Below are 47,955 nucleotides of genomic sequence, written 5' to 3' on the forward strand. Positions count from 1 at the left end.
CTTGGGCAGGACGGGCAGCAAGAGGAGGCGGGATCAGGGCCGTATCTCGACCTCGGTGCCAAGGCGGGTCATGGCGAAGATCTCGTCCATCTCGTGGTCGGCGACGGCGATGCAGCCCTCGGTCCAGTCGCCCTTGACGCGGAAGCCGTCGGGGATCTGGTTCGGCTGGCCGTGGATCATGATGTCGCCGCCGGGGCTGTGGCCGGCGCGGCGCGCGGCCTCGCGGTGGCGGGGCTGGGGATAGTCGATGCCCAGGGACAGGTGAAAGCGGCTTTGCGGGTTCAGCCGGTCGATGCGAAAGATGCCCTCGGGCGTGCGGCCGTCGCCCTGCCGGGACTTGTCGCCGTCGGGCGAAAAACCCAGGGCGATGCGATAGGTCTTGGGTGGGCCCTGGCGCTGATAGACGGTCATGCGCCGGGCCGATTTCTCGACCAGGATGCGGTCGACCGGGGAAACCAGCTCGATCTCGTCCGGGGCGGTCTGCGGCAGGTAGGTGTCGGGGATGCCGAGGTCCGGCAGGCCCGGCAGTCGTTCCAGCCCCGGCGCCACGCCGATCCCCGGCCCCTCGGGCAGCAACGCAAGCTGGGGCGCGGGCCGCAGCAGCACCCAGCCGCCCCAGGTCAGGAACAGCAGCGCCGCAACCGAGAACAGGCCCGCCAGCCGCTTCATCCCCTGCCCCTCCTATTGCAGGTCGCCAAAGGCGCGGCTCATGCGCTCGACCGCAGCCTCGACCCGGGCGCGCGTCGTCGCCAGGTTGAAGCGCACGAAGCTTTCGCCCCCCGTACCAAAGGAGGCGCCGCCGCTGGCCGCGATGCGGGCGTCATGGGCGATGCGGCGCTCGATCTCGGCGGGGGACATGCCGGTGCTGGCGAAATCCACCCAGGCCAGATAGGTCGCCTGCAAGGGCATCGAGCGCAGGCCCGGGATCGCCGCGATCCCCCGGTCAAAGACCTGCCGGTTGCCGTCCAGATAGGCGACCAGATCGTCCACCCAGGCCGCGCCCTCGGGCGAATAGGCGGCGGCGACCATGTTCAGCCCGAACAGCCCCGGCGAGATGCCCAGCGCCGTGAACCGCTGCGACAGCCGCCGGCGCAGGTCGGGGTCGGCCACGATCAGGTTGCCGATATGGGCGCCGGCGATGTTGAAGGTCTTGGTCGCGGCCGTCAGGGTGATCAGGCGGGGCGCGGCCTCGGGGACCAGCCGCGCCAGCACATGATGGCGCGGGCTGCCCGGCAGCACCAGGTCGTGATGGATCTCGTCCGAGACCAGGATCAGGTCATGGGCGGCGCAGAACTCGGCCACCTGGCGCAGTTCGGCTTCGGACCAGACGCGGCCGCCGGGATTGTGGGGCGAACACAGCACCAGCATCTTCTCGCGGCCCGTCATCAGCCCGGCCCAGCCCTCCCAGTCCATGCGGTATTCGCCGTCCTCCACGACCAGCGGAAATTCGGTGATCCCGCGCCCGGCGGCGCGGATCACCCGGGCAAAGCCGTGATAGACTGGCGTCATCAGCACGACCGCGTCCCCGGGCGCGGTAAAGGTGTCCACGCACAGCGCGGTCCCGTTGACCAGCCCGTGCGCGGTCAGGATCCATTCCGGCTCGACCGTCCAGCCGTGGCGGTTCTGCATCCACCAGCGAATCGCCTCCAGATAGGGGCGGTGTTCGCCGGGATAGCCATAGATGCCGTGCCGGGCCATCGCCTCGACCGCCTGCTGGACCGGGGCGGGGGGGCGAAAGTCCATGTCGGCGACCCACATCGCGATGCCGTCCTGCGGCGCGACGCCAAAGATCTTGTGCATATCGTCCCATTTCGAGCACAGCGTGCCCAGGCGGTCGATGGGTTCGTCGAAATCTGCGGCTGGCATGGCATTCTCCTGATAGTCGGGCCCCACAATAACGGCTTGTTGCGCGGCTTGAACCCTTCGCCTAAGTGATACGCATGAGCATGCTGAATATTCTTCTTCATCCCGATCCCCGGCTGAAAAGGATCTGCGAGCCGGTGGCCCGCATCACGCCCGAGGTCGAGACCCTGGCCGCCGACATGCTGGCGACCATGTACGACGCGCCGGGCGTGGGCCTGGCCGCGCCGCAGGTCGGCGTGCTGTCGCGGCTTTACGTCATGGACTGCAACAAGGACCCCGAGGCCCCGCGCGACCCTCTGGTGATGGTCAACCCCGAAGTCACCTGGACCTCGGAGGCGCTGAACACCTATGAGGAAGGCTGCCTGTCGATCCCCGACCACTACGCCGACGTGACCCGTCCGGCCCAGGTCAAGGTCCGCTGGCTGGGCCTGGACGGCAAGACGCACGAACGCGACTTCGACGGGCTTTGGGCGACCTGTGCCCAGCACGAGATCGACCATCTCGACGGGCGGCTGTTCATCGACTACCTGGGCCCGATCAAGCGCCAGATGATCACGCGCAAGATGGTCAAGCTGAAACGCGAGAGGGCCCGTGCCTGAGCCGCTGACCGCAGCCGATCTGGCGGGCGCGCCCCGCCCGCCCGATCCGGCCGCGCTGCTCCGCCGGGGCCGGATGCGCCCGGTCGTCCTGCACCCCGACCCGATCCTGCGCCAGCGGTGCGAACCCGCCGGGGCGCTGGACTGGGACAGCCTGTGCCAGCTGGCCGGCGACCTGCTGGCGACGCTCTATCATGCCGGCGGGCGCGGCCTGGCCGCCCCCCAGATCGGCGAGCCGGTGCGCATCTTCGTCATGGATGCCGGCTGGAAGGCCGACGCGCCCTGCCCCCGCGTCTTTCTGGACCCGCAGATCACCCCCCTTGCCGGCCCCGACGAGACGGCCGAGGAAACCTGCCTGTCGATCCCTGGCCAGCCGGTCGCCGTCACCCGCCCCGCCGCCGTCTCGGTCGCCTTCTTCGACCTGATGGGCACGCTTTGCACGGCTGACCTGACGGGGATCGAGGCCCGCATCGCCCAGCACGAGGCCGACCACCTGGACGGCCGCCTCATCATCGACCGCGCGGCGCGGCGCGAAGTGCAGCGAAATCGTTAAAATCCCTGGCGTCCGGGTGATCCTGCGGCGGGTTCTGCTAGGCTGTCCCCATCGCAACCGGGGAACCGCCATGATCCTGTTTCTGACCTTCCTTGCCTTCGCCACCGGCTGCCTGCTGGGCGCCCGGGCCGTCCGCCCGTGCCCGGCTTCGCAGCCGCACCGGCACGAATGGGCGGCCTTTTGCCAGGGCGGCCTGCCCCTGCCGCCCGTCCCGGCATCGTCCTTCGGCAGCCTTCCGGTCGCGGCGGCGCTTGCCGGGACGGTCCAGGGACCCGGGCGCGCCGCCAGCGCCCTCGCCACCAGCGGCGGCCGGATTTACCTTCAGTCGCGGGCGTGATAGGGCGCAGCCATCCCCTGCCAAGGCCGCCCATGACCATCCGCCCCTTCCTGCCCTATTCGGACCGCCGCCTGCACATCCCGGCCGAGCCGGTCCAGGCGATCACCGAAACCGTGCGGATGATCTGGGACGACATGATCGACACCATGGACGCGATGCCGGGCGTGGGCCTGGCCGCGCCGCAGATTGGCATCATGCTGCGGCTGGCGGTGGTCGACGCCTCGGACAAGCGCGGCCAGGCGATCCGCATGGCCAACCCCGAGGTGCTGCACGCCAGCACCCAGATGCGCGCCCATGACGAGGCAAGCCCGAACCTGCCCGGCGTCTTCGCCCGGATCGAGCGTCCCCGCGCGGTGACCGTCCGCTTCCTGAATGACCGCGCCGAGATCGAGGACCGGGATTTCGTCGGCCTCTGGGCCACCTCGGTCCAGCACCAGATCGACCACCTGGACGGCAAGCTCTATGTCGATCACCTGACGCCCCTGCGCCGCAAGATGCTGGTGGCGAAATCGGCAAAGCTCGCGCGCCGATAGATCTGGCGCGGCAGGTCGTCCTGCGGGCTGCAACCGTTTCCCTCCTGCCCTGCGGCAAGGGGCCCGGACAGGCGCCGCCGCCTTCGCGCGCCGGTTTGACCGGGCAAGCCGCGGTGCAGCCGGGCCTTTTCTTTCAACCGGCCCGCCCCTAACCTGCGCGGGAAGGCCCATCCCGAAACCCCGGACCGGCGCCACGACCAACCCCGCCCGCGGCCCAAAGGGAGGCGCTGCCAGATGTTTTCGGTCCTGCCGCTGCTTTCGGGCCTGCTGTTCGCCGCCGCCTCGCTGACGCCGTCGCTGATCCCGCGGGACTGGATCATGCAGGGCGCGCTGGCCGGCGTTTCGATGGCGGCGGGCTATCTGGCGACGCAGTTCCTGCTGGCGCTGTGGCGCACGCTGCAGATCCCGGTGCTGTCCGGCCGGCGCGCCACCATCGCGCATGCCGTCGTCGCGGTCCCGGTGCTGGCGGTGCTGGTGCGCTGCGTTGCGCTGGCGGACGACTGGCAGAACAGCATCCGCCTGCGCATGGACATGCCTTTGGTCGAGGCGACGAACACCACCAAGATGCTGCTGCTGGCGGCGGCGGTGTTTCTGGTGCTGTTCGTCATCGGCAAGCTGGTGCAGGGGCTGTTCGACCTGCTGCGCCTGCGGCTGGCGCGCCATATCCCGGTCGCCAGCGCCAATGTGCTGGGGCTGCTGCTGGCGGCGATGATCGTGGTCACGCTGACCCGCGACGGGGTGGTGAACGCGGCCATGCGGATGGCCGACAGCTCCTACGCCGCCGCCCAGCACCTGACCGACCCGAACACCCCGCCCCCGTCCGAGGGCTGGCAATCGGGCGGCCCCGGTTCGGTCGCGGAATGGGGGCTGATGGGCGCGCCGGGGCGCGACTTCGTCACCGGCGGCCCGCGCGCCGCCGCGATCTCGGCCTTTACCGGCCGGCCCGCGCGCGAACCGCTGCGCATCTACATCGGCCTGGCGCAGGAAAAGGACGCCGAGGACCGCGCCCGCCTTGCCCTGGACGAGATGCTGCGCGTCGGCGCCTTCGACCGCAAGGTGCTGGTCGTGGCCAGCCCCACCGGCACCGGCTGGATGGACCCGGCCAGCTATGACGCGCTGGAATACATGCACAACGGCGACGTGGCGACGGTGGCGGTGCAGTATTCCTATCTGCAAAGCCCGCTGGCGCTGATCTTCGAAACCGATGCCGGGCTCGAGCAGACGACCGCGCTGACCCGCCTGGTCTATGACCATTGGCGCAGCCTGCCCCTCGATCGCAGGCCGCGGCTTTACCTGCACGGGATCTCGCTGGGGGCGTGGTCGTCGATGTATGCCCTCAACCCGTTCCAGATGATGAACGAACCCGTCTCGGGCGCGTTCTGGGTCGGGCCGCCGTTCCCCTCGACCCTGTGGCGCCAGGCCAACAGCGCCCGCGACCCTGCCAGCCCCCTGATCCTGCCCGAGGTCGATGACGGAGAGGTCATCCGCTATGCCAGCCAGTTCGCACCGCCCGACCGCTCGGGCCGGCCCTGGGGGCGGCTGCGCATCCTGTTCCTGCAGCACGCCAGCGACGCCATCGTGTTCTACAGCCCGACCTCGCTTTGGCGCAGGCCCGAGTGGATGAACGAGCCGCTCGCCCCGGACGTGTCGCCGGCGCTGGGGTTCACGCCCATCGTCACGCAGCTTCAACTGGCCGTGGACATGCTGATCTCGACCTCGACCCCGCCGGGCTTCGGCCATATCTACGACGCCGAGGAATACATCGACGGCTGGGTATCGGTGACCGCCCCCGAGGGGTGGACGCAGGCCGACACCAACAGGCTCAAGGCGAAATGCGGCAAGGGCGGGCTGCTTGGATGCGACAACGGCTGATCCTGGCCGCAGCGGTGGCGGGGCTGGTGGTGCTGCTGCTGGCACTGAACACGGCGCGGAACGCGGCCGGCTGGCAGCCCATCGCCCATACGCCCGAGGAACGCGACACCCTGCTGCGGCCGGCCTGGCGCCTGCTGCGCCCGCCGGGCCCCGGCCCCCACAAGGCGGCGATCCTGCTGTCGGGCTGCGACGGGGTGCATGACAACATGGACTGGTGGGCCGGGGTCATGCTGGCCCAGGGCCGCGCCGCGCTGATCCTGGACAGCCACGCGCCGCGCGGCCTGACCCTGGCGCAGTCCTGGCGCGCGGTCTGCGCGGGCCAGGTCCTGCCCGGGGCGGAACGGGCGGGCGACATCGCCGCGGCGCTGACCGCCCTGCGCGGGATGGCGGGGATCGACGCCTCGGATGTGGCGCTGCTTGGCGCCTCGCACGGCAGCTGGTCGGTGATGGAGCTGATGGCCGACCTGGGCGACGGCGCGGTGCCGCCCGGCCTGACCGACTGGCCCGCCCCGCCCGAAAGCCTGGCCGCGCAGGTCGGGCCCGTGCTGCTGCTTTACCCCTATTGCGGGGTGCTCAGCGGCGCCGGCCGCGCGGCCTGGCCTGGTCACGTCCAGGGATTGATGATCCTGGCGCAGAACGACAGCATCACCGACCCCGGCGCCTGCCGCAAGATGGCCGCGACGTTGACGGCCAAGGGCACGCGGCTGCAGGTCGAAACCCTTGCCGGCACCGACCACGGCTTTGACCAGCGCGAACGCTCGGCCCTGTCGGCGCTGCAGTTCGACGAACCCGCCCGGGACCGCGCCACGGACCTGGCGCAGGACTTCCTGCAAGGTTTTGCATCCCCCCGCCAGACCGGGCTATGACGGGGCCGCATTCAGGGAAAGGCAAGCCATGCGCGTGATCTTCATGGGAACTCCGGATTTCTCGGTCCCGGCGCTGCGGGCCATCGCCGCGCGCCACGACGTGGCGGCGGTCTATTCCCAGCCGCCCCGCGCGGCGGGACGCGGACAAAAGCCGCGCCCCTGCCCCGTCCATCGCGCGGCGGAAACGCTCGGCATTCCGGTCCGCACCCCCGAGCGGCTGAAATCCCCCGAAGAACAGGCCGCCTTCGCCGCCCTCGGCGCCGATGTGGCGGTAGTGGTGGCCTATGGGCTGATCCTGCCGCAGCCGGTGCTGGACGCGCCACGCCTGGGGTGCCTCAACATCCACGCCTCGCTTCTGCCGCGCTGGCGGGGGGCGGCGCCCATCCATCGCGCGATCATGGCGGGGGATGCGGAAACCGGGGTCGCCATCATGCAGATGCAGGCGGGGCTGGATACCGGCCCGGTCCTGGCCGAGGCGCGCACCCCCATCGGGCCCGAGGATACCACCGCCGACCTGCACGACCGCCTGGCCGAGATGGGCGCGGCCCTGATCGGGGATATTCTGGATCGCCTGCCCCTGCCCGCCGTGCCCCAGCCCTCCGAGGGGGTGACCTATGCCCAGAAGATCGACAAGGCCGAGGCCCGGATCGACTGGGCCCTGCCCGCGCCGCAGGTCGACCGCCAGATCCGGGGCCTGTCCCCCTTTCCCGGCGCCTGGTGCATGCTGGGCGGCGAACGGATCAAGCTGCTGCGCTCGCGCCTGGCGGCCGGGGCCGGCGCGCCCGGCACGGTGCTCCAGGGCTTCACCATCGCCTGCGGGACCGGCGCCGTCGAGGTGCTGGAAGCGCAGCGCGAAGGCAAGCGCCCGATGCCCGCGGCCGAGGTCCTGCGCGGCCTGACCTTGCCCGACCGCCTGGACTGACGGGCCGCCGCCCCGCGTTCGGCAAGGCCGCAATGGGTATCTGGAAAACAGAGACGAGCCACGCCACGCCCCGTTTTCACCGTTTTTCAAATACCCATGCCAAGGCTGCAACCCTCGGCGCGGGCCGGTCCGGTCACGTCCCGCGCGGCTTGGCGCGGGTGGTCGGGTCGGCCTCCAGCGGGCTTTCCGGCCAGGGATGACGCGGATAGCGCCCGCGCATGTCCTTGCGGACCTCGGCATAGCCGCCCGTCCAGAAGCCGGGCAGGTCGGTGGTCACCGCGATGGGCTTGCCGCCGGGGGACAGCATCTGGATGCGCAGGGGCCGCCCGCCGACGACCGGATGACGCGAGACGCCGAACAGCTCCTGCAGCTTCAACTCGATCGAGGGGGTTTCGTGGTCATAGTCGATAGGCACCTTGCGGCCCAGCGGCGTCACGAAATGGGCGGGCGCGGCCTGGTCCAGCCTGCGCTGGCCGTCCCAGCCGATGCGGGCCTTCAGCGCCTCGGTCAGGTCCAGCGCCCGCAGGTCGGCCAGCGTCCGCGCCCGGGTCAGCCAGGGCAGCAGCCAGTCGGGTTCGGCCAGCAGGCTTTCGTCATCGACCGGGCCAAGGTCGGGGACCAGCGCGATGCGCCCCCGCAGCCGCGCGGCCGAGGCGGTCCAGGCCAGACCGTTCGCCCGCAGCCCCTCGAGCGCCGCGCGGGCCAGCGCCTGGGGGTCGGGCGCATCCAGCGCCCGGTCCGCCAGCACCAGCGCGCCCAGCCGTTCCTGCCTGCGGGCGATCACCCGGTTTTCGCGGCGCGACCATTCGACGATCTCGGCCGCCTCGATGCGGTCGGCGTAAAGCGCGCGGATCTCGGCTTCGTGGATCGGGGCGGCCATGCGGATGCGCGCCTCGCGCGTGTCGCCGTCAAGGTCGGTCGCAACGATGAAGCGATGCGCGGCCAGTCCGTCGGCCTCGGGCAGGACCGCGCCCTTGCCGCCCGACAGGACATAGCGCGGCTGGTCGCCCTTGCGGCGCTGGCCGATGCGGTCGGGATAGGCCAGTGCCGCCATGGCCCCCGGCGACAGGTCCGTGCCATCGCCGGCCATCCGGCGCAGGCGGCGGGCCTCGCCCTGGATGCGGTGCAGGGCGGCGTCGTTCAGCGCCCAAGGCTGGCGGTCGCGAAAGGCGCGCGCGTCGCGCAGCGCCCCCAGGCGCAGGGTCAGGTCGGCGGGCGCCCCCGGACCCAGCGGGTCGCGGTCGGCCATCAGCGCGGCCAGCCCGGCCGCGTCCCGGCCCGCGACGGCCAGCATATGGGCCAGACGCGGGTGCAGCGGCAGCGCGGCCAGGCGGCGGCCGTGGCCCGTGATCCGCCCCGCGGCGTCGAGCGCGCCAAGGTCGTGCAGCAGCGCCCGCGCCTCGGCCAGCGCGGGGGCGGGCGGCGGCGTCAGGAAGGCCAGGTCCGACCCGTCCGAGCCCCAGATCGCCAGTTCCAGCGCCAGCCCCGCCAGATCGGCCACCGCGATTTCGGGGGGCGCGAAGGCGGGAAGCGCGCCTTCCTCGGCCCGCGCCCACATCCGATAGCAGATGCCCGGCGCGACACGTCCGGCGCGGCCCCGGCGCTGCTCGGCCTCGGCCCGGCTGACGCGTTCGGTGACCAGCCGGGACATGCCGCTGCCGGGATCGAAGCGCGCCCGCCGTGCCCGTCCGGCATCGACCACCACGGTCACGTCGGGAATGGTCAGCGAGGTTTCCGCGATCGCCGTCGCCAGCACCACCCGACGCCCATCCGACGGCCGCAGCACCGCCTGCTGGGCCTTGAAATCCATCGCGCCGTAAAGGGCCGCGACCTCGATTCCCAGGTCCAGCATGGCCTGGACGCGCCGGATCTCGCCCTCGCCAGGCAGGAAGGCCAGGATGGTGCCGCCCAGGGTCCGCGTCGCCGCCTCGGCCTCGGCGATCAGCCGCGCCGCCTCGGGGACCAGCCGGCTGCCGGCCGGCAGCGGGCGGTCCAGCCAGCGCGTCTCGACCGGAAAGGCGCGCCCCTCCGAGCGGATCACGGGCGCGCCGTCCAAAAGCGTTGCCACGGGCTGGGCATCCAGCGTCGCCGACATGACGACCAGCGCCAGGTCCGGGCGCAGCGCCGCCCGAGCCTCCCATGCCAGGGCCAGTCCCAGGTCGGCGTTCAGGCTGCGTTCGTGGAATTCGTCGAAGATGACGCAGCCGACGCCATCGAGCGAGGGGTCCGATTGCAGCATCCGGGTCAGGATGCCCTCGGTCACGACCTCGATCCGGCTGCCCGGAACGGATTCGCCCCGGATGCGATAGCCCACGCGGTCCCCCAGAGGCTCGCCCAGGGTCTGGGCCAGGCGGGCGGCGGCGGCGCGGGCGGCCAAGCGGCGCGGTTCCAGCATGACGATGCGGCCGGGGACGGCATCCAGCAGCGCCAGCGGCACACGCGTCGTCTTGCCGGCGCCAGGGGGCGCCACCAGCACGGCGCGGCCATGTGCGGCCAGGGCGGCGGTCAGCTCGGGCAGGACGGCGTCGACGGGCAAGGCGGAGGGCGGTTGCATGGGCCCCTTATGGCAAAGCCGCCACAGCAGGGAAAGATCCCCGGGCCCGGATTGAGAGCGCCGCGAACCCGTGCTTTCCTGCCCCGAACCTCCAAGGATTTTTCCGATGAACGAATGGCTTTTGCTGCTTTTGATTCCGCTGGGCGGGGCCGCGCTCGGATCGCTGTTCCAGCAGGATGACGATGACGGCGAGCGCGGGGAGACGCCCTCGCCCACCGAGGGGACCGAGGGCGACGATATCCTGCGCGCGCCCGACGGCTATTCGGGCGCCGTCAACGGCGCGGCAGGCGACGACAGCATCACCGTCGGCTCGCCTGACGACCCGAGCGACTATTCCCAGCGCAGCATCGCCCGGCCCGATGACGCCGGCTGGCTGGGCGCGTCGGGCTGGAACCCCGAGGACCTGGACAATGTGCCCGAGGGCGTGGTCGCCGCGCGGGGCGGTGCAGGCGACGACACCATCACCGGCGCCGGCTGGGGCATCGACATCGACGGCGGGGCGGGCGACGACCGGATCGCGCTGACCAGCGGCGACGCGGGCCAGGACGACACGAACGTCTTTGCCGCCGTCGCGCGCGGCGGCACGGGCGACGACGACATCGCCGTGACCGGCCGGGACGCGGTGGTTCTGGGCGATGCGGGCGACGACAGCATTGCCGCCTCGGGCAGCCACATGCGCATCGACGGCGGCGCGGGCGCGGACCGGATCGACGTGGCGGGGCTGACCGACAGCTCCATCGCGCTTGGCGCGGGCGACAGCGTGACCGGGCGCGGCGATGGCGACGACGGGCTGCGGTTCCTGCTGCGCGAGGGCGCGGACTTCACCGGCAACGCCTCGGACGAGACGCTGCGGCTGCTGGGATCGGCGCGCATCGACGGGGCGGGCGGCGACGACCGCCTGACCCTGGATGAATTGGCGCCGGGATCGTCGACGCTGATCGGCGGGGCGGGCGACGACACGATCGAGGGCGCGGGCCAGGCCAACCCCGGCCAAAGCTCGTGGCACGCAGACCTGGTCGGGCGCAGCGACGACCGGCTGGACGGCGGCACGGGCGACGACCTGATCCTGTTCGACCGCGCCGATACCGTCACGGGCGGCGCGGGCGCCGACCAGCTGATCGGCTATGTCGATGCCGGCCAGACCGCGACTGTCACCGACTTTACCGCCGGTCAGGACGTGCTGCGCGTGAACCTGGACCCCGACGACAGCACCGCGGGCGCGGATCCCTTCGGCCATGTCTTGGTCGAGGAACGGGACGGGGCCACGCTGATCCGCGTCCAGGGCAGCGATGTCGTGCGGCTGGAGGGCGCGACCGGCCTGTCCGTCGGCTTCGAGATCGGCGACACCTATTCCAGCGATACGCCCCAGTATGTCGATGCCCAGGGCAACCCGGTCGATCCCGCGACGCTGGACGTGATCGTGAACCGCTACGAACGCTTCGACACCTGAGCCCTACACATCCGCCGCCCGCCTGCCTATCTTGGACCCCGGCAAGACGAGGGACGGAATGGGTATCGCCAACGATCTGATGCAGGGCCTGGGGATTTCCGACCCGGTCATCCGGCTGGGCGTGACGGGCCTGTCGCGGGCGGGCAAGACCGTCTTCATCACGGCCCTGGTGGCGAACCTGCTGGACCGGGGGCGGATGGCCGGGCTGCGGGCCGCGGCGGACGGCAGCCTCAAGGCCGCCTGGCTGCAACCCCAGCCCGACGACACCGTGCCGCGGTTCGACTATGAACGCCATCTGGCGGCGATGACCGGCCCCGACCCGCACTGGCCCGAGGGCACGCGCCACGTCAGCCAGCTGCGCCTGTCGCTGCGGGTCCAGCCGCGCGGCCTGATCGCGGGTCTGCGCGGTGCGCAGGTGCTGCATCTGGATATCGTGGACTATCCCGGCGAATGGCTGCTGGACCTGCGGCTGATGGACCGCGACTTTGCCGGCTGGTCGACCGAGGTGCTGGGCCGGATGACGGGCCGCCCGGGCGCGCAGGGCTTTGCCGATGCGCTGGCGGCTAGCCCTCGCGACCGCTTTGACGACAGCGCGGCGCAGGCGCTGGCCGGGGCCTATACCGCGCATCTGCATCAGGCGCGCGACGCGGGCTGGTCGGACTGCACCCCCGGCCGCTTTCTGATGCCGGGCGAGCTTGAGGGATCGCCCGCGCTGACCTTCACGCCCTTGCCGGACGACTGGCGGGGCTCGGCGCTGTGGCGCGAATTCGAACGGCGCTTCGGCGCCTACAAGTCGCGCGTGGTGCGGCCCTTCTTTCGCGACCATTTCGCCCGCATCGACCGGCAGGTGGTGCTGATGGACGTGCTGGGCGCGATCCACGCCGGCCCCCAGGCGGTCGAGGACATGCGCCGCGCCATGGCCGACATCCTGTCGGCCTTTCGTCCGGGCCGGGCGGGCTGGCTGTCGCAGTTGCTGGGTGCGCGGCGGGTGGAACGGATCCTGTTCGCCGCGACCAAGGCCGACCACCTGCACCACATCCAGCACCCGCGCCTGACCGCGATCACTGGCGCCATGCTGCGCGAGGCGCGCGACCGGGCCGATTTTTCCGGCGCGCGGACCGAGGCCATGTCCATCGCCTCGCTGCGCACCACGACCGAGGAGATGATCCGGCAGGACGGCGAGGACCTGCCCGCCGTGCGCGGCACGCTGATGGACGGCCGGCGGGCGGCGTTCTATCCGGGCGAGCTGCCCGCCAATCCGGCCGAACTGCTGATGCCGGCGGCCCAGGGCGCGACGCATTGGCTGGACGGCGATTATGCGATCATGGATTTCGCCCCGGCGCCGAACACGCTGCGCCCCGGCGACGGGCCGCCGCACATCCGATTGGACCGGGCAGCGGAGTTCCTGATCGGCGACCAGATATGAGAGGGCATCGGCATGGCTGAGAACGAAAAGCGGCGCGGCCCCCTGCTGGTCGAACTGGACCGGACCGCGCCCACCGAACGGCCGGTCATGATCGAGACGCCGCCCGGATCGGACGACCGCGACCGCCGCGCGCCCCGGACCCCGGAGCCGGACGACGCGCCCTCGCCCGCAGATGCGGCGCCGATCGACGATGGAGGCGCGCCGGGCGCGCCATCGCCCCGCGCGATGCGGCTGGCGGCGCGGGTTCTGGGATCCGGACCGTCGCGGCTGACGCGGTTCTTCATCAACACCGGCGTCGCGCTGTTCACCTTTCTGTTGTCGGTGGCGGCGCTGAACTATCTGACGAACCTGCTGCGCACCTATCCGCTGCTGGGCTGGATCGGCATCGGGCTGATGGCACTGTTCTGCGCCGCGGCGCTGGGGATGGCCTGGCGCGAATACCGCGCCTGGGCCCGGTTCGCCGCCATCGATGGGATCAGCCGGCAGGCGGGGGCGGCGCTGGCCTCGGGCGACGTGGCGGCGGCGCAGACCGTCGTTGCGCGGCTCGAGGGACTATACCGCAACCGCCCCGAGCTGGAATGGGGCATCGGCCGCGTGGCCGAACGGCGGGCCGAGGCCTATGACGCGCAAAGCCTGATCGCGCTGGCCGAGGCCGAGCTGCTGGCGCCCCTGGACCAGCAGGCGCGGCGCGAGATCGAGGCGGCGGCGCGCACCGTCGCCGCCGCCACCGCGCTGATCCCGCTGGCGCTGGCCGACGTGATCGCGGCGCTGGCCGCGAACCTGCGCATGATCCGCCGCATGGCCGAGATCTATGGCGGCCGCGCCGGCGCCGTGGGCGGCTGGCGGCTGGCGCGCACGGTCATGGCGCATCTGGTCGCGACCGGCGCCGTCGCGGCGGGCGACGACCTGATCCACACGGTCGCGGGTGGCGGCATCCTGGCCCGCGTCTCGAAGCGGTTCGGCGAAGGGGTGGTGAACGGCGCCCTGACCGCCCGCGTGGGCATCGCCGCGATGGAGGTCTGCCGCCCCCTGCCCTTCGTCCAGCAGCCCCGGCCTTCGGTCGGGAACCTGATCGCGCGCGGCCTGAAGGGGCTGTTCGGCGAGGACGAGGCGAAGTAGCCGCCCCTGGCCGGCCTTTGCATGGGTATTTGGAAAACGGTGAAGGGCAAGGGCATTTCCCCTGCCCCGGCGCTTGCACTAGGCTGGCGTCATGAAAGCGCGCCGCCTTGCCCTGATGCTGATGCTGGCCGTCCTGATCCTGGGGATCGGGGCCGGGTTGCGCGACCGTCTGGACGACTGGGTCGCGGCGACGACGCTGCCGCGGCTGGACGTGCCGGTCGGCACCGAGGTTCTGGCCCGGGACGGCAGCCTGCTGCGGGCGTTCCAGGTCGCAGACGGGCGCTGGCGGCTGGACCCAGGCCCGGTCGATCCGCTGTTTCTGGACATGCTGCTGCTGTGGGAGGACCGCCGCTTTGACCGCCATTCCGGCGTCGATGCGCGCGCCCTGCTGCGCGCGGGCGGGCAGGCGCTGCGGCACGGGCGCGTGGTTTCGGGCGGGTCGACGCTGACCATGCAGGTCGCGCGGCTGCTGGAGGAGGGGACCACGGGCGCCTGGGCCGGCAAGCTGCGCCAGATGCGGCTGGCGCTGGCACTGGAGCGGCGGCTGGACAAGCGGCAGGTGCTGGGGCTTTACCTGCGCCTTGCCCCCTACGGCGCCAATGTCGAGGGCATCCGCGCCGCCAGCCTGCAATGGTTCGGCAAGGAGCCGCGCCGCCTGTCGCCCGCGCAGGCCGCGCTGCTGGTGGCGCTGCCGCAATCGCCCGAGACGCGCCGGCCCGACCGCTATCCCGCCGCCGCCAGGGCCGCGCGGGATAGGGTGCTGGCCCGGGCGGCGGAGGCAGGGCTGATTTCGGCCGCCGATGCGCGGGCGGCGATGGCCGAGCCGGTGCCGCGGGCGCGCCGCGCCTTTCCGGCGCTGGCGCCCCTGCTGGCCGCGCGGCTGCTGCGCGAGCATCCCGGGGCGACGCGGATCGAGACGACCATCGACCCCCGCCTGCAGCGCCGGACCGAGGCGCTGGCCTCGCGCGCCGTGCGGGGTGCGGGACGGGGGCTGTCGGCGGCGGTCGTGCTGGCCGATCATCGCAGCGGCGCGATCCTGGCCGAGGTCGGCGCGGCGGACTGGACCGACGGCGCCTCGGCCGGGTTCGTGGACATGGCGCGGGCCTGGCGCAGCCCGGGATCGACGCTGAAGCCCTTTGTCTATGGCCTGGCCTTCGACGATGGCCTCGCCCATCCCGAGACCCTGATCGAGGACCGGCCGACCGCCTTCGGCCGCTGGCAGCCGCAGAACTTCGACCACCACTTCCGCGGCACCGTCAGCCTGAGGAACGCGCTGGTCTGGTCGCTGAACATCCCCGTCGTCAAGCTGGCCGAGGCGCTTGGGCCGAACCGCGTGGCCCAAGCGCTGGACCGGGGCGGGATCGCGCTGCGCCTGCCGCAGGACCGCCCCGGCCTGGCGCTGGTGCTGGGCGGCGGCGGCGTCACGCTGGAGGGGCTGGCGCAGGGCTATGCCGCGCTGGCCCGGGGCGGGCACGGCATCGCCCTGTCGCCCCTGCCCGGCGCGGCCAAGGCGCTGCCGCAGGCCATGTTCGGGCCGGGCGCGGCCTGGCAGGTCGGGGACATCCTGGCCCGGAATCCGGCGCCGCAGGGCGCGCGCGGGCGGGTCCTGGCCTACAAGACCGGCACATCCTACGGGCATCGCGACGCGTTGGCGGTGGGCTTCGACGGGGCGCATGTCGGCGCGGTCTGGCTGGGGCGGCCGGACGGGACGCCGGTGCCGGGGGCCTTCGGCGGCGATCTGGCCGCGCCGGTGCTGTTCGACCTGTTCGACGCGCTGTCGCCCGTCGCCCTGCCGCCGCCGCCCGCCCATGTGCTGACCCTGCCCAACAGCGCCCTGCCTCTGCCCCTGCGCCGCTTCGCCCCTGCGGGAGAGGCCAGCGCCGCGCAATCGGGCCCGCCTGCGCCCGACGCGCTGCGGCTGACCTTTCCGCCCGACGGCTCGGAGCTGGAGGCCGAGGGCCCCATCCTGGCGCGGGCGCGGGGCGGGCGGGCGCCCTGGACCTTCCTGCTGAACGGGGCGCCCCTGGCCATCGGCCTTGCCCGCCCCGAGGCGCGCCTTCCCCATCCCGGCCCCGGCTTTGCCCGATTGACGGTCATCGACGGCGCCGGGGCATCCGATACTGCGGCAATCCGGTTGCACATGCCGGAAATCCCAGCGAATTGACTCCAGGGGGCTTTTCAGCACCGGGGATTGCGACATATTCCAGCCATGTTGCGCATTACCGACACATTGATGATCCAGGAATGGGAACTGTCCGAGCATTTCACCCGCTCGCAGGGGCCGGGCGGGCAGAACGTGAACAAGGTCGAAACCGCCGTGGAACTGCGGTTCGAGGCCGAGCGTTCACCGGCATTGGCGCCGCCCGTCAAGGCGCGGCTGAAGCGGCTGGCGGGCCGGCGCTGGACACAGGACGGCGCCGTGCTGATCCGGGCCGAGGAGACCCGCAGCCAGGCCCGCAACCGCGAGATCGCGCGCGAGCGTCTGGCCGAGCTGATCCGCGAGGCGCTGGTGGCCCCGCGCAAGCGGATCGCCACTCGCCCGACCCTTGGCAGCCAGCGCCGCCGCCTGGTCGCCAAGACCCAGCGGGGGCAGATCAAGTCGTTGCGCGGTGCGGTCCGCGACACGGAGGGGGGAGAGTGACGAAGGCGTTTCGGGACAGGCTCTCCAGACTTCTGGGCCGCAAGCCCGCGCAGATGCAGGTGGCGGCGCTGTGCCGCAGCCGGCAGGACGGCAAGGTCTTGCTGGTCACCAGCCGGGGCACCGGCCGCTGGATCGTGCCCAAGGGCTGGCCGATGCCCGGCCGCACCCTGGCCGACGCCGCGCTGCAGGAGGCGTGGGAAGAGGCCGGCGTTCTCGGCACCATCGGCCAGGACCCCATCGGCACCTACCATTACGACAAGGTGCAGGACCTTGGCTTTTCCGTGCCCGTCGAGGTCCGCGTCTATCTGCTGGACGTCGAGTCCCTGGCAGACGACTGGCTTGAATCCGGCCAGCGCAAGCGCCGCTGGTTCGAGCCAGCCCGCGCCGCCGAACTGGTGGCCGAGACCGGGCTGAAGCGGCTGCTGGCCGGCATGGTCCCCGCCGGCGGGTCGCCCGCCTGATGCGCCCGCCCGAGCGGGAATACCGAATCCTGGACAAGGATCTGGGTCGGATCACGAATGCCGAACACGCGGCTTTGGCCTTGGCCCGGCCGCGCCTGCGGCTGGGGCTGGCCCTGCTGTTCATGGCGGTGGTTGCCGAAATCGGCGCGACCATGCTGGCCGGCCAGCCGGCGCTGGGGATCGTCGCCGCCTCGATCGCGGTGGCGACCTATCTGGCGCTGTCGATCGGGGCGAACGACGTCGCGAACTCGTTGTCGCCGGCGATCGGCGCGGGCGCGATCGGGCTGACGCTTGGCCTGTGCCTTGTCGCCGCGATGGAGCTTGCCGGCGCCGTCATCGCGGGTGGGGCGGTGACGCGAACCCTGACCCAGGGGCTGGTCGGCGGCTCGCTGGGCCAGGGCAGTCCGACGCCGCCCATGATGCTGGCGGCGCTGATGGCAGCGGCCACCTGGATCAGCGTGGCGACCTGGCTCGACGCGCCGATTTCCACCACCCATTCGGTCGTCGGCGCGATCACCGGGGCCGGGATGGCCACCTTTGGCATCGGGTCGGTCAACTGGATGGCCTTTGCCTCGGTCGCCATCGGCTGGATGGCGTCGCCCGTGGTTTCGGGCTGCCTGGCGGCGGCGCTGCTGGCCAGCCTGCACCGCCACGCCCTGGACAAGGAGGATCCGCTGCCCTCCGGCCGCGCCTGGCTGACGCTGATGGTGGGCCTGGCGGCCGGGGCGCTGTTCCTGGTCGGCGGGACCGCCTATGGCGGGCTCGGCTGGCCGCTGGTCCTGGGCCTGACCCTGGCCGCCATCGCGGCGGGCGCGGCCTATGCCCATGTGACGCTGGCGCGCCAGATCGCCGGCGGCGCCGGGGGCGGCAAGGCGCTCAAGGCGCTGCTGGGCCTGCCGCTGACCGTGGCGGCCCTGGTCATGAGCTTTGCGCATGGGGCGAACGACGCCTCGAACGTGGCGGCGCCCTTGACCATCGTGCTGCAGGGCCTTGCGCGGGACGGGGCGCCCCTGCTGTCCCCCGTGGCGGTGCTGGCGCTGGCGGGCCTGGGCATCGGCGCGGGCGTGCTGCTGTTCGGGGGCCGGCTGGTCCATATGGTGGGCAGCAACATCACCCGGCTGAACCCCGCCCGCGCGCTTTGCGTGACCCTGGCAAGCGCCCTGACGGTGCTGTGCTTTTCGCTGCTGGGCCTGCCGGTCTCGACCACGCATATCGCGGTCGGGGGGGTGTTCGGGGTCGGGTTCTGGCGCGAGTGGCGCGACCGCCGCCGGGCCAAGGCCCGCGCCCCCATGCCGGTCGAGGAGGTCCGCCGCCGCAACCTGGTCCGCCGGTCCTATGTCCGCGCCATCCTGGGCGCGTGGCTGATCACCGTCCCGGCCAATGCCGCGCTGGCAGCCCTGCTGGTTCTGGCACTGAATCTGCGCTGATCGCGCCTGACGGGTTTTCCGGCACTGGGGCACTGTGCTGCGCGGCACGGGACACTCGCGGAGCGCATGGAGCAGACAGGCAAACTCAGGATCGCCGTCCTGGGGACATCCAATTCGGCGATGAGGTGCACGGTCTGCGCCAGACCTGAACGGACTACGCCGCGCCCGCGGTGCAAGCGACAACGCCGGACGCAAACGGCGCGCCTTTGAGCGGCGCCGCCGTGATGCGCCACCGCCGCCTTCACGCCGTTCCGGACACAGGCTCCCGCGCGCCCAGGAGTTGCGCCAGCCGGTCGGCGACCTGCTGGGCGTGGGCGGTCACCTCGGGGATGCCCATCAGCTCGCCCACATGGCCGCGCGCCAGGGGACCCGCGACCAGCAGGTCCGGCTGGATCGTGCCGTCCTTGCCGACCGCGTGGCAACCTTGTGCCACGTCCAACCCGAGATACAGCGGATCGGCGCGGATCAGCCCGGCCTCGGCCAGCGACGACAGCACGGGCGAGCCCGCAAGGATGCCGCCATGCGCGGGGCCGGTGGTCAGGATCACGGCGTTAAAGACCTCGGATCGCGGGCGCAGGTCGCGACCGCGCCAGGTGACCTCGATACCCGCCTCGGCCTGCCGGGCCGAGAGCAGCCGGCCGGGGGCAAGGGTCAGCCGGCCCTCGATAATCAGCCGGTCCAGCACCGCCTCGACCTGCGGGGCGATGCGAAAGCGGTGGACGTCCCACCAGACCCGCAGCCAGCGCAGCAGCCTGGCGCGTTCGGCCAGCGGCAGTGCAGCCCAGATCGCCGGGCCGTCGCGGCGCACATTGTCCAGCGCCGCCTGCCAAGGCAGGCCGGCCTGCGCATCGCGGCGCACCGCCTGCCGGATGCGGCGCAGCAGGCCCAGCGCCGTGCGGGACGGGGCGGCGGCAAAATCGGCAGCGGATTCGGCATGGCCGAAGGCATGCCCGCGCGAACGCAGCCCGCGCCGCGACAGCGCCGTGATCCGCCCGGCATGGCCCTGGCGGTCGAGGCTGGCGATCACATCGGCCGAGGTCAGGCCGGTGCCGACCACCAGCACGTTCGGCGCCGTTCGGGCGACCTCGGCCACGCGGGCCGCATCGCTGCTGTCGGGGATCAGATGCGGCGATGGCGCCAGATCGGCAAAGACCGCCGGGATGCCGGGCGGCGGATGGCTGGTGGCGATGACCAGCAGGTCGGCCGCCAACGCGCACCCGTCGTCGCAGCGCACCCGGAAGCGCCCACCCGCGCGCTCTGCCGCGACGGCGCTGGCCCGCAGATGCCGCACCCGACCCGAGGCCAGCAGCGGCGCCAGCGCGTCGCCAACGTAATCCGCGACCAGCCGGCGCTGCACGAAAGCCTCGCCCGTGGGCAGCCGGGTGCCGGGGGACAGCGGGATTCCCTGGGCGTCCAGCCAGTCCTGAAGCCCGCTTTTCCGCGCGCAATCCAGGGTCATGCGCGCGGCGGGCACGTTGATGCGGTGGCTGGGGTCGGCGGTGGAATAGGCCAGCCCCTGTCCCAGTGTCTCGCGCGGCTCGATCACCACGATGCGCGCCGGGCCGGTCGGCGCGCGGCCCAGATGAAAGGCCGTGACCGCGCCGGTGAAGCCGCCGCCGATGATGGCCACAACGGGAATGTCCTGCGCCGGAAGATCAGTCATGCGCCCAGCCTTGCATCATTCCGCGCCCAAGCCCAGCAGCCTTGCGGCATCCTCGTGGAAAAACCGCGCGCCCCGTCGTCGCCCGGGCCAAGGGCCCGGCCTCCCCGAGGCTTTGGCCGATAGGGATGGGACCAGCCAGCGCCCCGTTTGCGACCTCGACACAGGCGCCGCTGCCAGCCTGGAACAGATATGGCATGGATGTTCTCATGCCGAAATGCGACGCCCAGGATGTCCTGCGCGTGCGGCGATGTCAAAGCCGCTGGGCCGGCTGGCGTCGGCGACGCTTTCGCGGCCGATATAATGGCGGCGCCATTGCGCGGCGGGGTGGCTGTCGCGCACCCGGCCGCCGGCATCGCCCAACAGCTTCTCGCGCAGCGTGCCCGGTGCGTATCCGGCCTGCGCCCGGCCGCGCTTGCGCAGTTCCGGCACCACGAAGTCGATGAAATCCGTGGTCGAGGCCGGGGTCACGGCATAGGCCAGGTTGAAGCCGTCGACGCCGCCCTCGTCCACCCAGGTCTCCAGCGCATCGGCCACGGTCTGCGGCCCGCCGACCAGCACCGGGCCAAGCCCGCCGATGGCGCGCTTGCGGATCACGTCGCGCACCGTCCAGGCCTCGCCATCGGCGGCGAGCGATTCCAGCGTGGTGCGCAGGCTGTCGTTTTCCACCGCCGCCAGTGGCTGGTCCGGGTCCAGCGTGGAAAAATCGAGGCCTGTCCAGCCGCCGTAAAGCGCCAGCGCGCCTTCGGCCGAGGCATAGTCCAGATATTCCTGATACTTGCGCCGCGCCGCCTCGTCGGTCGGGCCGGTGATGACGGTCAGCAGGGCAAAGATCTTCAGGCTGTCCGGCTCGCGCCCGGCGGCGGCGACCTCGGCGCGGATGGCATCGGTCAGCTTCCGGGCGGTCTCGGGACTGGTCGCCAGCACGAACATCGCCTCGGCATGGCGGGCGGCAAAGGCGCGCCCGCGCGCCGAGGCGCCGGCCTGGAAGATCACCGGCGTGCGCTGGGGCGAGGGCTCGGACAGGTGGAACCCCGGTACCTTGAAATATGTGCCCTCGTGCCGGATCGGATGCACCTTGCTGGCGTCCGTGAAGATGCCGCGTTCCTTGTCGCGCAGCACGGCGCCGTCCTCCCAGCTGCCCTCCCACAGCTTGTAGGTGACTTCCATGTATTCCTCGGCCAGGTCATAGCGGGCGTCATGGGCGATCTGGCGATCCATGCCGATATTCCTCGCGGCGCTGTCCAGATAGGAGGAGACCACGTTCCAGGCCACCCGCCCCTTGGTCAGGTGGTCCAGCGTCGAGAGCCGCCGCGCCAGCAGATAGGGATGCTCGAAGGTCACGGCCGCGGTGATGCCGAAACCCAGGTTCCGCGTCACCGCCGCCATCGCGGAAATCGCGCCGAACGGGTCGTTGACCGGCACCTGCGCGGCATCCTGCAGCGCCGCCTCGGCCGAGCCGCGATAGACGTCATAAACCCCCACCACATCGGCGATGAACAGGCTGTCAAAGGCGCCGCGCTCCAGTTCGATGGCGAGGTTCGTCCAGTATTCCAGGTCGTTGTAGCGCGCGGCCTGGCTGGAGGGATGGCGCCAGGTGCCCGCCGCCTGATGGCCCACGCAGGTCATGTCGAAGGCGTTCAGGATGATGCGCTTCTTGGTCGGATTGGTCATGGTTCCTGCCCTGGTTCAGCCGGCCGCGCGCAGCGGGGCGGCCTGGTGTCGGGGAAAATGCGCGGCACATTGCCCGACCACGCGATCCAGCCGCTGCGACAGGTCGGGATGCAGCCCGTCCGCCTGGAAACCCGCCGCGGCGGCGTAGACAAGGCGGCGGGTCTTGGAGGGCTGGCTCCACGAGCCGGCGAAAGCAGCAAGGCGGGGTCCGGTCAAGATATGCTCCCAGAAATGACGACTGATCGGCTGGGGAATTGATAGGTCCTGCCCCGCCGCCCGGCCATTCCAAAGGCTGTTGCCCGCAGAGGTGAAAGCCTGCGCCGCAGGACGCGGACAGGGAATGGATTTCCCGCCGCCCTTGCGCCCAGCGCCGCCACGGCGCGGGAATCGCCGCCCTGGTCGCTGCGATGCGGGAAGAATGCCACCGTCGGCCCCCGATGGGACGCGGGAAATCTTCTGCGGCGCAGCAGAATTTCGCTGCGGAGATTTCCTTGCCAGAGCCGGCGGTCAGCGGCATAAAGACGACCCGATCAATCGCCTTTTGCGACCCCGCGACACGGCATTGCGCGCCCCCATGAGACTGGAAAGCCCATGACCAAGCCCATCCGCTTCAACGCCTTCGAAATGAACTGCATCGGGCATCAGTCCCCCGGCCTGTGGCGCCATCCGCGCGACCGCTCCTGGAGCTACAACGACCTGGAATACTGGACCGACCTGGGCCGGCTGCTGGAGACGGGCTTCTTCGACTCGGTCTTCATCGCCGATGTCATCGGCTATTACGACGTCTACAAGGGCAGCCTGCATCCCGCGCTGGAACAGGGCGTGCAGATCCCGGTGAACGATCCGCTGCAACTGGCCAACCCGATTGCGCAGGCGACCGAGCATCTGGGCATCGGCATCACCGCCTCGACCAGTTTCGAGCATCCCTATACCTTCGCCCGGCGGCTTTCGACCGCCGACCACCACACCAAGGGGCGCGTGGGATGGAATATCGTCACCTCCTATCTGGAAAGCGGGGCCAGGAACATCGGCCAGGGGGGCCTGCGCAGCCACGACAACCGCTATGACGTGGCCGCCGAATACGTCGAGGTGCTCTACAAGCTGTTCGAGGGCAGCTGGGAGGAGGGCGCCGTCCTGCGCGACCGCGAACGCGGCCTCTTTGCCGACCCCTCGAAGATCCACGAGATCGGCCACAAGGGCCGCTATTTCGACGTGCCGGGCTATCACCTGTGCGAGCCTTCGCCGCAGCGCACGCCGGTACTGTTCCAGGCCGGCGCCTCGGGCGCGGGCAAGGCCTTCGCGGCCGGCCATGCGGAATGCGTCTTCATCTCGACGCCGCTGAAATCCGCGACCGCCGCCTATGTGCGCGAGATCCGGGCCAAGGCCGCCGCCGCAGGGCGCGATCCCAAGAAGGTGCTGATCTATGCCATGGCCACGATCATCACCGACGAGACCGACGAAAAGGCCCGCCGCAAGTTCGAGGAGTATCAGACATACGCCTCTTACGACGGGGCGCTGGTGCTGATGTCGGGATGGACCGGGATCGACTTCGGCCGCTATGCACCGACCGATACGGTGAAGAAGGTGGAAACCAACGCCATCATTTCCGCCGTCGAGCATCTGTCCAGCGGCGAAAAGACCTGGACCATCGAGGAACTGGCGAAATGGGGCGGCATCGGCGGCATGGGGCCGCTGTTCGTCGGCTCGGCCGCGACGGTGGCCGACCAGTTGCAGGAATGGATCGAGGAAACCGACGTGGACGGCTTCAACCTGGCCTATGCGCTGGCGCATGAGACCTTCGCCGATGTGATCGGCCATGTCGTGCCGGAACTGCAAAGGCGCGGCGTCTATCCGACCGCCTATCGCAAGGGCACGCTGCGCGAGAAGCTGTTCGGCGACGGCCCGCTGCTGCCCGAGACCCATCCCGCCGCGCGCTATCGCGACATCCAGGCGGTCAAGCGGGCCGAGGCCGAGGCCCGAACCCGCATTCCCGAACCCGCCACGGCCTGACGGCCCGCGCCTTTGCCCCCTGCCGGCCGCCGGGACGCTTTCCGGCGGGCGCCCCCCTTTTGCCCTGGTAAGCCCATGACCGAACCCATCCTGGAAGTCCGCAACATCTCGCTGTCCTTCAAGGGCGTGAAGGCGATTTCCGACCTGTCCTTCCGCGTCGCCCCGGGCGAGATCTGCGCCCTGATCGGCCCGAACGGCGCGGGCAAAAGCTCGCTTCTGAACATCCTGAACGGGGTCTATACGCCCGACGCCGGCGAGATCGTCTTCGAGGGCCGGCATTTCGACCGGATGCGCCCGGGCGACGCGGCCCATCGCGGCATCGCGCGCGGCTTTCAGAACAATGCCCTGTTCCGGGGCATGTCGGTCGCGGACAATGTCATCACCGGCCTGTCGCGCCTGTCGCGCGTCGGCGCGCTGGAAGAGGCGCTGCGCCTGCCGCGCGCCCGGGCCGAGGCACGGGCCTTCCGCCGCCGTGCCGCCCTTGTGCTCGATCAGCTGGACCTGACCCGCCATGCAAGAACGCCGGTCGGCGCCCTGCCCTATGGTCTGCAAAAGCGCGTCGAGCTGGCGCGGGCGCTGGTCGCGATGCCCCGGCTTTTGCTGCTGGACGAGCCGCTGGCCGGCATGAACCGCGACGAAAAGCAGGAAATCGCCGCGCTGATCGCCCGGCTGAACGCCGACCTGGGCCTGACCATCGTGCTGATCGAACACGACATCGGCGTGGTGCTGCGTCTGGCCCATCACGTCGTGGTGCTGGACTATGGCCGCAAGCTGGCCGACGGCCCGCCCGAAACCATCCGCGACAATCCCGACGTCATCGCCGCCTATCTGGGCGCAGCCGCAGCGGAGGCCGCATGAACCTGTTCCTGGAAACCCTGATCGGCGGGCTGCTGGCCGGCACCATGTATTCGCTGGTCGCGATCGGCTTCGTGCTGATCTACAAGGCCTCGGGCGTCTTCAACTATGCCCAGGGCGCGATCCTTTTGTTCGCGGCGCTGACCTTCGTGTCGCTGACCGACCAGGGCGTACCCGCCGTGGCCGCCGTCGCGCTGACCATCGCCGCGCTGGTCGTCCTGTCGGTCGGGGTCGAGCGGCTGGTGCTGCGGCCGCTGACCAACCGCTCGCCCATGACGCTGTTCATGGCGACACTGGGGCTCAGCTACATCATCGAGGGAGTGGCGCAGGGGCTGATGGGCGCGCAGGTGCGCGCCATCGACCTGGGGATCGAGGATGTGCCGATCTTTCTGGGCGACATCCTCATCAGCCGCTTCGACCTGATCGCAGCGGGGGTCGCGGGCGCCCTGGTGCTGGGCCTGTCGCTGCTGTTCAACCGCACCCGCATCGGCGTCTCGCTGCGCGGGGTCGCCGACGACACCCGCGCGGCCCTGTCCATCGGCATCGACATCAACCGCATCTGGCAGATCGTCTGGACCGTCGCGGGTCTGGTCGGGCTGGTCGCGGGCCTTTTGTGGGGCGCGCGGCAGGGGGTGCAGTTCAGCCTGTCGCTGGTGGTGCTGAAGGCGCTGCCGGTGCTGATCATCGGCGGCTTCACCTCGATCGGCGGCGCCATCGCGGGCGGGCTGATCGTCAGCGCCGCCGAAGCCCTGGCCGAGACCTATCTGGGCCCCTTCCTCGGCGGCGGCATCACCCCGTGGTTCGCCTATGTGCTGGCGCTGGGTTTCCTGTTCATCCGGCCCGCGGGCCTGTTCGGCGAAGCCGAGATCGAAAGGGTCTGATCCATGTCCAATCCCGAACTGATCCTTGCCCCCGGCGCGGCGCGCGTCCCGCCCCACGGGCCGCTTCTGGTCCTGGCGGCGGGTGCGGCCATCGCCGCGCCGTTCCTGCTGTCGGAATACTGGATCAACGCCATCATCGTACCCTTCCTGATCCTGTCGCTGGCCGGGCTGGGGCTGAACCTGCTGACGGGCTATGCCGGGCAGATCTCGCTGGGCGCGGGGGCCTTCATGATGGTCGGCGCCTATGCCACCTTCGCCTTTCAGCTGCGCCTGCCGGGCCTGCCGCTGCCCCTGGCGCTGCTGGCCGCGGGCGCCATCGCCGGGGCGGCCGGGCTGGTCTTCGGCGCGCCATCCAGCCGGATCAGGGGCTTCTACCTGATCGTGTCGACGCTGGCGGCGCAATTCTTCCTGGAATGGCTGTTCCTGAAGTTCCCCTGGTTCTACAACGGCAATTCCTCGGCCACCATCCAGCTGCCTGCCGGGCTGCATGTCGGCGGCTACAGCCTTGAGACGCCGCATGGCCGATATTTCCTGGTGCTGGCGACCGTCGCGGCGCTGAGCTGGGCCGCGCTGAACCTGGTGCGCGGCCAGACCGGACGCAACTGGCAGGCGGTGCGCGACATGGACACGGCGGCGGCGGTGATCGGCGTGCCGGTGCGGCGCGCCAAGCTGCAGGCCTTCGCCATCTCCAGCGCCATCCTGGGCATCGCCGGGGCGCTCTGGGCCTTTGCCTATCTGGGCTCGGCCTCGGTGCAAAGCTTCGGGCTGATGCGGTCCTATCAGATCCTGTTCATCATCATCATCGGCGGGCTCGGCACGATCCGGGGCGCCTATCTGGGCGCGGCCTTCGTCAGCATCCTGCCGCTGGCGCTGGACTGGGCCTTTCAATTCGCCTTCCGCGGCCATGTCGACGCGGGCCTTTTGCAGAACCTGCAAAAGGTCATCTACGGCACGCTCATCATCTGGTTCCTGATCCGCGAACCCGAGGGGCTGGCCCGTCTTCTGCGGCGCGCGCGCCGCTGACCCCCTGCAACCGGAGACCTCATGAAACACCTGATCCTTGCCGCGCTGCTGGCCGGCACATCCCTGGTCACGCCCACAGCCATCCAGGCCGAGACCGCGCAATACATCCCGCTGCCCACCTATCGCACCGGGCCCTATGCCTCGTCGGGCGAGCTGTGGTGGGCCGGCCTGCTGGACTATTTCCGCTATGTCAACGAGGTCGAGGGCGGCATCGACGGCGTGAAGCTGAACTACGAGGAATTCGAGACCGAATGGTCCCCCGACCGCACCGTCGAGGTCTATGAGCGGGTCAAGAACGGCAAGGACGGCAGCCCGCTGGCCTTCTTCTTCACCCATGGCACGCCGGCGACCCATGCGCTGCTGGAAAAGGCCGCGGCCGACCATATCCCGCTGATCGACCCGGCGGGCGGCAAGACCGAAAGCATCGACGGCACGGTCTTTCCCTATGCCTTCCCCTTGCTGTTTTCCTATTACAGCCAGGCCACGACCGGCATCGCCTATATCGCCCAGAAAGAGGGCGGCTATGACAGGCTGCGCGGCAAAAAGATCGCCACCCTCTATCACGACAGCGCCTATGGCCGCGAGACCCAGGCGGCGGTTGCGAAACTGGCCGAGAAATACGGGTTCGAGAACATCCAGATCCCGGTCGCCGACCCCGGCAACGAACAATCGCCGCAATGGCGCCAGATCCGCGAACTGAAGCCCGACTGGGTGTTCCTGCGCACCTGGGGCGTCTCGACCCCGGTCGCGATCAAGACGGCGGCGCGCTTCGGCTTTCCGGCCGACCATATCATCGGCGATGTCTGGGCCGGGTCCGAATCCGACGTGATCCCGGCGGGCAAGGCGGCCGTGGGCTACCAGGCGCTGGCCCCCTATCCCGGCGGCAGCGATTTCGAGATCCATCGGCGCATCAAGGCCGCGATTCTCGACAAGGGCAAATCCGACCTGCGCGACCCGAAATTCTTCGGCGCGGTGAACTACAACATCGGCCTGGTGAACGGCGCTCTGGCAGTCGAGGCGCTGCGCACCGGCTATGCCAGGTTCGGCGCCCGGCCGCTGAACGGCGAGGAAGGCCGCTGGGCCTTCGAGCACCTGACCATCGACCCGGCGCGGCTGAAGGAAATCGGCTTCGACGGGCTGCTGCAGCCGATCAGCATCACGCCCACCGACCACGAGGGCGGCGGCGCGGCCCGCATCCAGCAGTGGGACGGCGCGAAATGGGTGCTGCAAACCGACTGGATCAAGGCCGACACCGACCTGGTCAAGGCGCTGGTCGCGGAAAAGTCCGCCGCCTACGCGAAAGAACACAAGATCACGCCGCGCAATCCGGCGGCGGAAACCGACCCTTCCTGAGGTGACATGATGAAACGCATATTGACCCTGGCCACCGCCGCGCTGCTGGCCGCCACCGCCGCAGAGGCCATCGAGACCCGTCCCGGCCCCGACAGCGACAAGCAGTTCTTCCCGATCGCCAGCTATCGCGTCGGCCCCTACGCGGCCTCGGGCGCCTCGATCTGGGCCGGCCGCATCGACTATTACCGCTATATCAACGAGGTCGAGGGCGGCATCAACGGCGTGCCCATCGTCTGGCAGGAATGCGAGACGGAGTGGACGGCCGAAAAGGGCATCGAATGCTATGAACGCTTCAAGCACGGGCTGAACGGCGCGCCGCTGGCAAGCTATTTCCCGAACGGCCAGCCTGCCGCCTATGCCCTGGCCGAACGCGCCGCGGCCGACAATATCCCGCTGGTGACGCTGGCCTACGGGCGCACCGAATCCGCCGACGGGCGGGTCTTTCCCTATATGTTCCCGGTGATGCTGACCTTCTATTCCGAGGCCTCGGCGCTGGTGAACTATATCGCCGAGCGCGAAGGCGGGTTCGAGAAGCTCAGGGGCAAGAAGATCGCGACCGTCTATCACGACAGCGCCTATGGCCGCGAAACCCAAGAGCCGTTGGCGCTGCTGGCGCAGAAGTACGGCTTCGAGAACATCCAGATCCCGGTCGCCGACCCCGGCAACGAGCAATCGGCGCAATGGCGGCAGGTGCGCGAGCAGAAACCGGACTGGGTGTTCCTGCGCACCTGGGGCGTCTCGACCCCGGTCGCGATCAAGACCGCCGCGCGCTTCGGCATCCCGGCCGACCATATCATCGGCGATGTCTGGGCCAGTTCCGAGGAAGACGTGATCCCCGCCGGCAATGCCGCCAAGGGCTATCTGGCGCTGACCCCCTATCCCGCCGGCACCGGGTTCGAGATTTCCCAAAAGCTCAAGGACCACATCATCGACACCGGCAAGTCGGACCTGCGCGACACCTCCGCCTTCGGCTCGGTCTATTACAACTCGGGGCTGGTCGACGCGCTGATCTCGGTCGAGATCGTGCGCCAGGCGCAGGCCAGGTTCGGCAACCGCCCGATCACCTCCGAGGAAGGGCAATGGGCGCTGGAGCATCTGAAGCTGGACGACGCGGCGCTGGAACGCGCGGGCTTCAAGGGGCTGGTGCAGAACCTGCACCTGACGCCCGAGGATCACGAGGGCGGCGGCGCGGTGCGCGTCCAGCAATGGGACGGCGCGCAATGGACCCCGATCAGCGACTGGGTGCGGGCCGATCACGACACGCTGCGCCCGCTGATCGAGGCGAAATCGGCGGCCTATGCCAAGGAGCACGGCATCGCGCCGCGCGAACTGACCAACTGACCCGGCGGCGGGGGCGCCCTGCCCCCGCCCCTTCGCCAAGGAGGCAAGCATGACCGAACTTCTGCGCGTCGAAGGCATCGAGGCCGGATACGGCGGCATCCTGGCCGTCGCCGATGTCAGCCTGACCGTCGCGCCGGGCGAGATCGTCGCCCTGCTGGGCGCGAACGGCGCCGGCAAAAGCAGCACGCTGAAGGCGATCTCGGGCCTGATCGCGGCGGATCGCGGCCAGGTCCGCAAGGGCGCGATCCGGCTGGATGGCCAGGACGTTCTGGGCCTGCCGACGAACCGGCTGGCCGGGCGCGGCCTGGTCCATGTGCTGGAGGGCCGCCACGTCTTTCCGCATCTGACGGTCGAGGAGAACCTGCAGGCCGGCGCCTTCCTGCGCCGTCCCGGCCGGGCGGCGCTGCGCGGTGCGCTGGAGGAAATCTATGACTGGTTCCCCCGGCTGCGCGACAAGCGCGCGACGCAGGCCGGGCTGACCTCGGGCGGGGAACAGCAGATGCTGGCCATCGGCCGGGCGCTGCTGACCCGGCCCCGGCTGGTGCTGCTGGATGAGCCCTCGATGGGGCTGGCGCCGAAGATCGTGCAGGAGATCTTCCAGATCATCGCCCGGCTGAACCGCGACATGGGCATCGCCTTTCTGCTGGCCGAACAGAACGCCACCCTGTCGCTGGCCCATGCCCGGCGCGCCTATGTGCTGGACACCGGCCGGGTGGCGCTGGAGGGCCCGGCGGCCGATGTGGCCGCCCGCGACGATCTGCACCGCATCTATCTGGGCGACGCGGCCTGAATCCCCCCGATCCCGCATGACAACGCCCCCGGAGCGATCCGGGGGCGTTCGCGTCGGTTCAGCCGGCGACGGCGCCGATCTGCCAGACATAGACCGGCTCGGTGCCGTTCACGGCATGGTCGCCCAGGATGCGCTGCTTGTAGATCGCCGGGTTGTGGCTGGCGGCCGTGCGGGCATTGCGCCAATGCCGGTCCAGCGCCAGCCCCTGGTCGGTCGAACTGGCGCTGAGCGCGTCGAACACATCCGTCACCGCCCGCAGCCCCAGCTCGATCGCCGCGACCTGCGCCGCGCCCGATTGCAGCTCGGCCTCGACATTGGCGGCGTCGTCGGCGGCCTTGTCGCCGCCCTGCGCGGTGTCATGCGCGCGCTGCGCGGCGCGGGCGGCCTCCAGCGTGGCGGCGCGGGCGGCATAGGCCAGGGCGCGCGCCTTGCCGATCACCTGCAGGACCTGCGGATCGAAGCGCACCTCGGTCCCCGACCCGTGCGAGAAGGCCCGCTTGCGTCGGGCGACCAGCGCCGCCGCATCGCGCACCGCAGCCAGCGCCGCGCCGGTGATGGTCGCGTTCAGCACCAGCTGGTAGAAGGCCGTCTGATAGCGGAAGCGCTGCTCGAACGGGATCACCGCCTCGGCACGGGCATTGTCGAAGACCGTGGTGCCGGTGCCGGTCAGCTTCTGGCCGAAGCCGGTCCAGTCGTCGCTGATCTGCACGCCCTCCTGATCCGCTGCCACCAGCGCGATCACCGGCGCGCCATCGTCCGAGCGCGTGGCATAGACGTCGATCCAGTCGGCATAGATCGTGCCGGTGGAATAGTATTTCCGCCCGTCCACCCGGAAGCCGTCACCCTGCGGCGTGACCTTGGTGATGGTGTCGCCCAGCTTGACCTCGCCCACCTCGGTCCAGCCGTTGCCGGCGATCTCGCCCGCGGCGAAACGGCGCAGCCAGGGCTCGCCCTCGGCGCGGGGTGCGACCAGCCGGTCCTCGACCAACGCGAAATGGCTGCGCAACCCTTGGGCCAGGTTGGTGTCGGCCTCGGCCAGGTCGATCAGCAGGTCGAAGAACTGCTCCAGGCTGGCCCCGGCGCCGCCGAGTTCCACCGGGACGCGCAGCGCGGTGAAGCCCGCCTGCTTCAGCCAGCCGATCTCCTCATGGGCCAGGCTGCGGTCGATCTCGCGCCGGACCGCGCCTTCGGCGATGCGGTCGAAGACGGGGCGGAATCGCGCCTTCAGTTCGGCGGTGTCGGGCGCGCGGCGCCACTGGTTCTGGACTGTCACGGGGTCACTCTCCTGATTGCACGCCATGTCTCGGCATGGCGGCAAGTCTAGGCGCCGGCCCCGGGACGCGCCATGAAACGGCATTTTCTTTTCAATGGGTTGGCCGGAAGAAACCTTGCCCTTCCAGCCCGCGGCGGGAAAGGCCGGCACTGTTCGACCATCCGCCGCGCGCGCCCGAATCAGCCGCCGGCGCGGGTGCGGGAAAAGATTGATGTCGCCCGCGCCCCGGGCCGGAGAAAACCGTCGCCGCCCGCCGGCCAAGAAGAAAATCCGGTCCGGCTTGCCGCGGGCACCGGGCGCTGAAAACCTCTGCCCATGCCCCGCCCGGGGCCAGTTCCAGAACAAAGGATCCGTCATGGGCTCGCCTACCGCCAATCCGATCGACCATTCGGTCCATCCTCGCGTCAACTCCGCCGATCCGGTGCCGCCCCGGCCGCTGCCCGCCACCCCGGCCCATGTCCTGACCAGCGACGACGAGGCGATCCGCGTCGCGCAGGATCTGGCCGCCGATTTCGCCCGCGACGCCGCCCTGCGCGACCGTGAGGGGCTGCTTCCGCTGCGCGAGCTGGACCTCTATTCGCAAAGCGGCATCTGGTCGATCAACGTGCCCAAGGCCTATGGCGGGCCGGGCCTGTCCCATGCGACGCTGGCCAAGGTGATCTCCATCGTCGCCTCGGGCGATCCGGCGGTGGCGCAGATCGCGCAGAACCACATCGCCATCCTGAACGTGGTCGACTTGGACGCGACCGAGGCGCAGAAGCGCCAGATCTTCGGCTGGGCGCTGCGGGGGCTGCGCTTCGGCAACGCCTTTTCGGAACTGGGCGGCAAGACGGTCGCCGATTTCCAGACCCGGGTGACCTTCCAGGGCGACGAGGCCGTGGTCAATGGCGAGAAGTTCTATACCACCGGCGCGCTGCTGGCCCATGTCGTGCCCATCGTCGCCATCGGCGAGGACGGCGCCTGGCTGGTCTTTGCCGACCGCCAGGCGCCGGGCCTGACCGTCACCAACAACTGGTCGAGCTTCGGCCAGCGCACCACCGCCTCGGGCAGCGTGCGGCTGGAGGATGTCAGTGTGCCGCGCGACCGCGCCGTCAAGCTGCGCGACGAGGCGGCCGCGCCCTCGGTCCAGGGGCCGGTGTCGCAGATCATCCAGGCCGCCATCGACGCCGGCATCGCCCGCAATGCCATCGACGAGACGATCCGCTTCGTGCGCACGCACAGCCGGCCCTGGGTCGACAGCGGCCGGGACCGGGCCAGCGACGATCCCTATACCATCGCCGCCATCGGCGACCTGAAGATCCGCCTGCATGCCGCCGAGGCGCTGCTGGAGATCGCCGGCCGCGCCATCGACCGCGCCCATGCCGATCCGACGCTGGACAATGTCTCGCAGGCGACGATCCGCACCGGCGAGGCCAAGGTGTTGACCACGCAGATCGCCATCGAAGCCACCAACACGCTGTTCGAACTGGCCGGCACGCGTTCCACGCTGGCGCAGCACGGGCTGGACCGGCACTGGCGCAATGCCCGCGTGCATACGCTGCACGACCCGGTGCGCTGGAAGTTCTTTCATGTCGGCAACTACTACCTCAACGACGCGCATCCGCCGCGCCATCCCTGGAACTGACCCCGCGCCCCCGGCACCGGAGGCCGTCACGAAGCCATTGCCGCCAGTCACCTGCGCCGCTAACCTCACGCCAGCGCATCGACAGGGCCCGGCCGACGCTCGGGCCATCGGCGCATCTCTCCAACAAAAGAACGCGAGGGTGGCACATGGGCGACCACATGTTCATCGTGACCGGGGCCCCCGGTTCCGGCAAGACCAGCCTGATCGGTGCCCTGGCCCGCCAGGGCTTCCGCAGCATGCCCGAGGCCGGCCGGGCCATCATCCGGGATCAGGTGCGGATCGGCGGGCCATCCCTGCCCTGGTCGGACAGGTCGATGTTTGCCGAACTCATGCTGGGATGGGAACTCCGGTCCTGGCACGAGGCAAGGGCGCTGGACGGCCCGGTTCTGATGGATCGGGGCATACCGGATGTCATTGGCTATCTTACGCTCTGCGGTCTGCCTGTCCCGGCCCATGTCGAGGCGGCGGCCAGCCTTTATCCTTACAACAAAAGGGTTTTCATCGCTCCGTTCTGGGACGCGATCTTCACGCAGGACAGCGAGCGAAGGCAGGACCGGCAGGAGGCCGAGGCGACCGGCAGGGTCATGGCGCAAACCTATGCGCGGCTCGGCTATCAGATGATCGAACTGCCCAGGACGAGCCTGGAGGATCGCGCCGATTTCGTGAAGGGCTGGCTGTCCGTGCCCTAGCCGGACCGCAAGGACGACAAGCCAGCCTGGCGCGCAAGAGCCGAGGCCAGCGCCTTGCGGGTGCGCGCGGCAAGGCTGTGGCGCAGGAGAAAGCGCAGCATCTCGCGCGATGCATCGGGGCCCTTCGGGTCGGTGAAGCGGCCGCGTGGCGAACCGCCCGACCAGGCATGGCCCGCGCCCCGGATGGTCCAATGCTCGACCAGGGGGCGGCCCGCGTTGATCCGGTCGACGCTTTTGGCATAGGCATGCCCGCCTGCAGCGCGGCCGGCCGATTGCGCGTGGCGCAGCGCAATGTAGGGCTCGCGTGCGCGGATCGCGACAAGGCGGCCGTTGCGCGGGTGAACAACCCTGTCATGGCTGCCGTGAAAGACGATCGTGGGAACGGCTCGGTCCAGTCGAACGCCCGGATTGCCGCGCTGCATCGCCATGATCGCGGACACCTGATCCCGCGCTGCGCCCAGGGGCAGACCGGAGTGCACCCCGACAGCCGCAAAGAGGTCGGGATAGGCATGGGCCAGCACCAGCGCCATGGAGGCACCCGCCGAAAGCCCTGCCACATAGACCCGCGCGGGATCTGCGCCATGCGTGTCCAGAACGCGCCGCGTGAGGCTGGCGATGGCCGCGGCCTCGCCCAGGCCCCGGGCGGTGTGGGCGGGGTCGAACCAGTTCCAGCATCGGTTCGAGTGCGCCTTGCTTGACTGTCCGGGATAGACCACGATGACGCCGCGTTCCTTGGCCAACGCGTTCATTCCGGTTCCGGTCGCGAAATCCTCGGGCGCCTGGGCGCATCCGTGCAGCATGATCAGAAGCGGCATCGGCTTGCTGCCGGCCGCCGCCCCGGGCTTGAAGATGCGATAGCGCAAGCTGCCTTGCGGACAGCTGTGCGTCCCGGCGCTGAAGCTGGACCTCGGACGGCCGACGACGCCCGGCACCCGAGTTTTGGAGTTCGCCCTTTTCTCCGCGGGCTTGGCGCTACGCGGCGGCTTCGCCGTGGCCACCAGTGCCGTCATACCTTGTGCCGCGAGTTGCGCCAGCCCCAGCGCCAGCCGAATGCCTGTTGCGCCCGGAACACCCGGCTTGGCCGCCTTGCGACGCCTGACACGACGCTTCCCGCGAATGGTCATGAGTGCCTCAGCGATAACCCGCCCCGTCAGCCTGGGCGCAGGGCCAATCTGGGGAAGGATGGCCTTGAGCGCCATAGGCACTTTGCGGGGGTCGAGCGCGTGTGTCGGGCCGATCTACAAGATTGCCGGGCGGCCTGCCCCATCGGGTCATTTGAAACGGCGACAATGACGCTGTCGATCCTGGCTCTTGCTCCCGGCTTGATCTGTATTCTGTAACGGTTTCGTACGGGATCGCCGTGGTCCGAGGTTCCCGAACGCTATGGTCCGCCGACAACCTGCGACAATCGCTTCGGTCGCTGGCGGAAAGCCGGTGTCTGGGCTCGTCTGCTCGCAACGGCATGGCTCTGCCGCCAGCGAAACCCGTCAGGCGCACTTTCGAGACATCGCCAACCGTTTATGACAAGAACCCCCGCAAACTCCCTCGCCGCGCCGCACAAGCCACCTTGCATGTCACGCATGGCGGCCTTGCCGATCTCGCGGCTACATTTCTGCAGGTGCACAATCCATATCCCTGTTCATGGAGAGACTGCCCGACGGTCGGGCAATTCTGAAACGGGTGATGAACATGTCGACGATGGAAATGAACCGCGGGGCCGCTGTTGGTGGTGTTGGCAATATCGTCGCGAACCTCTTCTCGATGCTGGCCGCGTGGAACGAAGCCCGCGCGACCCGCCACGAACTGAACAGCCTGTCGGATCGCGAACTGAACGACATCGGCCTGACTCGTGGCGACATCGAGCGGGTCGCGCGCGGCCTTTGAGCCAGGGCTGCCCCAGCCAGGACGAACGAACCCCCATGCGAAAGCAGAGGGGGTTTTTTCTTGCGCCGATCTCTTTGGGATCGGCCGAGCGCCTTCCCCTTTCGCGTCACGTCATGACATAGTCGACAGGGACCGGCATGGCAGGAAGCTCCGTCTCGCCCAGGGCCGAGCGCAGATGGATCTCGATCATGGTCGCATAGGCCGAGATCGGCAGGTTGTTGGGCAGCAAGCCGAAGGGCTCCTCCAGTTCCTCGCCCAGGGCGTCAAGCCCGAAGAACGTATAGGCCACGAGCATGGCGGCCAGCGGGGTGGACCAGCCCAGCGTGTCGGCAAGGCCGAACGGCAGAAGAAAGCAGAACAGATACGCCGTCCGGTGCAGGAGCAGCGTATAGGCGAAGGGCAAGGGCGTGTTGGACAGGCGTTCGCAACCGACCAAGGCCTGTGTCAGCCGGCCAAGGCTGTCGTTCAGGCCCAGAGCCTCGACGGCAGCAAGGCGGTTCTGGCGCAGCAGCCCTCCGACCTGTGCGGCCACGGCGTGCAGGATCGCGTCCGCAGGCTCGGCGAAAAGCGCCGGCTCGCCGGCTTGGCGCGCGCTGGTCTTTTGCCGCAACTGCCCGACGGCGGCATGTCCAAAGGCGATGATCGCCGTCAGGATATCGCGCCGCTCGGGCGAAGGCCCGCCCTGCCCCTGATCCAGGACAACCGTCTGCCGGGCGATGTCCCGGGCCGACTGGATAATCTGGCCCCAGAGCTTGCGCCCCTCCCACCAGCGATCATAGCAGGCATTGTTGCGGAAGCTGAGGAACACCGACAGCGCGATGCCGATCAGCGTCATCGGCGCGGGATTGATCCCGGGAACGGTGTCCGGTGCGTGGCGATGCGCGACCACGACGATCACGGACAGCAGGCCCACGGCGAAAAGCTGCGGCCAGGTGCGCAGGATGATCGATCCCTTCAGAACGAAGAACAGCGTCAGCAGACCGGGGCGGGAACGGACGATCATCGCACGAGACCTTGCATCATGAGAAAGCCCGCATCCTTCCTTCTCGCGGGGCCACGATCAAGAGCAGGCAGCAGCAAAGGCGGGCGGGACCAACTTGCCGGCGGGCGTTCGGGCAGGCGTCTAACCGAGGCTAGCTGAGGACCTTTCCCGGCCACCGCCCGAGGCATGCTGGCCCGGCCTTTCAACGCAGACGCGAAACTGGCCTTGCAGATCGGAAAGTCACGGCTACCATGGAAACGACTCAGCCGGGGCAACCCTTGCCCCGCCCGGCATATCCTGAGCGCCGCCTGATGCGGCCAGTTTATCGGTTTCCCGGTTAATCCTTCACGACAAAACTGCCCTTGCCGTTCCGAATTCATCCGAACCCAGCACATCAGGAAGCATCCATGTCCAATCGTATCTTTATTGCCCTGGCCGTGATCGTGCTGGCCATCGTGGTGCTTTATGCGGTCATGCCCTCGGGCGGGGACGGGACCGCCCCGGCTCAGGACAGCGGCAATCCTCATGCCATCGACCAGGATTGATCGAAGATCGCCAAGGGGAAGAATCATGCTTTCAGTCACCGCAGCACTCTTTGCTCTGATCGGGATCGCTTTGGCCGCGCTTGGCGGCTGGCTGGCCGTGCTGGGCGGAAGTCCCGCCTATCTGGTGCTGGCCATCGCGATCCTGATCGTGGCCGTCCTGCTGTTTCGCCGCAACGGCGCCGCCATCGGGTTGTTCGCGCTCACCGTCATCCTGTGGCTCGTCTGGGCGGTGTGGGAGGTCGGCTTCGACTGGTGGCAACTGGCGCCACGCGGCGGGCTGGTCGTGCTGATGGCCCTTTGGCTTTGCCTGCCGGCGGTCCGGGCCGGGCTTTCCGCGCCCTCGCTCCGGGGTGGGCGGGTTTCGGGATGGCCGGTCGGCATCGCTGCGCTGGTTTCGGTCGCGGTGGCGGGCTATGCCATGGTCCAGGACCCGCACGGCATGGACGGCGCGCTGAATGCCGAGCCGCGGACCGAGGCGCCGGCCCTGGGCAATGACGTCCCGCCCGAGGAATGGCACCAATACGGCCGCACGAATTTCGGCCAGCGCTATTCGCCCCTCGACCAGATCACGACCGCGAATGTCGCAAACCTGCGCGAGGTCTGGCGCTATCAGACGGGCGACGTGAAGCGCCCCGACGACGTGAACGAGACGACCTATCAGGTGACGCCGCTGAAGGTCGGCGACAAGCTTTACCTCTGCACGCCCCATAACATCGCGATCGCGCTGGAGGCGAAGACGGGCAAGGAAATCTGGCGCTATGACGCGAATTCGGGAATGAACCCGGACCGCCAGCACCAGACCTGCCGCGGCGTGACCTATTGGAACATGGCGGACATGCCGGCAACGACCGCCCCGGCAACGCCCGCCGCGCCCGACGATTGCCCGACCCGCGTCTACATGCCCACCGCCGACGCGCGGCTGATCGCGCTGAACGCCGAGACGGGCGAGGTCTGCACCAGCTTCGCCAACCAGGGCGTGCTGCGGCTTGAAGCCGGGATGCCCTTCAACCCTGCGGGCTATTACTACTCGACCTCGCCGCCGGTCGCGGTGGCGGGCAAGATCATCATCGGCGGCGCGGTGAACGACAACTTCTCGATCCAGTCGCCATCGGGCGTGATCCGCGCCTTCGACATCCGCACGGGGGAACTGCTGTGGAACTGGGACAGCGGCAATCCCGACGACACCACCCCGATCGACATCGCGGCGGGCGAGACCTATACCGCCAACAGCCCCAACAGCTGGTCGGTTTTTTCCGTCGATGAACAGCGCGGGCTGGTTTACATCCCCCTTGGCAACCAGGTGCCGGACCAGCTGGGCATGGGCCGTTCCCCCGCGGTCGAGGCGCATTCCTCCTCGGTCGTGGCGCTTCGGGTCGACAGTGGGCAGCAGGCCTGGGTGTTCCAGACGGTGCATCACGACCTTTGGGACATGGACGTTCCGGCGCAGCCCGTCCTGGTCGACCTCACCGTGAACGGCGCGGTGGTGCCCGCGCTGGTCGCTCCGACGAAACAGGGCGACATCTATGTCCTGAACCGCGAGACCGGCGAACCGATCCTGCCCGTCACCGAAGAGCCGGCCCCCAAGGGCGCGATCCCCGAGGATTTCACCGCCCCGACGCAGCCGACATCGGCGCTGAGCTTCTCGCCTCCGCCCCTGCGCGAACGCGACATGTGGGGGATCACGATCTTTGACCAGTTGATGTGCCGGATCGACTTCAACCGCCTGAACTACGAGGGGCGCTATACGCCGCCCTCGCTCAAGGGGACCATCGTCTATCCGGGGAACTTCGGCACGTTCAACTGGGGCAGCATCGCCGTCGACCCGCAGCGGCAGGTGATGTTCGGGATGCCGACCTATCTGGCCTTCACCTCGCGCCTGGTGCCGCGCGCCGACATCCCGCCCAAGGGCGAGGGCGAGAAAGCCAGCGAACAGGGCCTGAACCGGAACGAAGGCGCGCCCTATGGCGTGGTCATGGGGCCGTTCCTGGGCAAGCTGAAGGTCCCCTGCCAGGCGCCGCCCTGGGGCTATGTCGCGGGCGCCGACCTGACGACGGGCCAGATCGCCTGGAAGCACCGGAACGGCACCGTCCGCGACATGACGATGCTGCCCCTGCCCTTCAAGCTGGGCGTGCCGGGTATTGGCGGGCCGATCATCACCGCGGGCGGCGTGGCCTTCCTGGCGGCCGCGGTCGACGATTTCATCCGGGGTTACGACCTGACCACCGGCGCGCAACTGTGGCAGGCGCGGCTGCCCGCGGGCGGCCAGGCGACGCCGATGACCTATGAACAGGAGGGGCGCCAGTTCGTGGTGATCGTGGCGGGCGGGCATGGCTCGGTCGGCACGAAACCCGGCGATTACGTCATCGCCTATGCGCTGGAGCAATGATCTCGCGGCATGAGCGCGCCCCGGCAGCTGGCTGGTGCGGGACCTTGACATCGGTCCTTCCTGCAGCGGCATCGAACGCATTCCGCGCGGCAATATGCCGCGCGGATCTCAAATCCCTGGCGCGGTCAGGGCCGTGCGCCTATAGATCCGACATGCAATCGGGTTCCTGATGCGACAGCTTGGCAGATCCTTTCCCTGCACCAGCCCGGCCCCTGGCCGGATGCTGGCGCTGGTCTTGGTCCTGCCCTTCGTGCTGCTCTCGCTGATGGCGCAGGGCACGATGGTGGCGCAAGGCACGACGCCCGACAGCTTCATGGTCGTGCTGTGCGCCGATCACATGCCGGTCGAAATGGTGCTGGACGAGGACGGCGATGTCGTTCCGGCCGATGAGTACCGCGCCCGGCAAGGCGAACCTGTCCCCAAGACGCCGAAACCGCCCTGCGATTGGTCGGTGCATGCCCAACCCATGCTGGACGCGGCCCCGGTTCCTGCTGTCGCCAGCGTGACCCTGGGCCGCCCCGCCGATCTGGTTTCGGCGCATGCGCTGGCCGTACTGCGCGCCGAGGTGCTGACCCCTGCGGCACGGGGGCCTCCTGTCGCGTGAACTCCGCGCCGCCCTCAAGCGGCAAATGCAGTTCACGCGACAGGAAACCCCATGAAATCCAGTATTCTGGCCGCCCCGCTTCTGGGCGCGCTTTTCCTTGGCATCCTTGGCACGGGCGCCGTTGCGGACCCCGTCACGCATCAGGGCATGACGCTTTCGGACGCCTATATCCGGGCCATGCCGCCCAAGGCCCCCGTTGCAGGCGGCTATGTGACCATCCGCAATGACGGCCCGAACGCCGATCGTCTGATCTCGGCCCGCTCGCCGCAGGCTGGTGCGGTGCAGATTCACGAAATGACCATGAATGGCAGCGTGATGAAAATGCGCGAACTGCCCGACGGCCTGGCCATCCCCGCCGGAGAGACGGTCGCGCTGAAGCCGGGCGGCTATCACTTGATGTTCTTGCAGGTGCCCGAGCCCTTCGCCGAGGGGCAGACGGTCGATGCGACCCTGGTCTTCGAGAAGGCGGGCGCGGTCGCGCTGACCTTCGATGTTCGCGCCATGCGTCCCGCCCCCGCCGCCCACCAGGGTCACGATGCGGGGCATTCGGGCCACTGACGGTCCGTCCCAGCCGTTACCGGCCTGCCCCGGGCAGGCCTTGCAGATGCGAGGACAAATGTCTCACTCCAGCATTTCCGCTCGCCCGGCCATGGGCCTGAGCGATCTTTACCGGGCTGTCTGGCGCTGGCATTTTTATGCCGGGCTGCTGGTCCTGCCCTTCATGATCACCCTTTCGATCACCGGCGCGCTGTATGTCTATCACGACGAGATCGACAACTGGTTCCATGCCGACCTCAAGCGCGTGCAGGTGCAGGACAGCCAGCGGCTGGCGCCTTCGGCCCTGGCCGCTTCGGCGCTGGATGCGGTGCCGGGCAAGGCGGTGAAATATACCGACCCCGCCGATGCGGGAGCTTCGACCGAGATCACGGTTGCCACGGAGGCGGGCAAGATGGCGGTCTATGTGAACCCCTATGACGGGCTTGTCCTGGGCGCGATGCCGGACAGATCGACCCTGATGTGGACGGTGCGCACCCTGCACAGCTTCAAGTATTTCGGGACCTATGCGCGCTATATCATCGAAATCGCGGCGGGCTGGTCGATCCTGCTGGTCGGCACCGGCATCTATCTGTGGTGGCCGCGCGGGCAGAGGGGCGGCGTGGTCTCGGTCCGGGGCAATCCGCAGCGGAGGGTGTTCTGGCGCGACCTGCATGCGGTGACGGGGCTCTTTGTCGGCGCCTTCATCGTCTTTCTTGCAATCACGGGAATGCCCTGGTCGGGGGTCTGGGGCGGCAAGGTCAATGAATGGGCGAATGGCAGCAATTTCGGCTATCCGGACGGGGTGCGGGTGAATGTTCCGATGTCCGGCCAGACGCTCGACCAGATCGCCAAGACCTCATGGTCGCTCGAGCAGGCGCAGATTCCCGAAAGCACGGGCCATGGCGCGCCGATCACGCTGGATGATGCCATCGCCCGGTTCGATGCCCTGGGGCTGCATCGCGGCTATGCCGTCAGCCTGCCGCAAAAGCCCGAGGGCGTGTTCAGCGGCTCGGTCTATCCCGACGACCTGAGCCAGCAACGCGTCGTGCATCTGGACCAGTATTCGGGCGAGGCGCTGCTGGACATGAGCTATGCCGATTACGGCCCTTTGGGCAAATGGCTGGAATGGGGCATCAACACGCACATGGGCCAGACCTTCGGCTGGCTGAACCGGGCCATCCTTCTTGCGGCCTGCGCGGCCATCGTCCTGCTGGCGGTTTCGGCGGCGGTGATGTGGTGGAAGCGCCGGCCCGCGGGTTCGCTGGGCGTGCCGCCCTTGCCCAAGGATCGAAGGGTGTTTCGCGGGCTCCTGGTCATTCTGGCAATCGGCGGCGCGATCTTCCCGCTGGTCGGCGTCTCGCTTTTGGCGATGCTGGCGCTGGACATGATCCATGTCCGGCTGCGTTCGGGCCGCCGCGGCCCGGCGGGCGGCGCAAAAGGCGCCGCTGATCCGCTCGCAGCAGGTGATGGACCATTCCAGTCCGCAGGTGCTGCCGCAGGCGGTCACCGCCAACCCGAGGGCGGCCCTGCCGGACAAGGCATTGCCACGGCTGATCGCCAGCACCCGGCTGTGCCTGACCAATAGGCCAATCGAATGGCTGGCGCTGCCTGGCGATGTGGCCGCCTGGTCGCGCCTGGGCTGGCTTTTGTCGCTGGGCAAGCGCCGCGCCCGGGAGGGCAGCTGCCACATCGATCGCGCCGACCTTGAGGCCGCCTGCACCGGCAGCATCCTGATCGCCCTGCTGCCGGACCCGATGGAGACGCCCCTGCGGATGGCCAGCAGATCCGGGACGACATCGCCCGGCTGGCACGGCGCTTTCCCGGACGCTGCTTTCTGTGCGCCGCACCGGTCTATGACGGGCGCGATCAGGTGCCAGATCGACCAGCTGGCCGATCTGGCACAAGGCGCCGGCACCGCCATGGTCGCGGTCGGCGACGTGCTGGTGCATCGGGCGACGCGGCGGCCCTTGGCCGATGTGCTGACCTGCCTGCGCGAGGGCTGCACCATCGACGCCATCGACGAACGCCGCCTGACCAATGCCACGCGCAGCCCGAAGTCCGGCTACGATCCGGCGCGGCTTTTCCATCGCTATCCGGGCCCGATCCGCCGCACGGTCGAGATCGCCGAACAATGCGCCTTCCAGCTTGACGAGTTGCGCTATCACTATCCCGACGAAGCCCTGGACGGAGAACCCGCTCAGGCGCGGCCGGCCCGGCCGGCGCGCGAGGGGCTGGATTGGCGCTATCCCTCCGGCCCGCCGCCCAGGATCGTGCAGCAACCCGATCACCGCCACCATTGCCATTTCCGATCATCATGGGCACAGGCGCGATGTATTCGGGCGGGCTTGTCACCGTTGGACAAGGCGATGCCTGTTGGCTAGGGGTCGGAACCGTCGCCGGACCAGCCCCGAACCAAGTCGCATTGTTCCTGGTCATCGCCGCGCTGGCCAAGTTCGCGGTCGAGCGCACCCGATTCGACCGTGCGTTGCGGCTTATCGGCATGAACCCCGCGGCCGCATCGGTCGCCGGCCTGATCCACGAAGGGCGCCATGCCGTCATCAGCGATGAGCCATATCCCCTGGAGGATCTGCTGGCAGCAGCCCGGCCACTCACCGCGCAGCCAATGGCCGAGGGGTTTCGCCGAAGGATTACATGCGGGGCTTCCTCGATCCGTTCGGGGCCGATACCGGTCGCGCGATCCTGTGGCAGGACCAAAGCGGGGCGCGGCTGGGCGATGGACATTACCTACATTCCGATGCCGCGGGGCTTCGTCTACCTGGCGGCCGTGATCGACTGGTGCAGCCGGCGGATGCTGGCGTGGCGCGTCTCGATCACAATGGACATCGACTTCTGCATCGAGGCCGTGGAAGACGCCATCGCCCGATACGGCACGCCTGGAATCTTCAACACCGATCAAGACAGTCGGTTCACCAGCCAGGCCTTCACCGGATTGCTCAAGGAGCACGGCATCACCATCAGCATGGATGGCAAGGGTTGCTTGCGCGACAACGTGTTCATCGAGCGGCTGTGGAAGTCGCTCAAGTACGAGGAGGTCTATCTGCATGCCTACGACAGCGCCGGCCATGCCAGAGGCGCACTGCTGCGCTACCTGGACTTCTACAATCGGCACCGCACAGCGCACTTGATCGGCTCACGCCCGATCAGGTCTACTTCAACCAACCGCTGCCCTGTCCGAAGGCAGCTTGAACCCGCAGGCGATCCACTTATCGGAACCGGACTGTCTGTTCAAACGAATGGCGCCAGCTCTCAACATCGAGATCACGGGCCGCCTGCGCTACCGCAACGCCACGGTCCGCCACCAGCTTGACGGCCTCGACTTTGAACTCACGGCTGAACTTCCGTCTCGTCATATCGGCACTCCAGCTCCTTGGTCACGATCTTATCGTCGTGTCCACGAAACCGGCAGCAGCTTACTATGCGTCATGGCGATAAGATCACACCGGGAAGCATCCAGCCTGGAGTGGGCAGGGACATGTCCTACATGCAGCACCACGACACTTGTGTCGATCCTGCCGCTGCCATCAAGGCTGACTACATCCCTTCTAAAGATGCGTTGCGCTCCTCTCATCGACCGGAATCGCCACGCAGTTCGCCGCATCAATCGATCGGATGCAGTACGCGATGCAGGAAATCCTGGGTCCGGGGGTGCCTGGGTTCCGTCAGAACCGCGCGTGCCGGACCTTCCTCGACGATCACGCCGCCGTCGATGAACAGCACCCGGTCGGCCACTTCGCGGGCAAAGGCGATCTCATGCGTCACGACGACCATGGTCATGCCTTCATTCGCCAGGTCGCGCATGACGTTGAGCACATCGCCCACCAGTTCGGGATCCAGCGCCGAGGTCGGTTCGTCGAACAGGATCGCGCGCGGACGCAAAGCCAACGCACGCGCGATGGCAACGCGCTGTTGCTGACCACCCGACAGCATCTGCGGAAAGGCGTCCGCCTTGGCCGCCAGCCCGACCCGTTCCAGCAGGGCAAGGCCGCGTTCCTCGGCGGACTTGCGTGCCTCGCCCTTGACGTAGATCGACCCTTCGACCACGTTTTGCAACACGGTGCGGTGAGGAAACAGGTTGAAGCGCTGGAACACCATCGCCACGCTGTCGCGCACACGGCTGAGGTCGCGCGGGTTTTGCGTGACCAGTTGATCCTCGACCAGAAGACGCCCCTTCTGATAGCTTTCCAGCCCATTGACGCAGCGCAGCATGGTCGACTTGCCGGATCCCGACGGTCCGATGATACAGACCACCTCGCCCTTGTCGATCTTGGCTGTAATGCCCTTCAGCACCTCGAAATGGCCATAGGCCTTGTGAACGTCCTGAAACTCGATCATCTCCAGCCCTCCTCAATGATGCCCGGTTGACATGCGTCGTTCCATCCAGCGGTTCAGCAGCATCAACGGGCCGCACATCACCAGGTAAAGGAACGCGACCAGCGTGAAGACGGTGGTGTTCTGGAACGTGGAGGCGGCCAGCAGCTTGCCCTGCAACGACAGTTCCCCCACCGTGATGGTCGAGGCCAGCGAGCTGTCCTTGAGCATCATCACCATGGTGTTGCCATAGGACGGCAGGATGATCTTGATCGCCTGCGGCAGGATCACGCGACGCATCATCAGCCCATACGACATGTTCAGCGACTGCGCCGCCTCGATCTGGCCGCGGTCGAGCGCCTGGATCCCGGCGCGGAAATCCTCGGCCTGATAGGCAGAATAGGCGATGCCAAGGCCCAGGATCGCCGCTTGCACCGCAGTCAGTTCGATGCCGATCTCGGGCAGTACGAAATAGATATAGAACAGTTGCACGATGATCGGGATCGAGCGCAGGAAGTTCACGATGGTCGCGCCCAGGCCCCGCACGACGGCGTTGCCGGACAGCCGCAGGATCGCCCAGAACAGACCAAGCGCGGTGGACAAGAGCAGCGAACCTGCGGTGACGATCAGGGTATTCTTGATGCCGACAGCGAGTATGGGCAGGAACTCGGCGGCGTTGCTGAAAAAGTTCTGCATCTGTGTTCCTTATGGGCACGGCTCCGCCCCTCGCAGGGCGAAGCCGCCGCCTGACTGACAAGCAAAAGGATGGATCAGCGGAGGTTCCACTTCTGGACCAAGTCGTCCAGTTCGCCACTTGCCTTGATCTTCGCGATGCCGTCATTGACCTTGGCGAGCAGGTCGGCGTTGCCCTGGGGCACGGCGACGGCGATCTCTCCCGGCACGACCGGTTGATAGCTGGGCACCAGCTTCAGGTTCGAAAACTGTCCCTTGGCCAGGAAATGCGCCATGATCGGCGCGTCGGCGTAGCCTGCCTTGATGCGGCCCTGCGCCACATCCTGCATCATGTTCTGCACGGTGTCATAGACCTTGACCTCGCGGAACACGCCGGCATTTTGCAGCGGCGCCACATACATGGTCCCAAGTTGCGCGCCGACCGTTTCGCCCGACAGCTCTGTAAATGCGGTATAGGCGGTGCCATCGTCCGACTGAACGACCATGCCCTCGCCATAGGCAAAGACGGGTTCGGAAAAGTCGATGACCTTCTTGCGCTCCTCGGTCACATACATGGCCGCCGATGTCATGTCGACCTTGCCCGAGGTCAGCGAGGAAATCAGCGCCGAAAACTCCATCGGTTCGATGGTGATGGCCAAGCCTTCGTGCCGGGCAATAGCCTTGATCACATCCACCATGAACCCGTCTGGCTGGCCGGTCGCTGGATCGACGAAGGAAAACGGCAGGCCGTTGGCCTCGGTCCCGACCTTCAGCCTGTCCTGGGCCTGCACGGCGCCTGTACCCAGAGCGGCGGCCAAGGCGACGGCCATCATAAAGGTTCTGCGAAACATGATATCCCCTTGTTGTCGTGCTTATTTTGCAGCCTCGGAAAGGCGGCGGTATCTTGGGCCGCCCTGCCTGACAAAAGTTCGGGAAAGGGCGTCCGAACCGACATTAGCGGTCTTCGACTGGTAAGTTTTGCCAAATCGCACGTCCATAGCAGCAAAAATTGCCGAAAATGGACGATCTTTCAAACGTTGCTGCGGGACTCCAGAAGGTGGTAAGCGGGAAGCTGAGGCCGTTCAGGCTTTGTAATTCCACGGGCGTTGCAAAACTCACCTCCTGAGGTGAGTTTCCGTTACCCCCCTGACTTCATGCCACGCGCTTGATCTCGGCGGTGCCGAGTGCGTTTAAGCGATTCATGAGCGCGACGCGGATGTGGACTTCGGCCGTTTGCCTGTCCGGGTCTCTTGAGGCGATCCGCTCGCCGAAGGATTGAGGTCGAGCAGGTTCAGCGCCACAGGTTCGAGCGAACCTGCGAGGGCATTCTCGCCTCGATCCTGCTTCGGGCGTGATAGCCGGACCACTGCTTCCAGTTCGCCCGACCGAAGCGTTTGCTTGCCCGCAGGATGTCGTTGCGGGCGCGGGCGGCAGGGCAGTCCTCCTTCCAGAGGCGCCCGTTCTTGCGGATCGGGATAACGGCGGTGCCGCCGCGATCCAGGATTGCGGTGTGACAACGCCGGGTGTCGAAAGCGCCGTCGCCAGTCACGGTCCCGATCTGCTCGGCGGGTGGGATCTGATCCAGAAGGTCAGGCAGCACGGGGCTGTCACCGTCACGGCTGGAGGTGAACTCCACCGCCCGGATGTCACCGGTGGCTGTATCCATTGCCAGATGCACCTTGCGATACTGACGTCGACGTTGCGTGCCGTGCTTGCGCGCCAGCCATTCTCCGTCACCCGGAAACTTGATCCCCTTCGCCATGGGCCTCGGACCAGTGGCGGCACCATGGCTCAGTGTCCACCAGCAGGTTCAGCGGCCCTGGCGCGCGGCGGCTTGATATCTGAACGGCAAGGGTCTTCTGTCTGCGGCTTGAGGCGTGGAAAAGTCCGGAACCGGCCAATCGAGCCCGGCCATCTCCAGGATGCTGGCCACCATGCCTGTCGTGTGCCGAAGCGGCAGGCCAAAGAGCACCTTCACCATCAGGCAAAACTGGATTGCTGCATCGGAGAATACGCGCGGGCGGCCGGGCCGCCCCGCCCTGTTCGCCAGCCACGCCATGTCCTTGTCCAGCCAGATCAACAGTGATCCGCGCCGCCTCAGGGTATCATTGCAGGATTTCCAGTTCGTCGTGCGGTAGCGGGCAGGTTCAGGCTTCGTCATGCGAGGACGCTTACCCTACAGCAGTCCCCGCGTGAATCCTCGCTGGGACGAGTTCTGCAACA

42 protein-coding genes and 4 pseudogenes are annotated in these 47,955 nt (G+C 68.9%); 32 read left to right on the forward strand and 14 right to left on the reverse strand.

What is annotated here, in order from left to right; translation table 11 throughout:
* Positions 1–33: 33 nt before the first annotated feature.
* Together BU28_RS0110830 and BU28_RS0110835 are read right to left on the reverse strand one after the other, a co-directional pair.
* Positions 34–669, reverse strand: coding sequence for a L,D-transpeptidase family protein (locus BU28_RS0110830; protein ID WP_028719500.1), 636 nt, complete (start codon positions 667–669; stop codon positions 34–36).
* 12 nt (positions 670–681) lie between these two features.
* Positions 682–1,866 (reverse strand): MalY/PatB family protein, encoded by a 1,185-nt coding sequence (locus BU28_RS0110835; protein ID WP_028719501.1) that lies wholly within the window; start codon positions 1,864–1,866, stop codon positions 682–684.
* A gap of 74 nt (positions 1,867–1,940) precedes the next feature.
* Here BU28_RS0110835 and def (BU28_RS0110840) point away from each other — a divergent pair, with 74 nt between their 5' ends.
* From def (BU28_RS0110840) to fmt, 7 genes are all read left to right on the forward strand, one after another.
* Positions 1,941–2,462, forward strand: coding sequence for a peptide deformylase (gene def / locus BU28_RS0110840; protein WP_028719502.1), 522 nt, complete (start codon positions 1,941–1,943; stop codon positions 2,460–2,462).
* The gene (locus BU28_RS0110845) at positions 2,455–3,012 is read left to right on the forward strand and encodes a peptide deformylase (RefSeq protein WP_051578121.1); all 558 of its coding nucleotides are present in this window, start codon (positions 2,455–2,457) and stop codon (positions 3,010–3,012) included. Before def (BU28_RS0110840) ends, BU28_RS0110845 begins: the two co-directional genes overlap by 8 nt.
* A gap of 70 nt (positions 3,013–3,082) precedes the next feature.
* Positions 3,083–3,349 carry a hypothetical protein gene (locus BU28_RS0110850; RefSeq protein ID WP_028719504.1) on the forward strand — a complete coding sequence of 89 codons (267 nt, stop codon included), beginning with the start codon at positions 3,083–3,085 and terminating at the stop codon, positions 3,347–3,349.
* Between the two features lie 32 nt (positions 3,350–3,381).
* A complete protein-coding gene (gene def, locus BU28_RS0110855) occupies positions 3,382–3,882 on the forward strand; it encodes a peptide deformylase (RefSeq protein WP_028719505.1) in 501 nt (166 codons plus the stop codon).
* A gap of 234 nt (positions 3,883–4,116) precedes the next feature.
* On the forward strand, positions 4,117–5,754 hold the full coding sequence (locus BU28_RS0110860; protein ID WP_028719506.1) for an alpha/beta hydrolase: 1,638 nt from the start codon (positions 4,117–4,119) through the stop codon (positions 5,752–5,754).
* Positions 5,739–6,620 carry a dienelactone hydrolase family protein gene (locus BU28_RS24180; RefSeq protein WP_028719507.1) on the forward strand — a complete coding sequence of 294 codons (882 nt, stop codon included), beginning with the start codon at positions 5,739–5,741 and terminating at the stop codon, positions 6,618–6,620. Before BU28_RS0110860 ends, BU28_RS24180 begins: the two co-directional genes overlap by 16 nt.
* Positions 6,621–6,648: 28 nt before the next feature.
* Positions 6,649–7,542: a methionyl-tRNA formyltransferase gene (gene fmt / locus BU28_RS0110870; RefSeq protein ID WP_028719508.1), complete on the forward strand. Its 894-nt coding sequence runs from the start codon at positions 6,649–6,651 to the stop codon at positions 7,540–7,542.
* A 133-nt stretch (positions 7,543–7,675) separates the two neighbouring features.
* On the opposite strand, the gene hrpB is transcribed toward fmt, so the two are convergent.
* Positions 7,676–10,096 (reverse strand): ATP-dependent helicase HrpB, encoded by a 2,421-nt coding sequence (gene hrpB / locus BU28_RS0110875; RefSeq protein ID WP_028719509.1) that lies wholly within the window; start codon positions 10,094–10,096, stop codon positions 7,676–7,678.
* A gap of 106 nt (positions 10,097–10,202) precedes the next feature.
* On the opposite strand from hrpB, the gene BU28_RS0110880 reads away from it, so the two are divergent.
* The 7 genes from BU28_RS0110880 to BU28_RS0110910 all read left to right on the forward strand — a co-directional run bounded on the left by BU28_RS0110880 (position 10,203) and on the right by BU28_RS0110910 (position 18,620).
* Positions 10,203–11,546, forward strand: a complete 1,344-nt coding sequence (locus tag BU28_RS0110880) for a calcium-binding protein (RefSeq protein ID WP_028719510.1) — start codon at positions 10,203–10,205, stop codon at positions 11,544–11,546.
* A gap of 58 nt (positions 11,547–11,604) precedes the next feature.
* Positions 11,605–12,972, forward strand: coding sequence for a YcjX family GTP-binding protein (locus tag BU28_RS0110885; RefSeq protein WP_028719511.1), 1,368 nt, complete (start codon positions 11,605–11,607; stop codon positions 12,970–12,972).
* Positions 12,973–12,984: 12 nt separating this feature from the next.
* On the forward strand, positions 12,985–14,091 hold the full coding sequence (locus BU28_RS0110890) for a YcjF family protein (RefSeq protein WP_028719512.1): 1,107 nt from the start codon (positions 12,985–12,987) through the stop codon (positions 14,089–14,091).
* A gap of 91 nt (positions 14,092–14,182) precedes the next feature.
* Positions 14,183–16,255, forward strand: coding sequence for a penicillin-binding protein 1C (gene pbpC, locus BU28_RS0110895; RefSeq protein WP_028719513.1), 2,073 nt, complete (start codon positions 14,183–14,185; stop codon positions 16,253–16,255).
* Between the two features lie 45 nt (positions 16,256–16,300).
* Positions 16,301–16,732, forward strand: coding sequence for an alternative ribosome rescue aminoacyl-tRNA hydrolase ArfB (gene arfB / locus BU28_RS0110900; RefSeq protein ID WP_028719514.1), 432 nt, complete (start codon positions 16,301–16,303; stop codon positions 16,730–16,732).
* On the forward strand, positions 16,729–17,193 hold the full coding sequence (locus tag BU28_RS22695; protein WP_036762667.1) for an NUDIX hydrolase: 465 nt from the start codon (positions 16,729–16,731) through the stop codon (positions 17,191–17,193). Before arfB ends, BU28_RS22695 begins: the two co-directional genes overlap by 4 nt.
* The gene (locus BU28_RS0110910; protein WP_028719515.1) at positions 17,193–18,620 is read left to right on the forward strand and encodes an inorganic phosphate transporter; all 1,428 of its coding nucleotides are present in this window, start codon (positions 17,193–17,195) and stop codon (positions 18,618–18,620) included. The genes BU28_RS22695 and BU28_RS0110910 overlap by 1 nt, the downstream gene beginning before the upstream one ends.
* Positions 18,621–18,861: 241 nt before the next feature.
* On the opposite strand, the gene BU28_RS0110915 is transcribed toward BU28_RS0110910, so the two are convergent.
* The 3 genes from BU28_RS0110915 to BU28_RS0110925 form a co-directional block, all read right to left on the reverse strand.
* A complete protein-coding gene (locus BU28_RS0110915) occupies positions 18,862–20,283 on the reverse strand; it encodes an FAD/NAD(P)-binding protein (protein WP_028719516.1) in 1,422 nt (473 codons plus the stop codon).
* Positions 20,284–20,487: 204 nt separating this feature from the next.
* A complete protein-coding gene (locus BU28_RS22700) occupies positions 20,488–21,954 on the reverse strand; it encodes an LLM class flavin-dependent oxidoreductase (protein ID WP_051578122.1) in 1,467 nt (488 codons plus the stop codon).
* A 15-nt stretch (positions 21,955–21,969) separates the two neighbouring features.
* Positions 21,970–22,170 (reverse strand): hypothetical protein, encoded by a 201-nt coding sequence (locus tag BU28_RS0110925; RefSeq protein ID WP_028719517.1) that lies wholly within the window; start codon positions 22,168–22,170, stop codon positions 21,970–21,972.
* Positions 22,171–22,545: 375 nt separating this feature from the next.
* Here BU28_RS0110925 and BU28_RS0110930 point away from each other — a divergent pair, with 375 nt between their 5' ends.
* From BU28_RS0110930 to BU28_RS0110960, 7 genes are all read left to right on the forward strand, one after another.
* Positions 22,546–23,964 (forward strand): LLM class flavin-dependent oxidoreductase, encoded by a 1,419-nt coding sequence (locus BU28_RS0110930; protein WP_028719518.1) that lies wholly within the window; start codon positions 22,546–22,548, stop codon positions 23,962–23,964.
* Between the two features lie 75 nt (positions 23,965–24,039).
* Positions 24,040–24,822, forward strand: coding sequence for an ABC transporter ATP-binding protein (locus BU28_RS0110935; RefSeq protein WP_028719519.1), 783 nt, complete (start codon positions 24,040–24,042; stop codon positions 24,820–24,822).
* The gene (locus BU28_RS0110940) at positions 24,819–25,700 is read left to right on the forward strand and encodes a branched-chain amino acid ABC transporter permease (protein ID WP_028719520.1); all 882 of its coding nucleotides are present in this window, start codon (positions 24,819–24,821) and stop codon (positions 25,698–25,700) included. The genes BU28_RS0110935 and BU28_RS0110940 overlap by 4 nt, the downstream gene beginning before the upstream one ends.
* A gap of 3 nt (positions 25,701–25,703) precedes the next feature.
* Positions 25,704–26,723 (forward strand): branched-chain amino acid ABC transporter permease, encoded by a 1,020-nt coding sequence (locus BU28_RS0110945; RefSeq protein ID WP_051578123.1) that lies wholly within the window; start codon positions 25,704–25,706, stop codon positions 26,721–26,723.
* A 21-nt stretch (positions 26,724–26,744) separates the two neighbouring features.
* A complete protein-coding gene (locus tag BU28_RS0110950) occupies positions 26,745–28,076 on the forward strand; it encodes an ABC transporter substrate-binding protein (RefSeq protein ID WP_028719522.1) in 1,332 nt (443 codons plus the stop codon).
* Between the two features lie 9 nt (positions 28,077–28,085).
* Positions 28,086–29,417 (forward strand): ABC transporter substrate-binding protein, encoded by a 1,332-nt coding sequence (locus tag BU28_RS0110955; RefSeq protein WP_028719523.1) that lies wholly within the window; start codon positions 28,086–28,088, stop codon positions 29,415–29,417.
* A 49-nt stretch (positions 29,418–29,466) separates the two neighbouring features.
* A complete protein-coding gene (locus BU28_RS0110960) occupies positions 29,467–30,207 on the forward strand; it encodes an ABC transporter ATP-binding protein (RefSeq protein WP_028719524.1) in 741 nt (246 codons plus the stop codon).
* A gap of 58 nt (positions 30,208–30,265) precedes the next feature.
* Here BU28_RS0110960 and BU28_RS22705 read toward each other — a convergent pair whose 3' ends face one another.
* A complete protein-coding gene (locus BU28_RS22705; RefSeq protein ID WP_036762669.1) occupies positions 30,266–31,480 on the reverse strand; it encodes an acyl-CoA dehydrogenase family protein in 1,215 nt (404 codons plus the stop codon).
* A 355-nt stretch (positions 31,481–31,835) separates the two neighbouring features.
* Between BU28_RS22705 and BU28_RS0110970 the strand changes: the two genes are divergently transcribed.
* Positions 31,836–33,104, forward strand: coding sequence for an SfnB family sulfur acquisition oxidoreductase (locus tag BU28_RS0110970; RefSeq protein ID WP_028719525.1), 1,269 nt, complete (start codon positions 31,836–31,838; stop codon positions 33,102–33,104).
* 146 nt (positions 33,105–33,250) lie between these two features.
* Positions 33,251–33,793, forward strand: coding sequence for an AAA family ATPase (locus tag BU28_RS0110975; protein ID WP_028719526.1), 543 nt, complete (start codon positions 33,251–33,253; stop codon positions 33,791–33,793).
* Here BU28_RS0110975 and BU28_RS22710 read toward each other — a convergent pair.
* Complete coding sequence (locus BU28_RS22710) at positions 33,790–34,992, reverse strand: extracellular catalytic domain type 1 short-chain-length polyhydroxyalkanoate depolymerase (protein WP_233145040.1); 1,203 nt, start codon at positions 34,990–34,992, stop codon at positions 33,790–33,792. The two genes, BU28_RS0110975 and BU28_RS22710, sit on opposite strands and share 4 nt — an antisense overlap.
* Positions 34,993–35,133: 141 nt before the next feature.
* Between BU28_RS22710 and BU28_RS24630 the strand changes: the two are divergent.
* A pseudogene (locus BU28_RS24630) lies at positions 35,134–35,244 on the forward strand (transposase); the annotation flags it as partial.
* A gap of 238 nt (positions 35,245–35,482) precedes the next feature.
* Complete coding sequence (locus BU28_RS0110985; RefSeq protein WP_028719527.1) at positions 35,483–35,677, forward strand: DUF1127 domain-containing protein; 195 nt, start codon at positions 35,483–35,485, stop codon at positions 35,675–35,677.
* Positions 35,678–35,783: 106 nt separating this feature from the next.
* Here the strand turns inward: BU28_RS0110985 and BU28_RS0110990 are convergent, their stop codons facing one another.
* The gene (locus BU28_RS0110990; protein WP_028719528.1) at positions 35,784–36,680 is read right to left on the reverse strand and encodes a bestrophin family protein; all 897 of its coding nucleotides are present in this window, start codon (positions 36,678–36,680) and stop codon (positions 35,784–35,786) included.
* A 386-nt stretch (positions 36,681–37,066) separates the two neighbouring features.
* Here BU28_RS0110990 and BU28_RS25435 point away from each other — a divergent pair, with 386 nt between their 5' ends.
* The 7 genes and pseudogenes from BU28_RS25435 to BU28_RS25440 form a co-directional block, all read left to right on the forward strand.
* Positions 37,067–37,204 carry a hypothetical protein gene (locus tag BU28_RS25435; RefSeq protein ID WP_155992535.1) on the forward strand — a complete coding sequence of 46 codons (138 nt, stop codon included), beginning with the start codon at positions 37,067–37,069 and terminating at the stop codon, positions 37,202–37,204.
* Positions 37,205–37,229: 25 nt separating this feature from the next.
* Positions 37,230–39,590, forward strand: coding sequence for a glucose/quinate/shikimate family membrane-bound PQQ-dependent dehydrogenase (locus tag BU28_RS0111000; protein WP_233145041.1), 2,361 nt, complete (start codon positions 37,230–37,232; stop codon positions 39,588–39,590).
* A gap of 169 nt (positions 39,591–39,759) precedes the next feature.
* Entirely contained in the window at positions 39,760–40,194 is a 435-nt protein-coding gene (locus BU28_RS22715; RefSeq protein WP_143809744.1) for a hypothetical protein, read from the forward strand.
* 51 nt (positions 40,195–40,245) lie between these two features.
* On the forward strand, positions 40,246–40,752 hold the full coding sequence (locus BU28_RS0111010) for a copper chaperone PCu(A)C (protein WP_051578127.1): 507 nt from the start codon (positions 40,246–40,248) through the stop codon (positions 40,750–40,752).
* Between the two features lie 58 nt (positions 40,753–40,810).
* The gene (locus BU28_RS22720; RefSeq protein ID WP_081791349.1) at positions 40,811–42,316 is read left to right on the forward strand and encodes a PepSY-associated TM helix domain-containing protein; all 1,506 of its coding nucleotides are present in this window, start codon (positions 40,811–40,813) and stop codon (positions 42,314–42,316) included.
* Positions 42,273–43,112: a PHP domain-containing protein gene (locus tag BU28_RS0111020; protein ID WP_028719531.1), complete on the forward strand. Its 840-nt coding sequence runs from the start codon at positions 42,273–42,275 to the stop codon at positions 43,110–43,112. Before BU28_RS22720 ends, BU28_RS0111020 begins: the two co-directional genes overlap by 44 nt.
* A gap of 347 nt (positions 43,113–43,459) precedes the next feature.
* A pseudogene (locus BU28_RS25440) lies at positions 43,460–43,938 on the forward strand (transposase); the annotation flags it as partial.
* A 62-nt stretch (positions 43,939–44,000) separates the two neighbouring features.
* Here the strand turns inward: BU28_RS25440 and BU28_RS24640 are convergent.
* The 5 genes and pseudogenes from BU28_RS24640 to BU28_RS22730 form a co-directional block, all read right to left on the reverse strand.
* Positions 44,001–44,102 (reverse strand): annotated as a pseudogene (locus BU28_RS24640) (transposase); the annotation flags it as partial.
* A gap of 247 nt (positions 44,103–44,349) precedes the next feature.
* Positions 44,350–45,084, reverse strand: coding sequence for an amino acid ABC transporter ATP-binding protein (locus tag BU28_RS0111035; RefSeq protein WP_028719532.1), 735 nt, complete (start codon positions 45,082–45,084; stop codon positions 44,350–44,352).
* Positions 45,085–45,096: 12 nt separating this feature from the next.
* Entirely contained in the window at positions 45,097–45,756 is a 660-nt protein-coding gene (locus tag BU28_RS0111040) for an amino acid ABC transporter permease (RefSeq protein WP_028719533.1), read from the reverse strand.
* A 74-nt stretch (positions 45,757–45,830) separates the two neighbouring features.
* Entirely contained in the window at positions 45,831–46,583 is a 753-nt protein-coding gene (locus tag BU28_RS0111045; protein ID WP_028719534.1) for an ABC transporter substrate-binding protein, read from the reverse strand.
* A gap of 301 nt (positions 46,584–46,884) precedes the next feature.
* Positions 46,885–47,893: pseudogene (locus BU28_RS22730) on the reverse strand (IS5 family transposase).
* Between the last annotated feature and the right edge of the window lie 62 nt (positions 47,894–47,955).

Source organism: Paracoccus yeei ATCC BAA-599 (genome assembly GCF_000622145.1).
GTDB lineage: Bacteria > Pseudomonadota > Alphaproteobacteria > Rhodobacterales > Rhodobacteraceae > Paracoccus > Paracoccus yeei.

Bases quoted from the DNA above. Each gene is read 5' to 3' on its own strand.
- BU28_RS0110830 (WP_028719500.1), bottom strand. From the start codon at position 669: ATGAAGCGGCTGGCGGGCCTGTTCTCGGTTGCGGCGCTGCTGTTCCTG.
- BU28_RS0110835 (WP_028719501.1), bottom strand. From the start codon at position 1,866: ATGCCAGCCGCAGATTTCGACGAACCCATCGACCGCCTGGGCACGCTG.
- def (WP_028719502.1), top strand. From the start codon at position 1,941: ATGAGCATGCTGAATATTCTTCTTCATCCCGATCCCCGGCTGAAAAGG.
- BU28_RS0110850 (WP_028719504.1), top strand. From the start codon at position 3,083: ATGATCCTGTTTCTGACCTTCCTTGCCTTCGCCACCGGCTGCCTGCTG.
- def (WP_028719505.1), top strand. From the start codon at position 3,382: ATGACCATCCGCCCCTTCCTGCCCTATTCGGACCGCCGCCTGCACATC.
- BU28_RS0110860 (WP_028719506.1), top strand. From the start codon at position 4,117: ATGTTTTCGGTCCTGCCGCTGCTTTCGGGCCTGCTGTTCGCCGCCGCC.
- BU28_RS24180 (WP_028719507.1), top strand. From the start codon at position 5,739: ATGCGACAACGGCTGATCCTGGCCGCAGCGGTGGCGGGGCTGGTGGTG.
- fmt (WP_028719508.1), top strand. From the start codon at position 6,649: ATGCGCGTGATCTTCATGGGAACTCCGGATTTCTCGGTCCCGGCGCTG.
- hrpB (WP_028719509.1), bottom strand. From the start codon at position 10,096: ATGCAACCGCCCTCCGCCTTGCCCGTCGACGCCGTCCTGCCCGAGCTG.
- BU28_RS0110880 (WP_028719510.1), top strand. From the start codon at position 10,203: ATGAACGAATGGCTTTTGCTGCTTTTGATTCCGCTGGGCGGGGCCGCG.
- BU28_RS0110885 (WP_028719511.1), top strand. From the start codon at position 11,605: ATGGGTATCGCCAACGATCTGATGCAGGGCCTGGGGATTTCCGACCCG.
- BU28_RS0110890 (WP_028719512.1), top strand. From the start codon at position 12,985: ATGGCTGAGAACGAAAAGCGGCGCGGCCCCCTGCTGGTCGAACTGGAC.
- pbpC (WP_028719513.1), top strand. From the start codon at position 14,183: ATGAAAGCGCGCCGCCTTGCCCTGATGCTGATGCTGGCCGTCCTGATC.
- arfB (WP_028719514.1), top strand. From the start codon at position 16,301: ATGTTGCGCATTACCGACACATTGATGATCCAGGAATGGGAACTGTCC.
- BU28_RS0110910 (WP_028719515.1), top strand. From the start codon at position 17,193: ATGCGCCCGCCCGAGCGGGAATACCGAATCCTGGACAAGGATCTGGGT.
- BU28_RS0110915 (WP_028719516.1), bottom strand. From the start codon at position 20,283: ATGACTGATCTTCCGGCGCAGGACATTCCCGTTGTGGCCATCATCGGC.
- BU28_RS22700 (WP_051578122.1), bottom strand. From the start codon at position 21,954: ATGACCAATCCGACCAAGAAGCGCATCATCCTGAACGCCTTCGACATG.
- BU28_RS0110930 (WP_028719518.1), top strand. From the start codon at position 22,546: ATGACCAAGCCCATCCGCTTCAACGCCTTCGAAATGAACTGCATCGGG.
- BU28_RS0110935 (WP_028719519.1), top strand. From the start codon at position 24,040: ATGACCGAACCCATCCTGGAAGTCCGCAACATCTCGCTGTCCTTCAAG.
- BU28_RS0110940 (WP_028719520.1), top strand. From the start codon at position 24,819: ATGAACCTGTTCCTGGAAACCCTGATCGGCGGGCTGCTGGCCGGCACC.
- BU28_RS0110945 (WP_051578123.1), top strand. From the start codon at position 25,704: ATGTCCAATCCCGAACTGATCCTTGCCCCCGGCGCGGCGCGCGTCCCG.
- BU28_RS0110950 (WP_028719522.1), top strand. From the start codon at position 26,745: ATGAAACACCTGATCCTTGCCGCGCTGCTGGCCGGCACATCCCTGGTC.
- BU28_RS0110955 (WP_028719523.1), top strand. From the start codon at position 28,086: ATGAAACGCATATTGACCCTGGCCACCGCCGCGCTGCTGGCCGCCACC.
- BU28_RS0110960 (WP_028719524.1), top strand. From the start codon at position 29,467: ATGACCGAACTTCTGCGCGTCGAAGGCATCGAGGCCGGATACGGCGGC.
- BU28_RS0110970 (WP_028719525.1), top strand. From the start codon at position 31,836: ATGGGCTCGCCTACCGCCAATCCGATCGACCATTCGGTCCATCCTCGC.
- BU28_RS0110975 (WP_028719526.1), top strand. From the start codon at position 33,251: ATGGGCGACCACATGTTCATCGTGACCGGGGCCCCCGGTTCCGGCAAG.
- BU28_RS22710 (WP_233145040.1), bottom strand. From the start codon at position 34,992: ATGGCGCTCAAGGCCATCCTTCCCCAGATTGGCCCTGCGCCCAGGCTG.
- BU28_RS0110985 (WP_028719527.1), top strand. From the start codon at position 35,483: ATGTCGACGATGGAAATGAACCGCGGGGCCGCTGTTGGTGGTGTTGGC.
- BU28_RS0110990 (WP_028719528.1), bottom strand. From the start codon at position 36,680: ATGATCGTCCGTTCCCGCCCCGGTCTGCTGACGCTGTTCTTCGTTCTG.
- BU28_RS25435 (WP_155992535.1), top strand. From the start codon at position 37,067: ATGTCCAATCGTATCTTTATTGCCCTGGCCGTGATCGTGCTGGCCATC.
- BU28_RS0111000 (WP_233145041.1), top strand. From the start codon at position 37,230: ATGCTTTCAGTCACCGCAGCACTCTTTGCTCTGATCGGGATCGCTTTG.
- BU28_RS22715 (WP_143809744.1), top strand. From the start codon at position 39,760: ATGCGACAGCTTGGCAGATCCTTTCCCTGCACCAGCCCGGCCCCTGGC.
- BU28_RS0111010 (WP_051578127.1), top strand. From the start codon at position 40,246: ATGAAATCCAGTATTCTGGCCGCCCCGCTTCTGGGCGCGCTTTTCCTT.
- BU28_RS22720 (WP_081791349.1), top strand. From the start codon at position 40,811: ATGTCTCACTCCAGCATTTCCGCTCGCCCGGCCATGGGCCTGAGCGAT.
- BU28_RS0111035 (WP_028719532.1), bottom strand. From the start codon at position 45,084: ATGATCGAGTTTCAGGACGTTCACAAGGCCTATGGCCATTTCGAGGTG.
- BU28_RS0111040 (WP_028719533.1), bottom strand. From the start codon at position 45,756: ATGCAGAACTTTTTCAGCAACGCCGCCGAGTTCCTGCCCATACTCGCT.
- BU28_RS0111045 (WP_028719534.1), bottom strand. From the start codon at position 46,583: ATGTTTCGCAGAACCTTTATGATGGCCGTCGCCTTGGCCGCCGCTCTG.